The sequence below is a fragment of the Crossiella sp. S99.2 genome (genome assembly GCF_023094165.1).
In the GTDB taxonomy this organism is placed as follows: Bacteria; Actinomycetota; Actinomycetes; order Mycobacteriales; family Pseudonocardiaceae; genus Crossiella.
The window spans coordinates 170,747-228,162 of record NZ_JALMDK010000008.1; the positions used below are offsets into that span (position 1 = coordinate 170,747).

Genomic DNA, 57,416 nt, shown 5'->3' on the forward strand with positions numbered 1-57,416 from the left:
TGATGGGCTTCGGCCACGTGGGGGCGCCCGTTTTTGTACTGGGTCTGGGCGTAGCGGCGTAGGGCGGTGTAGTAGTCGTCTTTGTCTACATAGGACTGGGGCGGGTACTCGATCAGCAGGTTGGCCAGGGCGGTGAGGGTTTGGCTGGTGGCGTAGGGCCAGCTGGGGCCGTCCCAGCGGCAGCAGCCCTTGTCCGCCTCGTGCATGAACCAGGGACTGCGGCGTTCCACGGTGGGTGGGCCGTAGGGAGCGTCGAAGCCCTGGGGGTCGGTGAGTTGGGACCAGGCGGCGGCATTGCCGGCGGGGGCGGTGCGGAAGGCCCAGGGGACGAAGCCGATCTGTTCGCGGTCGGCGATCTTGAGGTGAGCGGGGTTGTTGTCGCGCATGACGTGTTTGTAGAAGGCGGATTGGGGGTCCCAGAGCCATTTTTGCTGGGCGTCGGAGAGGTCTTTGGCTCGTTGGGTGAAGTAGGCGGCGGTGGTGTGGTCGCCGGTGCGGCGGGACAGCGCGGCGATGGCTCGGGCGTCGGCGATCTGGTAGGTGTTCAGGGTGGGGCGGAAGCCGTCGCCGCCGTGGTAGGGGTCGGGGCTCTGGTAGGAGCTGGCGGTGTACTCCATCGCGTCCCAGACCGGGGTTTGCCAGTACAAGCCGGTGCTGGTGTCCAGTTGCGGGGACCAGCGGTCCCAGTGCCTGCGCAACTCGGGGAGCAGGTCGGTGGCGAAGCGCCAGTCGCCGGTGATCTCCGCTCTGGCCACGGTCGCGTCCGCCAGCCAGCTGGAGTACTGGTGCGCCCAGTCGGTGGTGTTCTTGTTCAGGAACTCGGTGGCGGGTTTGGGGCCGGCGCCGTTGCCGCGCAACCAATAGCGCAGGTAGTCGTCCAGGTAACGGGTGTCGCGCAGCCAGCGGCCCTCGTACACGTGGTGGCCGGCGGCGGCCACGATGCCGCCGCTGGGCGCGGAATAGCCGACCGGGCCGAGGAACTCGCTGACGATCCAGCCCTCGCGCGGGCCGGTGTACTTCAGCGCCTCCTGGTAGACCTTCCAGCGGTAGTAGTAGATCTCCCGCACCTGCGCGTCCGGCAGGTCCACGAACGGGATGTTCGCCTTGAACCAGCCCGGTTCCGGCAGATCGCCGAGCAGGCGATCCTGGTCCAGGAAACGCGTGCCCGCCCCGACCGATGGGTAGGGACCGGCGGGCGGGGCGGCGTGACCGGGCAGCGTGGTGAGGCCGAGTCCGGTGCACAGCGTCAGCACCAGCGCGGCGATCCGTCGTGGCATGGGTTCGAGTGTTACCGGGAACCGGCGCGGGCCGGGTCGTTGTGGCCGACAACGGTCAGCTCCGGCTCGGGCAGCCGGCGGCCCAGCAGCCAGGCCGCGGCGGGCAGGACCACCAGGCAGGCCAGGGTGACCTGCAGCGAGGTGGCGTCGGCGAGCAGGCCCAGCAGTGGCGCGAACACGCCGCCCGCGCTGACCGCCAGGCCCAGGGTGACGCCGCTGGCGGTGCCGATCCGGTTCGGCAGGTAGTCCTGGCCCAGGGTGACGTGCAGCGAGAACGGGACGGAGAAGGCGATGGCGGTGGCCGCGATGAACAGGTACAGGGCCGGACCGGGTACCAGCACGACTCCGGCGAGCGCCGGAACCGCGCTGGCGTAGGAGATCCACAGCACCCGGACCCGGCCCCAGCGGCGGGCCAGCCTGCCGCCGAGCATGGTGCCCAGCGCGCCGGCGGCGTACAGCACGAACAACGCGGCCGCGCTCGCGGTGGCGCTGGCGTGCACCCGCTGCTGGACGAACAGGCCGAGGAAGGTGCTCAGGCCGATGTAACCGATCGAGCGGACCACGATCACCGCGGACAGGGTGCGGAAGGCAGGCCAGTTGTCCTTGCCGGGCTTGGTCTTGTGGGCGCTGGGGGCGGGGGAGTGCTTGCCCAGCAAGGGGAGGGTGGCGAGCAGGCCGATCGTGGTGAGCACCAGCAGGAGCGGGGCCGCTTGCAGGCCGCCGAGGGCGAGTACCGGGGCGGCCAGTACCGGGGCCAGGGCGAAGCCGATGTTGCCGCCGACGGAGAAGGTGCTCATACCGACCGGGTCGCCGCCGGTGACCGCGCGGGCCAGCCGGGCCGCCTCCGGGTGGTAGGCGGCCACGCCCAGGCCGCTGAGCGCGACCGCGGCGAAGGTCAGCGGATAACTGTCGACCAGGCCGGCCAGGGCGATGCCCAGTCCGGCCAGCACCAGGCCGATCGGGGCCAGCCAGGGCAGTGGGCGGCGGTCGGTCCACAGGCCGAACAGTGGCTGCGCCACCGAGGACAGCAGGCTCGCGGCCAGCGCCAGGCCGGACACCGCGAGGTAGCCGTAACCGCGCTCGGCCACTAGGAACGGCACCAGCACCGGCACCGCGCCCTGGAACAGGTCGACACTGCCGTGCCCGACCGCCAGCAGCAGCGTGGGCACTCGTCGTGAGGTCTGCATGGGCTTCAGCCTGCCCCTGGGCCGGGCGGCGTGCTTCCGGTAAACTGCCAGACAATGTCGAAATCCCGCCATATGCCGGTGGCGCCGACCACACACAAGGAACTGGCCGCGGGGTCGGGCATCGACGCGCACCGGCACGACGACCACCAGATCCTCTACGCCGCCACCGGGGTGCTCGCGGTGCGCACGGACGCGGGCCGGTGGCTGGCCCCGGCGACCAAGGCGCTGTGGGTGCCGGCCGGGGTGACGCACGAGCACCGGGCGTACGGGCGGATCGACCTGCACCTGATCGGCCTGCCGCTCACCCAGAATCCCCTCGGTCTGGACCAGCCGGCGGTGCTCGCGGTCGGGCCGCTGCTGCGCGAGCTGATCATCGGCTACACCGCCTTCGGCGACCGGGACACCCCGGAACGGCGGCGGCTGCTGACCGTGCTGCTGGACCAGGTGCGGCAGTCGCCGCAGGAGCCGATCCGGCTGCCCGCGGCGCGGGACGCGCGGCTGGCGGCGGTGTGCGCGCGGCTGGACGCGGATCCGGCGGACGGGCGCACGCTGGGCGAGTTCGGGGTGGAGTTCGGCGCGAGTGAGCGCACGCTGTCCCGGCTGTGCCGGGCCGAGCTGGGCATGTCGTTCCCGCAGTGGCGGACCCAGTTGCGGTTGCAGCACGCGTTGATCCTGCTGGCCGAGGACCTGCCGGTGACCACGGTGGCGCACCGCTGCGGCTGGGCCACACCGAGCGCGTTCATCGACGTCTTCCGCCGCGCCTTCGGCCGCACCCCGGGCCGAGCCTAAGCCACAAGCCGCCAGCCCGGTCCGCAACCCACCCAACGTCGAGTTGGGCAAAGCCGTACGCATAGTTGGCCCAACTGGGCGTACCACTTGGCCCAACTCGACGGCGGACGTCGACCGGATCGAGTGGGCGGCGGCACTTCCGGTGATCTGGTTAGGCGGGGTTGTTGCGGCGTAGTACTTCTTCGGCTTCGGTGACTAGGTGTTCGATGAGTTCGGCGCAGGTTGGGAGGTCTTCGAGGAGGCCGACGACCTGGCCGGAGGCGAGTACTCCGGCGGCGGGGTCGCCCTGGACGAGACCGGCGCGTAGCAGCATGGGGGTGTTGGCGGCCATGATGGTTTGCGCCCAGCTGAGTTTTTTGTTGCGGCGTAAGGTGATTCCTTCGCGGATCAGGGTGGGCCATGGTTGGCCGGTGAGGCGGCGGAAGCGGCGGGCGTTGGCCAGGGCGCGGAGCAGGCCACGCAGGTTTCCGTTGTGCTCCAGGCGATCCACCAGTTCGGTGCGCAGCACCCGGTGTGGCAGGCCGTCGACCTTGTGCGTCACCACGGTGCCGTTGAGGTCGTGTGCCAGGTAGCGCTGTTTGACCGCGTCCGGGACCGGGCTTTCCTGGGTGAGCAGGAACCGGGTGCCCATGGCGATCCCGGCCGCGCCGTAGCAGAGCGCGGCGGCGAGGCCGCGGCCGTCGAAGAAGCCGCCGGCGGCGATCACCGGCAGGTCCACCGCGTCCACCACCGCGGGCAGTAGCAGGGTGGTGGCGATGCCGCCGGTGTGGCCGCCGCCCTCGTTGCCCTGCACCAGCACCGCGTCCGCGCCCCAGTCCGCGACCTTGCGGGCGTGCCGGGCCGCGCCCACCGAGGGGATCACCACGATCCCGGCCGCCTTGAGCTTGGTGATCAGCTCGGGTTTCGGGGCCAGGGCGAAGGAGACGACCCGGACTTGTTCGCGGATCAGCAGGTCCACCCGGGCCGCGGCGTCCTGCGCGTCGGCCCGCAGGTTGACGCCGAACGGATTCCTGGTGCGGGACCGGGTTTCCCGGATCGCGTGCTCCAGTTCAGCGAAGGTCATGGTGGCGGAGGCGAGGATGCCCAGGCCGCCCGCGTTGGCGGTGGCCGAGACCAGCCGGGGGCCGGCCACCCAGCCCATGCCGGTCTGCACCACCGGGTGCCGCACGCCGACCAGGCGGGTGAGCGCGGTGTCCATCACGGCACCTCGCGGTCGCGCCGGGCCTGCGGGTCCAGCTGCCGGATCAGTGCCAGTTCGCGTTCGTCCGGCCGCCGGGTCTCGGTATGACCGTTGATGTGCAACGGGAATCCGGTCTGCTCCAGGACCTCTTCGACGGTAACGCCGGGGTGTACCGAGCGCAGGCGCAGGGTGCCGTCCGGGCCGGTGAAATCGAGCACGGCCAGGTTGGTGACCACCCGGTGCAGGTCGTGGAAGCGGCCGGGATCGCGATCGGTGCCCACGCCGGAGACCAGGTCCACGGCCGGGACGAACACGCGTTTGCTGTGCCGCGGCACCCAATAACTGGTGCGGTGGTTGACCGTGTTGCCGGGGGCGCCGCGCACGCCGAGCAGTTGCCGGGTGGGCTGTTCGTGCGGGCCGATGCAGGAGATGTTCTGGTTGCCGTGCCGGTCGATCTGGTTGGCGCCCATGATTACGTGCCGGCGGCCGTGCGCGACCACGTCGAAGACCTGGCGGTAGGGCAGCCAGCCCTCGGCGGGCGCGGACTCGCCGAGGGCCGGCGTCCCGGCGAGCAGGGTGGCCTCGCCGTCACTGAGCAACAACTCCGGAGCGGTGGTCAGCCGGGCCAGCCGCGCGCCCAGGGTGGGGATCAGGCCCATCGGGCTGGCCAGGATCTCGCCGTCGTCGCGGAACAGGTCGGCGCAGGCGGCCACGCACACCTCGGCCCTGGTCGCGGTCATCTCAGTCCTCCCGCAGGTAGCTGTCCACAAAGGACTCCCAGGATTGCTCGCGAGCCGCGTTGGCATAGGCGCGCTGGCGGTTCTCGTCCCGGTCGTAGTCGGGGACGCAGCTGGTGAAGCCCGCGCCGCCGGGCGCCTCGATCACCCCGTCCACCATCATCCGGTTGAGCAGCAAGCCCTGTGGTGGTCCGGCGGCGATGAGGTCGGCGGTGTCCACGATCCGTTCGCAGGAGACGTAGCGGCGGGCGGCGGCCAGGCAGAACAGGTCGTCGAAGTAGGGGTCCGGGCCGAGGTAGCGGGCGTTGCCGTGCGCATCGGCGAGGTTGAGGTGCACCAGCGCGACATCCAGGGGCAGCGCGGGCATGGCGACCAGTTTCTCCCCGGTGTAGGGGCATTCGACCAGGCGCAGCTCGGGATTGACCCGCAGCACATCGGAGGCCAGTCCGGCCCGGATCGGCAGGAACGGCAGCCGGTGCCCGGCCGCGCGCAACCCGGTCTGCAGCATGCCTTCGTCCACTTCGGACACGTCAAGACCGCCGCGTTGCCGCACCTGCTGGAACCATGGGTCGTACGCGATGGTGTCCAGCGAGACAAACCCGTAGATCGCCTTGCGTACCTTGCCCGCCGCGCACAGCATGCCCAGGTCCGGGCCGCCGTAGGACACCACGGTGAGATCCCGCACCGGTGATCGCAGGATCGCCTCGACCAGCGCCATCGGCTTGCGCCGCGACCCCCAGCCGCCGATCCCGACGATCATCCCATCGGCCAGCTCGGCGACCACGTCTCGCGCGGTCATCCGCTTGTCCCGCATGGTGATCCTCCCGTTCAACCGCGGTCAAGGAAAGCCTGGCGGGCCTCATCCGCCGCCCCGGTCAGGTTCAGCTCGAAGGTGAATCCCTGCTCATAGCGGTAACTCCGGTGCACCGGCTGCGGATCGATCCCGTTGATCGCCTCCTTGGCCCGCCGGATCACCCGCGGATCCTTGGCCGCGATCTCCCGCGCCACGGACAGGGCCGCCTCGTCCAGTTCGGCCCGCGGCGCCACCCGGTACACCGAACCGTGGTGCAGCAATGCCCGCGCGTCGATCCGCGAGGCGGTGAAGTACAAGGCCCGCATCAAGTGCTGTGGGACCAGCCGCGCGAGATGCGTCGCGGCCCCCAGCGCGCCGCGATCCACTTCCGGCAAGCCGAAACTCGCGTCCTCGGCCGCCACCACGATGTCGGCGTTGCCCACCAGGCCGATCCCACCGCCCAGGCAGAATCCCTGCACCGCCACCACCACCGGCACCGGACAGTCGTAGACCGCGCCGAACGCCGCCGCGCACCCCCGGTTCACCCCGATGATCGCCGCCCGGTCCGGATCGGCCTGGAGTTCCTTGAGATCCACCCCCGCGCAGAACCCGCGCCCCTCCGCACGCAGCACCAGCACGTGCGTGGCCGGGTCCCGGCCGGCCTCGGTGATGGTGTCGGCCAGGTCGTGCCAAGCCTGCGCGGGCAACGCGTTGACCGGCGGAAAGTCCAGTGTCACAACGGATATCGAGGTCTCGGCCGCGTTCCGGGTGATGCCCATGGCGCCTTCTTCCAAACCTAGCGATTGCTTGGTACGTTAACAGCAAGCCCGGCGCCCGGCCTAGCCCCGGAGGTGTGCGGTGGATCTGTCCCTGGACGGCCGAGTAGTGCTGATCACGGGCGGCGTACGTGGCGTGGGTGCGGGTATCACCCGGGCTTTCCTCGCCGCCGGAGCCATCGTCGTCACCTGTGCCCGCAGGCCACCCGATCAGCCGATCGAGGAGGCCGGCCGCGCACCCGAGCACCTGCCGTGTGACGTCCGTGACCCGGCCCAGGTGGACACCCTGGTCGACACCATCATCCAGACCCACGGCCGGCTGGACATCCTGGTCAACAACGCCGGCGGCGCACCGTTCGCGATGGCCGCCGAGGTCTCGCCCCGGTTCCACGCCAAGGTGGTCGAACTGAACCTCCTCGCCCCGCTGCTCGTATCCCAGGCCGCCAACCGGGTGATGCAGGAACAGGACAGCGGGGGAGCGATCGTGATGATCAGCAGTGTCAGCGGCCGACGGCCGAGCCCGGGAACAGCGGCCTATGGCGCGGCCAAGGCCGGGATCGACAACCTCACCGCCACCCTGGCCGTCGAATGGGCCCCCAAGGTGCGGGTGAACGCCCTCGCCGTGGGCATGGTGCGCACCGAACTCTCCCACCTGCACTACGGCGACGAGGCGGGCATCGCCGCGGTGGGCCGTACGGTCCCGCTCGGCCGACTCGCCGACCCGGCGGAAATCGGTTCCTGCGCGGTATTCCTGGCCTCCCCCCTCGCCTCCTACGTCAGCGGCGCTACGCTCCCGGTGCACGGCGGAGGTGAGTCACCGGCCTTCCTGTCGGCAAGCACCTCCCGGGAGGCCCCATGACCCCGCTGTGCCACAACCGCGTCGTCATCATCACCGGCGCCGGCCGTGGCCTCGGGCGCGCGCACGCACTCGCGTTCGCCGAGGCAGGCGCCCGGGTAGTGGTCAACGACGCCGGGGTCTCGCTCAACGGGCTGGGCGCCGACACCAGCCCGGCGCAGTCCGTGGTCAACGAGATCCTCGCCCTGGGCGGCCAAGCCGTGGCCAACACCGAGGACATCGCGGACTGGCAGGGCGCGCTGCGACTGATCCGATCGGCGGTGGAATCCTTCGGCCAGTTGGACGTGCTGGTGAACAACGCCGGTTTCCTGCGCGACCGGATGCTGGTCAACATGGAGGAACACGAGTGGGACGCGGTGATCCGGGTCCACCTCAAGGGACACATGGCCCCACTGCGGCACGCGGCGGCCTACTGGCGCTCCGAACACCGGGCGGGCAGGCCGATCCAGGCCCGGGTGGTCAACACCAGTTCCGGGGCGGGGTTACTGGGCAGCGTCGGCCAGGGCAACTACAGCGCCGCCAAGGCCGGGATCGCCGGGCTGACCGCGGTCGCCGCGGCCGAACTCGCCCGGTACGGGGTGACGGTGAACGCGATCGCCCCGGCCGCCCGGACCCGGATGACCGAGCTGGCCTTCGCCGAAACCATGGCGGCGCCAACGGAAACCGAGTTCGACGCGATGGCGCCGGAGAACGTCTCGCCGCTGGTGGTGTGGCTGGGCAGTGAGCAGTCCGGCGAGGTGACCGGCCGGATGTTCGAGGTCGAGGGCGGGCGGATCAGCGTCGCGGACGGCTGGCGGCACGGCCCATTCCTCGACCGGGGATCACGCTGGCCGGTGACGGAGATCGGCGACGCGGTCACCCGCCTGCTCGCCGCCAGCCCCCCGCCCACCCCGGCCTACGGAACCTGACCCGCCACCCATATCCGTCGAGTTGGCCAAAGTGGGCGTACCAGTTGGGCCAACTAGGCGTACGACTTGGGCCAACTCGGCGTGGGATGGGGTGGATCGGTCAGGCAACTCGCTCCAGGATTGTGCCGGTGGCCATGGCGCCGCCGGCGCACATGGTGATCAGCGCGGTGGTCGCGTCCCGTCGTTCCAGCTCGTGCAATGCCGTGGTCAGCAGCCGGGCTCCGGTGCTGCCCACCGGGTGCCCCAGCGCGATCGCGCCGCCGTTGACGTTCAGCCGGTCCGGGGCCTCCCCGTACACGCTCAGCCAGGACAACGGCACGGCCGCGAAAGCCTCGTTCACCTCCACCAGGTCCACATCCGCCAGCCGCATCCCCGCCCGGGTCAACAACCGTTCGGTGGCCTGCACTGGGCCGTCCAGGTGGTAGTAGGTCTCCGCGCCGATCAGGCACTGGGCGCGGATCCGGGCGCGTGGCGCGATGCCGAGTTCCGCCGCTCGCCCCGCGTCCATGATGAGCACCGCCGCGGCCCCGTCCGAGATCTGCGAGGCGGTGGCCGCCGTGTGCACACCGCCGTCCAGCACCGGCTTCAAACCGGCCAGGGCTTCCGGACTGCTTTCCCGCAACCCCTGATCCCGCTGCACCGCCTCGGAAAGCTGCACCGGCACCAGCTCCCGGTCGAACCGGCCGCCCGCCCAGGCCTGTTGCGCCAGCAACTGTGACCGCATCCCGAACTCGTCCAGGTCCCGCCGGGTCAGCCCGCGACGCGCCGCGATCCGTTCGGCTGCCTCGAACTGGTTCGGCAGGTCAAGGTCCCAGGATGACGGGCGCGGCATCCCGGTGGGGCCGTTCATGTTGCTGCGCAACGGAACCCGGCTCATCGCCTCCACCCCGCAGGCGATCCCCACCTGGATCGCCCCGGCCGCGATCTGCGCCGCCACCAGATGCGCCGCGTGCTGGGCCGACCCGCACTGGGCGTCCAAGGTGAAGCAGCCGGTGGTCTCTGGCAGGCCCGCGTGCAGCCACGCGTTGCGCGCGATGTTGCCCGCCTGCTCGCCCGCCTGGGTCACGCACCCGGCCGCTACTTGGTCGACCTCCGCCGCGGGTACCGCCACCCGGGCCAACACCCCGCGCAGTGCCACACCCAGCAACTCCGCCGCGTGCACCCCGGACAACCAGCCGCCGCGCCGCCCGATCGGTGTGCGCACCGCGCCGACGATGACCGGGTCGCCCATGGGAACTCCTCACCGTGGATCAGTAGCCATATGTATGAGTAGAACACGTTTCAGTGAGGTTGGTAAGACTCAGTGAACACCCTTCACTCAACGCGGGTCTCGTGTTTGAATCCAGTAGAACCTGTTCCACATCGCTGTGTGAGCACGGAGGACAGCCATGGCCCTGCCCCAACTTCCCCGGGGTTTCGACTTCACCGACCCCGACGTGTACGCGCAGCGGCTGCCCATCGAGGAGTTCGCCGAGCTGCGGCGCACCTCGCCGGTGTTCTGGAACGCCAAACCGCCGGGGCGGGACGGGTTCCCTGACCAGGGTTACTGGGTGGTGAGCAGGCACGCCGATGTCAAGCGGGTCTCCCTGGACAGCCGCCTGTTCTCCAGCTCCGCCAACACCGCGATCATCCGGTTCGGCTCGGACATGACCAGGGAACAGCTTGACCTGCAACGACTCATCATGCTCAACCAGGATCCGCCCGAGCACACCAAGTTGCGCGGCATCGTCTCCCGCGGCTTCTCGGTGCGCGCCATCGCCGGACTCCGGGACGCCCTCGCCGAACGCGCGCACCGCATTGTCGAGGCCGCACGCACCGACGGCGTTGGCGACTTCGTCACCGATATCGCCTGCGAACTTCCGTTGCAGGCCATCGCCGAACTGCTCGGCGTGCCCCAGGAGGACCGGCGCAAGATCTTCGACTGGTCCAACGAGATGATCGGCTACGACGATCCGGAGTTCCAGACCGACTCGGCGATGGCCGCCGCCCAGATCCTGGCCTACTCGATGAACATGGCCGAGGAGCGCAAGAAGTGCCCGATGCCGGACATCGTGACCAAGCTGGTCCAGGCCGATGTGGACGGTGACTCGCTCTCCGCCGACGAGTTCGGTTTCTTCGTCATCCTGTTGGCGGTAGCGGGAAACGAGACCACCCGCAACGCGATCACGCACGGCATGATGGCCTTCCTGGACAATCCGGAACAGTGGGAGCTGTACAAGGCCGAGCGCCCCAAGACCACCGCGGATGAGATCGTGCGCTGGGCCACCCCGGTGGTCTCCTTCCAGCGCACCGCCACCGCGGACACCGAAATCGGTGGCGTGCAGGTGAAATCCGGCGACCGGATCGGCATGTTCTACAGCTCGGCCAACTTCGACGAGGACGTCTTCAGCCACCCAGAGCGTTTCGACATCACCCGCGATCCCAACCCGCACCTGGGTTTTGGCGGCAGCGGCGCGCATTTCTGCCTGGGCGCCAGCCTGGCCCGGCTGGAGATCGACCTCATCTTCAACGCCATCGCCGACCACCTGCCCGACATCCGCAAGGCCGGTGAGCCCCGGCGGCTGCGTTCGGGCTGGCTCAACGGGATCAAGGAGTTCCCGGTCGCCTACTGACCCAGCGCGGTCCGCAACGCCGTGACCAGGCGCCCGGAACAGCCGCCGTCGGGTGGGGAGTGCTGGAGCCGGTTCATCACGTAGGCGAACCCGATCCCGTGCTGGACATCGCCGAAGGCCAGGGATCCGCCGTGCCCGTCATGCCCGAAGGACCCCGGGCCCAGCATGGTCAGCTCGCCCGGCAGCTGCCCGTGCGGGATGAATCCCAGCGCCCAGCGAGCCGGTTTGACCAGCACCCGGTCCAGTCCCGCGGTCTGGGTGGCCCGTGCCCGCTCCACGGTTTCCGGTGCCAGCAAACGCATTCCGTCCACTTCGCCCACGGTGGCCGCGTACAGCCGCGCGAACCCCTCCGCGGTGCCGATCCCAGCGGCGGCCGGGATCTCCGCCGCGTGCATCAACCGGGTGTTCGGGGTCAACGTCGTGGTGGTCAGATCGAACGACCGCATGATCAGCGAATCCGGGTCGTCGTACTCCGCCAACAGCTTTCGCGTTGACTCGGGCAGATCAGCCGGTGGCGCCACGGCCGCGCGCGGCGGCGTGGACACGATCCGGGACACCCTCGGTTCCAGTTCCGCGGGCAGTCCGAACCACACCTCCGCGCCCACCCGATCGGCGATCTCCGCGGCGAACACCTCGCCAAAGTCGCGCCCGGTGACCCGCCGGATCACCTCGCCGACCAGCCAGCCGAAGGTCCAGGCGTGGTAACCCTGTTCGGTTCCCGGTGTCCACCACGGTTTCTGCGCCGCCAGCCGGGCCACCACCCGGTCCCACTCGGCCACCTCCGCCACCGGGAACCGCTCGTCCAGCGCGGGCAATCCGGCCTGGTGGGACAGCAGCCAGCGCACCGGGATGTCCTGCTTGCCCGCGGCGGCGAACTCCGGCCAGTACCGGGCCACCGGCGCGTCCAGGTCCAGCTCGCCGCGTTCGACCAGCAGGTGCGCCAGCATCGCGGTGACGCCCTTGCTGACCGAGTACACCAGCTGCAGAGTGTCCCGCTGCCATGGTCGTCCGGTGCGGTCGTCCGCGATCCCGCCCCAGAGGTCGACCACCTTGCGCCCGTGCCGATACACGCACACCGCCGCGCCGAGTTCGCCGCCCTCGGTGAAGTTGCGCGCGAACACTTCGCGCACCGCCTCGAACCCGGGCGCTACCGTGCCGTGCACCTCGGCCATCAACCTCACCCCGTCCGCCCAACGCGAACCGGCGGCGCCCGGTCACCCGCACGCCGCCGGTGCGCGGAACTCAACCCGCCAGCACGCCCTTGAGCGCCTCGACCAGCCGGCCCGCGGTGGCGCCCTCGCCGGTCAGTCCACTGTGGATTGTGTTCATCACGTAGCCGAAGCCGATCTCGTGGTCCACATCGCCGAAGGCCAGCGAACCGCCGTAGCCGCCGTGCCCGAACGTCCCCGGCCCGAGCAGGCTGATCGTCGGGGTGACGCCCTCGGCGTGCGCGCCGGTCATGTAACCGAGGCCCCAGGCGGTCGGCATCATGATCACCTTGTCCGGGCCGTACGCCTGGAGGCTCCGGGCCCGGTCCACGGTCTCCCGGTCCAGCAGCCGGAAGCCGTCGACCTCGCCGACCGTGCTCGCGTACAGCCGGGCGAAGGCGTCCGCGGTGCCGACCGCGCTGACCGCGGGCACCTCGGCGGCCCGCAGTTCCGGGCTGTTGGGCGGCATCGGGTCGGCGATCACGTTCAGCGCGCGCATGCTGAAGGAGTTCGGGTCGCTGAAAGCGGCCAGCGTCGCGGCGATGTGCGGCGGCAGGGTGTCCAGCGCCGGTGGCGGGACGGACAGATCGGCCTCGATGAACTTGCCCACCCGGGGTTCCTGCTCCTTCGGCAGGCCGATCCACAGGTCCAGGCCCAGCGGCTTGGCCACGTCCTCGGCCAGGATGGCGCCGATGGTGCGCCCGGTGATCCGGCGGATGACCTCGCCGATCAGCCAGCCGTAGGTGACCCCGTGGTAGCCGTGCGCGGTGCCGGGCTCCCAGTTGGGCTGCTGGGCGGCGAGCTGCTCGACGATCGGGTCCCATTCGGCCAGCCAGGCCAGCGGGAACCGCTTCTCCGGCGCGGCCAGCCCGGCCTGGTGGGACAGCAGCCAGCGCACCGGGATGTCCTGCTTGCCCGCGGCGGCGAACTCCGGCCAGTACTGGGCCACCGGCGCGTCCAGGTCCAGCTCCCCGCGCTGGACCAGCAGATGCGCGATGGTCGCGGTGACGCCCTTGCTGGTGGAGAAGACCAGCTGGATGGTGTCCTGGTCCCACGCGCGGCCGGTGTCGACGTCGGCCACGCCGCCCCACAGGTCGACGACCTTCTGCCCGCGCTGGTACACGGTGACCGCGGCGCCGACGTCGCCGCCGTCGGTGAAGTTGGTCAGGAAGGCATCGCGCACCGGCTCGAAACCTGGTGCCACCGTGCCGTGGATCTGGGTCACGCCCACCCCCAAGAAGCTGCTTGGTCGCATGTTGTCATGCACTCGCATCATATCGGGGATGGGCGGTGCTCAACCTTCCTGTTTGCTGACAGTGGACAAGGCCCGGTCGAGTTCCCAGAACGCCCGCAGCGACCGCAGCAGCCCGTCCTCGCCGACCCGGTAGACGAACACGCCGTCGGTGTCGATGCGGGTCCCATCAGCGGCGATGGCCGAGATGGTGCCCACGTTGGCCACCTCGTCCCCGCTGGCGAAGGAGTCGGTGATGGCGAATTCCATCCGGGCCATGTGCCCGATGGTGAGGTCCCAGAACGCCCCGATGGCCGCCCTTCCGTGATGGCCTTTCCCGGTCTGGTCGAAGATCGACGGCCCGACCGGGTCCTCCACCACGGCGTCCTCGGCCCACAGCGCGAGCCAGCCCTCCTTGTCCCCGGCGGCGACCGCGGTCATCGAGCGGATGGAGGCCGCCCGCGCCGGGTGTTCGCCGTCGGGGGCGGTCCAGGTGACCGTCATCCAGCGCTCCTCACAGTTTGGCGATGATCGTCTCGGCGAACTTGCGCATCGAGTCCTGTTTCGCCGACAGCGGCCCGTCGAAGGGCACCCCGTCCATGATCCAGGGCATGGTGATCGCGTCGGTGACGCCGATCGCGGCTTGTTCCCGGTAGCCCTCCAGGCCGAACCGGTCGATGCAGACCGCCTGGATCTCGAAGGGTTCCTCCGCGCGTCCGTAGCCGGCGCGCAGTTCGGTCAGCCGGGCGATGGTGGTTTTGAGGTCAGCGAAGCTCATCATCGCCGAGGTCCAGCCGTCGCCGATGCGTGCGGCCCGCCGCAGTCCCGGTCCGCTGTGACCGCCGACGTAGATGGGCACCGGCTTGGTCGGCGCCGGGCTCATCCGCAGTTTGCCGAATTGGTAGTGCTCGCCGTGGTATTCGACCATGCCGCCGCCGAGGATCAGCTTGAGCACCTCGATCGCCTCGTCCCCGCGCGGCCCTCTGTCCACATAGGACGTTCCGCACCACTCGAACTCTTCCGGTGACCAGCCGAGGCCGACGCCGAGTCCGAACCGGTTGCCGGTGAGCACCGCCACCGAGCCGACCTGTCGGGCCAGCAGCACCGGGTTGCGTGAGCCGAGTTTGAGCACCTGGGTGTAGAAGCCGATCCGGGAGGTGACCGCGCCCATCGCGGCGGCGGCCACCATCGGGTCGGCCCACGGCGTTTCCTCGGTCCAGAACCGGTTGCCGTCAGGGGTGTAGGGGTAGTCGGCGGAGACCTGTTCGGAGAAGAACAGCGAGTCGGGCAGCGCGATACTGGCGAACCCGCATTCCTCGGCGGTGCGCGCGAGTTCGGGCAACTGCTCGATCGGACTCATCGCCACCGCGCAGGTGAACTTCACCGCTTCGCTCCCTTGATCGCGTTGGCCAGGAACAGGTCCAGACATCGTTCCGCGTTGGCGGTGATGGTCAGCGACGGGTTGGCCAGGCAGGTGGAACCGGGCAGCAGCGCGCCGTCCACGCAGTACAGGCCGGGATATCCCTTGAGCTGCCCGGTGAACTCGGTGGCCTGGCCCATCACCAGTCCGCCGAGGGGGTGATAGGTGTTGCGGGCGCCCAATCCGTGCGCGGTGCCGCGGTCGTAGTTGGGCAGACCGTTGAACAGGAAGCCCTTCTTGCCCTCGGTCTCCCACCAGAACCGGGTGGCCAGGTCCCGCCCGGCCTTCTCGCCCAGGGTTTCCATCACACCATAGGGCCAGTACACCTTGCCGCCGCCGGTGGCCGGGTCGTAGCGCACCTCACCGCGTTCCGGGGTGACCGAGGTGATCAGGTGCGTGGTGGAGGCGACGTTGAGGATGTTGGGCACCGGCGCGGCTTCCCAGGCCATCGAGGTCGGCGCGAACGGGTTCTTGTCGTCGAAGAACTTGACGTTGCCCGGCCCGCCCTGGTCGAAGCCGACGTCCTTGCGCAGGGTCATCCGCAGGACGAGGAAGTCGCCGTTGTTGCCCCAGCCCTTGCCAATCTGCTCGTTGAGTTTGGGCAGCCAGCCCTTGGCCTTGGCGGTGACGATCAACCCGGAGGAGTACACCGACCCGGCGGCCAGGAACAGGTAGTCGGCGTCCATCTTCTTGGTGGACAGCACATCCCCGTTGTCGTTGGTCAGTTTGACCACGACCTCGTACCGGCCGGCGACCTCGCGGATCTCGGTGACCTCGTGCTGGGCCAGGATGGTCACGTTGCCGGTGGCGGTGGCGCGGGCCAGGTAGGTGCGGTCCACGCTGTTCTTCGCGCCGGAGTTGCTGCCGAAGGGGCCTTCGCCGATGCTGTGGCAGGCGACGCGTTTTCCTTGCAGTTCCTCGCGAATGGCGTTCCAGTCCACCGCGAACGGGATTGGCACCGGCTCCTTGCCGAACTCGGCCAGGTACTCCAGCCAGGCCCGCGCGCCCCGGTACTGCGGGTGCGCCTGCACATCCGGTGGAATGAAGCCGACCTTGAGGTTCTCCCTGGCACGCGGCCAGTAGGTGCTGTCCATCTCGTCGAAGGGCAGTTGACTCGGGTAGACCTTGTCCCATTCGGATCGGCGTGGCTGCGGCATGTACAGGCCGATGACCAGGGAGCCGCCGCCGACGCCGGAGCCGCTGAGCACCCGGATGCCCTCGCCCTCGTGGGTGGCGATCAGCCCGGCCTTGCGGTCGATCTTCTTGTTGATGTCCAGGCCGAGCGGCGGCCGGTCGTGGAACCAGGCGCACCGCCAGTCCGGGTTCTTGATGGTGCAGAAGGTGTCTCCGCTGGGGCTGACCTCCCAGCGGCGGCCGCGTTCGAGCACCGTGGTGCGCACCCCGGCCTGACCGAGTCGCAGCGCGGCGACCGCCCCGCTGAACCCGCTGCCGACCACGATGGCGGTTTTCCCGGCCAGCGCGGGCACTTCGCCGTAGGCGGCCAGCGCGCCGAAGCGGCCGAGCGCCCCGGAGGCGACCGCGGCTCCTGCGCCCGCCGCAGCCACCTTGAACAGGGTCCGTCGTCGTACGGGTGTGCTCATTGTCAGTCTCCCGGTCTGTCCGATCCCACCACCCACAGTGCGAAGAACTGCGATCCACCGCCGTAGGCGTGCCCCATCGCGGTGCGCGCCCCGTCGACCTGATGTGCGCCCGCGCGGCCCTGCACCTGCCGGGCGGCCTCGGCGAAGCGCAGCAACCCTGATGCGCCAATGGGATTGGTGGACAGCACGCCACCGGAGGGGTTCACCGGCAGGCGACCGGTGAGTTCGGTCTCGCCCGCTTCGGTGAGCTTCCAGCCCTGACCGGCTTCGGCGAAACCGAGGTTTTCCAGCCACATCGGCTCGAACCAGGAGAACGGCACGTAGATCTCGGCCACGTCGATCTGCCGCAGCGGATCGGTGATCCCGGCCTGCCGCCACAACGCCGCCGCCGCTTCCTGTCCGGCGCGCGGGTTGACCTGGTCCCGGCCGGCGAAGCTGGTCGGTTCGGTGCGCATCGCGGTGGCATGCACCCAGGCCACGTTGCCGGGTGCGGCGCGCGCCGCGGTCTCGTCGCCGAGCACGATCGCGGCGGCCCCATCGGAGGAGGGGCAGGTCTCGTCGTAGCGGATCGGGTCCCACAGCATCGGCGATGCCTGCACCGATTCCAGGGTGATGTCCGGTTGCCGCAGGTGTGCGTGCGGGTTCAGCGCGCCGTTGCGGCGGTCCTTGACCGCGACCAGCGCGCCGATGTGCTCGGGCGCCGCCGCGCGCCGGATGTAGGCGCGCACATGGGGTGCGAAGTAGCCGCCCGCGCCGGCGTGCACCGGCATGATGAACGGGGTGGGCACGGACAGCGCCCACATCGCGTTGGACTCGGACTGCTTCTCGAAGGCCACGGCCAGCACGCGGCGGTGGATCCCGGCCTGCACCAGGCTGGCCGCGACCACCGCGGTGGAGCCGCCGACCGAACCGGCGGTGTGCACCCGCAGCAACGGTTTTCCGGTGGCGCCCAGGGCGTCGGCCAGGTGCAGTTCGGGCATCATGACGCCCTCGAACAGGTCTGGCGCCTTGCCGAGCACGATCGCGTCGATGTCGGCGAGTTCGACGCCGGCGTCGGCCAGGGCCCGGTCCACGGCCTCGCGGCAGAGTCCGGCCATGGAGACGTCCAGGCGTTTGGCCGCGTGGTGGGTCTGGCCGGTGCCGAGCACGGCCGCGAGCTGGGCCATCAGTCCTCGCCCCCCAGGACACACACCAGGTTTTGTTGCAGGCACGGGCCACTGGTGGCGTGCGCCAGCACCCGGTCCGCCGCACCCGAGTGGATATGCCGTGCGGCCAAACCGATCCTGGCCAGTCCGGCGGCGAACATCGGGTTGCCCGCGAGCACACCGCCGGAGGGGTTGATCCGAGCCTCGTCGAGCCCGAGTTGCTGGCGGAGCAGGATTTCCTGGTGGGTGAACGGCGCGTGCAACTCGGCCACCTGCACTCCGTCGCTGCCCGCCGCCTGGGCCGCGGCGACCGCGGAGGGGACGGCGGTGAGGTCGCGGGCGCCGAGCTGGCCGCTGTCGATCCGGTGCTCGAGACCGGTGATCCACGCCGGTCGCGGGCACAGGTCGAGGGCCCGGTCCCCGGCGGCCAGGACCACCACCGCCGCGCCGTCGCTGATCGGCGCGCAGTCGTGCGCGCGCAACGGATCCGCCAGGTAGGGCTGGTCCAGGAGTTCCTCAATCGTTGGCGTGCCGGCGAGTTGGGCATCCGGGTTGTCGCGGGCGTCGGCCCGGGAGCGGGCGGCGACCTCGGCCATCGCGCGTTCACTCCACCGGCCCTGGGCCATGCCCAGGCGGGCCTGCAACCCGGCGATGCTCACCGAGTCCGGCCACAGCGGGGTCATCAGGTACGGGTCCAGTTGCAGGGCAAGCACCCGGCGCAGTTCACCGGCCGAGGACTTGCCGAACCCGTACACCAGCGCGACGTCCACCTCACCGAGCTTGAGCCGCACCCAGGCTTCGTAGAGCGCCCAGGCCGCGTCCATCTCCACGTGCGATTCGCTGATCGGCGGGAACGCGCCGATCGCGTCCACCGCGGAGACGAAGGAGAACGCCCGCCCGGCCAGGTAGTCCGAGGAGCCGGAACACCAGAACTCGATGTCCTCTTTGGACAGTCCGGTGTCCGCGTAGACCTGCTGGAACAGCGGCACGAGCAGTTCGACCCCGTTGCCGGACGCCGAAGTCCGGCGCACGGCCGGGGACTGGGCGAATCCGACGACGGCGACCTCCGGCACGGCCGGCTCCTCTGCTGGTGGTGGGCTACAGGTGGCGGGCGAAGCTGTCGAACGGGGCATCGGGCGCGCCGGTCGGGGTGAAGTGGTCGATGTTCTCCAGGGTGTGGCCCCACTGCTCGCGGGGCCGCCACACCGCGCGCACCCGCAGGCCCATCCGGACCTGCTCGGGCGCGATGCCCAGCACCAGGTGCTGGAACGGGATGTCCGCGCCGTCCAGCAACACCGAGGCGGCCACGTACGGCGGCTGGATGCGCTGGCCCAGGAACGGCACGTTGACCACGCAGAAACTGGTCACCGTGCCCTCCTCGGCCAGTTCGACCCAGTCGGTCAGCGGCACGCCGTCGGTGGGGCAGGCGCCGCGCGGTGGGATGTAGACCTGCGTGCACACCGAGCAGCGCTGGCCGGTCAGCCTGCCCTGCTCCACGCCGCGCAGGAATTCGCTTTCCGCGGCCGAGGCGCTGTGCCGGTAGCGTAGGTCGACCGGGCTGACCGTGCCGCGCACCGGTTCGGCGAAGGATTGCACTGGCGGTTCCGGGGTGGGGGAGTCCAGCAGTTCGAAGCAGGCCAGGTCGGTGATCGCGCCGACCGGTTCTGCCGCCCAGCGGGCGCGGACCCGCAGACCGATCGACATCGCGCCGGGGCCGGGTGCGTCCACCGCGTGCAGCAGGGCGGTGTCCGCGCCGTCCAGTCTGATCAACGCCCACGCGAACGGTCGCGCCAGTGGTTGTCCGGCAAGGGGTTCCGGCTGCCAGGTCCAGCTCAGCACGGTCCCGGCGCTGCCCACTTCGACCAGTTCGGTGAGTGGTTGCGCGGTCACCGGGTCGTATTCGGCGGGCGGCACGTGCACCCGTCCGTCCGCGCCGCGGACACCCAGCACGCGGTGCTCGCGCAGGGCGGTCAGGAAGGCGCCGAGCGTCGGCCCGAGCGAGCGGGTGTAGGCGAACTCCACCCGAAGCTCAGCGCTGAGCGGCTCGTGGCTCACGGTCACAAAATGAGTGAAACACGTTCTCGTTTTTGCGGCAAGATGGTAGGCGTAGGCAGACCCCGGAAGGATGGTTGTGCGCTATGCGGCTTGGGTTGCAGCTCGGCTACTGGGGTGCGGGACCACCGGCGGACACCCTGGAACTCGTTACCGAGGCGGAGCGGGCCGGGTTCGACGCGGTCTTCGCCGCCGAGTCCTGGGGCTCGGACGCCTTCACCCCACTGGCCTGGTGGGGCTCGCGCACCGAACGGATCCGGCTGGGCACCTCGGTGGCCCAGCTCTCCGCGCGCAGCCCGGCCGCCTGCGCCATGCACGCCCTCACCCTGGACCACCTCTCCGGCGGCCGGGCCATCCTCGGCCTCGGCGTGTCCGGACCGCAGGTGGTGGAGGGCTGGTACGGGCAGCCCTTCCGCAAACCCCTGGCCCGCACCAGGGAGTACGTCTCGATCATCCGCCAGGTGCTCGCCAGGGAAGCCCCGGTGCGCAACGACGGGCCGCACTACCCGTTGCCCTACACCGGTTCCGGCGCACTCGGCCTGGGCCGCCCGCTCAAGCCGATCACCCACCCGCTGCGCGCCGACCTGCCGATCTGGCTCGGCGCGGAAGGTCCGGCGAACATCGCGCAGACCGCGGAGATCGCCGACGGCTGGCTGGCCATCTACTACACGCCGCGGCTGGCCGGGATGTACCGCGAGTACCTGGAGGAGGGCTTCGCCCGGCCCGGCGCGCGGCGCGGTGCCGCGGACTTCGAGATCGCGGTGAGCGTGCCGGTGGTGGTCACCGAGGACCCGGCCGCCGAACTCGCCCGGCTCAAACCGACCTACGCGCTCTACCTCGGCGGCATGGGCGCGCCGTCGATGAACTTCCACGCCGACGTGTTCACCAGGATGGGATACGGCGAGGTGGTGGCCGAGGTGACGCGGCTGTTCGGGGCCGGTCGAAAGGAGGACGCCGCGCGGGCGGTGCCCGATGAGATGGTGTCCGAGGTGACCATCATCGGCGGGCCGGAGCGGGTGCGCGCGGAAGTGCGGCGATGGGCGGCGGCCGGGGTGAGCATGCTGGTCGTCGGCTGTCAGGACGCCGCGGCGGTACGCGCGGTAGGTACGGCTGTGGCGGTGCGCGCGGCCGGCGCGGCCGTGGCGTCGAGCGAGAGCGAGGTGGCGGTATGAGCGAGCCGACCGGACTGTGGCAGATCGCGCAGGCGTACCCGGACCGGATCGCGGTGGTCGAACCGGACGGGACCGAGGTGAGCTACGGCGAACTGGTCCGGCGGGCCGACCGCTACGGCCGGGGCTTGCAGGCGCTGGGCCTGCGGCCGGAGGACACCGTGGTCGCGCTGCTGCCCAACTCCGCCGACCTGCTCGCGGTGTTCTTCGCCGCCCTGCAGACCGGGCTGTACTTCGTGCCGGTGAACTGGCACCTGGTCGGCCCCGAGATCAACTACATCATCGGGGACAGCGGGGCCAAGGCCTTCGTCGCGCACGAACGCTTCACCGAGTCCGCCCAGGCCGCGGTGGACGGCGCCGCGGTGCCCGAACAAGCGCGGTTCGCGGTCGGCGAGATCGACGGGTTCCGGCCGCTGACCGAACTGGGTGAAAATGAACCTCCCTACCGACCGGACGGTCGGGTGCTGGGTTCGCCGATGCTGTACACCTCCGGCACCACCGGCCGTCCGAAAGGCGTGCGCCGGCCGCTCACCGGGGAGCCGGTGGACGAGATCCCGGCCCGCAACCGGCTGTTCTTCGCCCTGTTCGACCTCAAGCCGCACGACGGGCACGTGCACCTGTGCGGTTCGCCGCTCTACCACGCCGCGGTGCTCAGTTTCGGCGTCGTCTCGGTGCTCTACGGGCATCCGGTGGTGCTGATGGACGGCTGGGACGCCGAGGAGTCGCTGCGGCTGATCGAACGGCACGGGATCACGCACAGCCACGTGGTGCCCACCCAGTTCAACCGCCTGCTCACGCTGCCGGCGGAGACCCGGGCGCGCTACGACCTGTCCTCGCTGCGCAAGATCGTGCACGGGGCCGCGCCCTGCCCGCCGGAGACCAAGCGCCGGATGATCGAGTGGCTGGGGCCGGTGATCATGGAGTACTACGCGGCCACCGAGGGCGGCGGCGCGGTGATCGACTCCGCCCAGTGGCTGGCCAAGCCCGGTTCGGTCGGCCTGCCCTGGCCGGGTTCGCAGGTCAGGGTGCTTGACGAGGAAGGTACCGACCGTCCGGTAGGCGAGCCCGGATTGGTGTATCTGCAGGCCGGGGCGGTGACCACGTTCCAGTACCACGGCGATCCGGAGAAGACGAAGGCCAACCGGGTCGGCGAGCTGTTCACCATGGGCGACATCGGCTACCTGGACGCCGACGGCTACCTGTTCCTGTGCGACCGGCGCAACGACATGATCATCTCCGGTGGGGTGAACATCTACCCGGCCGAGATCGAGGGCGAACTGGCGGTGCACCCGAAGGTGGCCGATGTGGCGGTGTTCGGCATCCCGCACCCGGACTGGGGCGAGGAGGTCAAGGCGGTGGTGCAGCCCGCCGACGGGGTGGTCGCGGACGCCGCGCTCACCGAGGAGCTGCTCGCCTACGCCGGCACCCGGCTGGCCCGGTTCAAACTGCCGCGCAGCATCGACTACCTCGACTCGCTGCCCAGGGATCCCAACGGCAAGCTGTACAAGCGCAGGCTGCGCGAACCGTACTGGGCGGGCAGCGCACGCAACATCTGAGAGGGAGCAGCATGAGTCGCCGCGACCAGATCACCATGTCCCCGGCCGAGGTGGAGGATTTCCTCGCCGAGCACCGCACGCTGGTGGTGGCCAGCCTCGGCCCGACCGGCCACCCGCACGTGGTGCCGATGTGGTTCGCCCTGCTGGACGGGGAGATCGTGTTCTGGACCTACGCCTCCTCGCAGAAGGTGCTCAACCTGCGCCGGGACCCGCGGCTGAGCTGCCTGGTGGAGGCCGGGGACAGTTACGAGAAGCTGCGCGGGGTGTCCATGGAGGGCACCGCGCAGGTGGAGACCGACCCGGCGGCCGTGCTGCGGGTGGGGACGGCGATCCTCACCCGCTACGGCGGCGGCCCGGTGGACGAGGCCGCGCAGGAACACATCGCCCGGCAGGCGGTGAAACGAGTCGCGATCACCTTCCACCGCAGCCGCATCGCCAGCTGGGACCACCGCAAACTCGCCGCTGGCGTGTACTGACCCACAACAGCCAACCCACCGCCCACTCCGGCCAACACCCCGTCCACAACGGCCAACTCACCGTCCACAACGGCCAACTCACCGCCCACAACGGCCAACACGCCGGGCCCGGAGGGTGACCCGCGTGTTGGCCGAAATGGACGGCGAGTTGGCCGAAGTTGTACGCCGGGTTGGCCGTTGTGGGACACCGGGTTGGGCGTTGTGGGACGGCTCTGGTGGCGAATTCGCCCTGGCGTGCCGGTCTTCCGGCGAGTTGGGCCAACTGGTACGCCGGTTTTGCCCAAGTGGGCGTACCGGTTGGCCCAAGTGGTGCGGGGGAGCGGTGGAGCTGGTGGGGTGGGTTACTCGCCGCGGAACTGGGGTGGGCGTTTTTCCTTGAAGGCGCGGGGGCCTTCCTTGGCGTCCGCGCTGGCGAAGACCGCGGCGCCCAGTTTGGCCTCCAGCTGGAACGCCTCGTCCTCGGGCAGTGCCTCGGTGTCCCGGATCGTGCGCAGGATCGCCTGCACCGCAAGGGGTCCGTTGGCCGCGATCAGCTTCGCCAGTTCCAGGGCCTTGTCCAGGGCCTGGCCGTCGGGGACCACGTGACCGATCAGGCCGATCTCCTTGGCCTCGGCCGCGGTGATGTGCCTGCCGGTCAGCAACAGGTCCGCGGCCAGGGTGTACGGGATCTGCCGCGGTAGCCGGACCGCGCTGCCCCCCAACGGGAACAAACCCCACCGCGCCTCGGACACGCCGAACCGCGCGCTCTCCCCGGCCACCCGGATATCGGTCGCCTGCAGGATCTCGGTGCCACCCGCGATCGCCGGACCTTCCACGGCGGCCAGCAAGGGTTTGCCGAGTCGGCGGCCTTTCAGCAGCGCGGGGATCACCGCCAGGTCGAAGCCCGCGCGGAACTGCTCGCTCGGGTGGGACTGGGTCATCGCCTTGAGGTCCGCGCCGGCGCAGAAGGCGCCGCCCGCGCCGGTGAGCACGCAGGCCCGGATGGCGGGGTTGTTGTCCACCTCGTCCCAGGCCTCGCGCATGATCGACAGCATCGGGCCGGACAGGGCGTTGCGGGCCTCCGGGCGGTTCAGCGTCACCACGAGCACGGCGTCTCGTTGTTCCACCAGGCAATGCGGAGCGTCAGCGGGCATGGAGTCGTTCTCCTCTCCATGGGCTATTGCCGGATAACGATAACACGTTCTACTTTCGAAGCGTGGCCGTCAACATCGCGGATCTCGTCGAACATGCCGTCGATCTCGTGCCCGAGCGCGTCGCCGTGATCTGCGGTGGCCGTCAGGTCAGCTACGCGGAGCTGGAGGAGCGATCGAACAGACTCGCTCACCACCTGCGAAAAAACGGGGTCGTACCCGGTTCGCACATCGGGGTGCACTCGCGTAACTCCATCGAGGCGGTGGAGGCGATGATCGCCGCGTACAAGCTGCGCGCGGTCGCGATCAACATCAACTACCGCTATCTCAAGAACGAGTTGCAGTACCTGTTCAGCAACGCCGACCTGGTCGCGCTGATCCACGAGCAGCGGCACAGCGAGGTGGTCGCCGAAGTGCTGCCGCAGGTCCCTGGGCTGCGGCACACCGTGGTCATCCCGGATGAGTCTGGCCAGGAGTTCACCGGCGTGGCCTACCCGGACGCGCTCGCCGACGGCGCCCCGGACCGCGATTTCGCCGAGCGCAGCCCCGACGATCACTACATCCTCTACACCGGCGGCACCACCGGCCATCCCAAGGGCGTGGTGTGGCGGCACGAGGACATCTGGCGGGTGCTCGGCGGCGGCATCGACTTCCTCAGCGGCGCCCGCCTGCCCGACGAATGGCACCAATGCCGCGCTGGTAGGGACTTCGCGCTGATCCGGCTGCCGGTGGCCCCGCTCATCCACGGCGCCGCGCAGTGGGCCACCTTCCAGAGCCTGTTCGGCGGCGGCACCGTGGTGCTGGTGCCGCACTTCGACGCGGACGAGGTGTGGCGGGCGATCGGGCGGCACCGGGTCAACGTGCTCACCATCGTCGGCGACGCCATGGCCCGCCCGCTCATCGAGGCATACCACCGCGGCGGCTACGACGCCTCCTCGCTGTACGCGGTCTCCAGCAGCGCGGCGTTGTTCTCGCCCAGTGTCAAGGAACAGTACGTCGCCGCGCTGCCCAACATCATGCTCACCGACGCGATCGGCTCCTCCGAGACCGGGTTCAGCGGCATCGGCGTGATCGGCCGCGACGGGCAGCCCAAGGACGGCCCCCGGGTCAAGGTGGACGCGGACACCGTGGTGATCGGCGAGGACGGAAAGCCAGTGGCCCCAGGGGTTGTGGGCAGGTTGGCGCGGTCGGGGCACGTGCCGTTGGGCTATTACAAGGATCCGGTCAAGACCGCGACCATGCTCACCGAGATAGACGGCCGCCGCTACGCCATCCCCGGCGACTACGCCAGGGTCGAGGCCGACGGCACGGTCACCTTGCTGGGCCGGGGAAACACCAGCATCAACACCGCGGGCGAGAAGGTCTACCCGGAGGAGGTCGAAGGCGCGCTCAAATCGCATCCGGACGTCTTCGACGCGCTCGTGGTCGGCATCCCGGACGACCGGCTCGGCCGCCGGGTGGCCGCGCTGGTGCAACCCAGACCCGGTGCCACACCGAGCTTTGCCGCGCTGGACGAGCATGTCCGCGGCCTGATCGCCGGGTACAAGGTGCCGCGCAGCCTGTGGCTGGTCACCGAGATCGGCCGCACCGCCAGCGGGAAACCGGATTACCGCTGGGCGCAACGCTATGTCGAGGAGCACCGGGATGCGAACGTCGCTGTGTGAGACCCTGGGCATCGAGTACCCGGTGCTCGGGTTCACCCCGTCCGAACAGGTCGCCGCCGCGATCAGCCGAGCCGGGGGACTCGGTGTGCTCGGCTGTGTGCGCTACAACCGGGCCGAGGACCTGGACGCCGCTCTGGACTGGATGGACGCCAACACCGACGGCAAACCCTACGGCGTGGACATCGTCATGCCCGCGGCAGCGCCGAAAGAGGGCACCGCGGTCGACTTGGACGCGCTGATCCCCTTGGCACACCGGGAGTTCGTGCACCGCACCCTCGCCCAACTCGGCGTACCGGAGACCGCCGAGACCGAACCCGGCGGTGTGCTCGGCTGGCTGCACTCAGTCGCACGGTCCCATGTGGACGTTGCCCTCGGGCATCCGATCCGGTTGATCGCCAACGCGCTCGGCCCGCCGCCCATCGACGTGATCGACCGCGCGCACCAGCACGACGTCCTGGTCGCCGCGCTGGCCGGCCGGGCCGAGCACGCGGTCCGGCACGTCTACGGCGGGGTGGACATCGTGGTCTCCCAAGGTTATGAGGCGGGCGGGCACACCGGGGAGATCGCCACCATGGTGCTGCTGCCCGAGATCGTGGACGCCGTCGGCGCCCGGGTCCCGGTGCTCGCCGCGGGCGGCATCGGCTCCGGCCGCCAGGCCGCCGCGGCCATCGCCCTTGGCGCGCAAGGGGTCTGGATGGGTTCCTACTGGCTCACCAGCGCCGAATACACCCTCGGCGGCCCCAATTCGGCCACCCAGCGCGCCCTCCTCGCGGCCCGCTCCAGCGACACCGTGCGCTCCCGCATCTACACCGGCAAACCCGCCCGGCTGCTGCGCACCCGCTGGACCGAAGCCTGGGCCGCGCCGGACGCGCCCGAACCACTGCCGATGCCGTTGCAGAACCTCCTGGTCAGCCAGGCGCACCAGCGGCTCGCCGCCGCCGATGACCCCGAGGTGGTGGCGATGCCGGTCGGCCAGATCGTCGGCCGGATGAACCAGGTCCGCCCGGTCGCGCGGATCATGACCGAACTGGTCGCCGAATACCAGGAGACCGTGCGCAGGCTCGCCGAACTTGGCTGAAAGTCCACACCCGGTCAGCAAGTTCCCCCCGATCGGAGGTTGAGCCCGCACCGGCGGCCGCGCAGGCTCGCTGAGGACCGGGTGCCGATCGGGAGGATCGAACCGTGCGGGTGAGACATCGGGCCGTGCTTGCGACAACGTTGTCAGCGGCTCTGCTGGCCGGTGGGCAGTTGCCGATCGGCACGGCGCAACCAGCCTTGGACGTGTACTCCTACCTGGAGAATCCGCGGATCACCGGTGAGGGCCAGGAGCCGCACCACGCCGAACTGCGGCCCTATACCGATCACGCCGCCGCGCTGCGCGGGGATGAACGCACGCCGTTCACGCAGAGCCTGGACGGTGACTGGAAGATCCAGATGGCCGAGCTGCCGGAGAAGGTGCCAGCCGGGTTCAGCGCCGCCGACTACGACGTGCGCGGCTGGCGCACCGTGCGGGTGCCGCACACCTGGCAGACCGACGGTCTGGACCACCCGATCTTCCGCAACATCGCCGAGGAGATCGTGCCGGACACCCCGCCCAAGGTGCCCAGGGACATCAATCCGACCGCGGCCTACGCCAAGGACTTCACCGTCCCCGCTGACTTCGCCGACCGCCGCACCATGCTCCGCTTCGAGGGCACCACGTCCAGCTATTTCGTGTGGGTCAACGGAAAACGGGTCGGCTACGACCAGGGCGGCTACACCCCGGCCGAGTTCGACATCACCGACGCGCTGCGGCCGGGCACCAACCGGCTGGCCGTGCAGGTGCACCGCTGGGCCGCTGGGGCCTACCTGGAGGACGTCGACCAGTGGCGCTTCGCCGGGATCTTCCGCTCGGTGTGGCTCTACTCCACCCCTGCCAGCTTCCTCCGCGATCTCACCGTGCACACCGATCTGGACGACAACCACCGGGACGCGCGACTGGACGCCACCATCGAACTCGCCCGCAAACCCGGTGGCAGCAACGGGAAACACCGGGTCAACGCGACCGTGTACGAGGCGGGCGGCCGGGTGATCGCCACCGCCACCGGCGAGGCGGAGCTGACCGGCGAGACCGCCAAACTCACCCTGAGCACCCCGTTGACCAACCCGGCCAAGTGGACCGACGAGACCCCGAACCTGCACGCCCTGGTGCTGGAACTCGTTGGCCCGGACGGGAAAACCGTGCACACCACCAGGGAGACCATCGGCTTCCGCGAACTGTCCATCAAGGACAAGCAGCTGCTGGTCAACGGCAAACAGGTGCTGTTCAAGGGCGTCAACCGGGCCGAGACCGACGCCCGGCACGGCAGGCACCAGCCGCGGGACAAGCAGCTCCAGGATGTGCGGCTGATGAAGCAGCTGCACGTGAACGCGGTGCGCACCTCGCATTACCCGTCCGATCCGCACTTCTACGACCTGGCCGACCAGCACGGGCTGTGGATCGACGACGAGGTGGACATCGAGACCCACTCCCGCGAGCACTGCCCGAGCAACTGCCTGGCGGACAAGCCGGAATGGCAGGACGCGTTCCTGGAACGGTTCGTGGCCATGGTGCAGCGGGACAAGAACCACCCCAGCGTGTTCATGTGGGACACCGGCAACGAGGCCGGGCTCGGCGCAGGCCACTACAAGATGGCCGAGTGGGCCAAGAAGAACGCGCCCGGCCGTCCCCTCTACCACCAGTCCAACCGGCCCGACGGCGACGCACCGTACGCGGACGTATGGGGACCGCGATACCCGCACCCGGACGAGCACGCCAAACAGGGCCGGGACAGCACAAAACCGGTCATCATGGGCGAATACGCGCACGCCCAGGGCAACAGCCTCGGCAACTTCCGCGAGTTCTGGGACGTCATCCGGGCCAATCCGGTGCTGCAGGGCGGATTCATCTGGGACTGGGCCGAGCAGAACCTGAGCCTGCCGCTGAAACTCACCCCGGACCACTCGCCCAACAAGATCACCGCGCACCTCAACGGGATGCCGGAACTGGTGGACGGCAGGCGCGGCAAGGCGGTCAGCCTGTCCGGCCTGGACGATTTCGTCGAGGTCTACCGGGATCGCAAGCTCGACCTCACCGGGCCGCTCACCCTGGACGCCTGGGTGAAACCGGCCACCCAGTGGCGCGGCGACTTCACCGTGATCGCCAAGGGCGACCACCAGTTCGCGCTGAAGATGAAGGACCAGCGCACCCTGGAGTTCTTCGTGTACTCCCAAGGTGATTGGCGGTTCGTGCACGCCACCGTGCCCGCCGACTTCTTCGGCAACTGGCACCGGGTCAGCGGCAGCTACGACGGAGCCATGCTGCGCCTCTACATCGACGGCAAGGAGGTCGGCCAGAAAGCCTGGTCCGGCCCGGTGAACAACACTGCCGAGCAGGTCAACATCGGCCGCAACTCCGAACTGCACGAGGACCATAACGGCCGGATGGCGCACGGACTGATCGACGACGCCCGGGTGTACGACCGGGCGCTGAGCGCGCAGGAGCTGGCCGCCGATCCGAGCGGCACCGCGGTGCTGGCGCTGGACTTCGACCGGACCGTGGACGCGGGCCGGTACGACTCCTTCGGCGCGCACCAGTCCGGCGCGGACGGCCTGGTGGACGCGGACCGGCGACTCCAGCCGGAAACCGCGCAACTGGCCTGGGCGCACCAGCCGCTGCGCTTCGCCTACGCCGACGGGAACCTGCGGATCAGCAACGAGCAGCGGTTCGCGCCGATCGAGGGCGTGCGGCTGCACTGGCGGATCACCGAGGGCGGCAAGGACATCCGGCAGGGCGAGCAGCCGCTGCGGGTCGAACCCGGCCAGACCATGACCGTGCCGATCCCGGCCGTGGCCAACCCCGCCGACCGGGAGCGGTTCCTCACCGCGCGGGTGCTGCGACCCGGCGGCGAACTGTTTGCGCACGACCAGTTCGGCGCGGGCGGCAAGGTGGTGCCCGGCGCCGCCCCGCCCCCGGCCACCGGACGACCCGTCCTCGTGAACGGCTTCAACCAGGTCGTGGTGCAGGGCAACGGGTTCCGCTATGTGGTGGACAAGCGCACCGGCACGCTCAGCTCGATGCGGGTCGGCGAGGTCGAACTGCTCAAGCAGGGCCCTCGGCTCAACGCCTGGCGCGCGCCGATCGACAACGAGGCGGTGGACTGGGGCCAGGCCGAGGCGCCGCTGTGGCGGGCCGCCGGACTGGACCGGCTGCGCACCAAGGTCGACTCGGTCGCGGTGGAGGGCAACGCGGTGGTGGTGCGCAGCACGGTGGCCGCCCCCGACGTCGCCGACGCTTCCTTCGGGCAGACCGTGCGGTACACAGTGGACGGTGCGGGCACCATCTCGCTCGGCCACGAGGTGCGGCCGGCCGGCCGGATGCGCACCCTGCCGTACCTGCCGCGGATCGGGTTCAGCCTCGGCGTGCCCGCGGAGTTCCAGCGGTTCGCCTGGTACGGAAGGCAGATCGAGAGCTACAACGACCGGCGCGAGGGCAGCCCGATCGGCGTGTGGCAGTCCACAGTGGACGCTGAACAGCGCGGGTACGGAAAGCCGCAGGATCACGGCAACCGGACGGACTCCCGGTGGGCGCTGCTCACTGACGGGCGCACCGGCGGGCTGCTGATCAGCGGGGTCAACGACGTCAGCGTGAGCAGCTACGACGACACCGACCGGGCCGAGTACCCGTTCCAGCTGAAGAAGAATCCGGGCTGGACCACGCTCAGCGCCGCCTACGCCGCCAGTGGCGTCGGCGACACCCCGAACAACATCCGGGCCAAGTACAAGGTCCGGGCCGATCTCGATTACAGCTACGGCATGATCCTGCGCCCGCTCAACCGCACCGAGATCAGCACCGGCCTGCCTGCCGGGAGTTAGGGACGGTGGACCAGGGCGGCGCCTAGCGCACGCAGGTGCGCGGTGGCGCCGCCCAGGGCGAACTCGGCGTGTTTGGCGGCCACGAAATAGCGGTGCAGCCGGTGGTCCAGGTCGATGCCGACGCCGCCGTGCACGTGCACCGCGGTGTGCGCCACCCGGTGCCCGGCGTCGGCGGCCCAGAACTTGGCCGTGGCCAGGGCCTCCGAACTGGGCAGGCCCTCGCTGACCCGCCAGGCCGCCTGCCACAGGGTGAGCCGGATGCCCTGCACGTCCACATAGGCGTCGGCCAGTCGCTGGGCCACGGCCTGGAACTGGCCGATCGGGCGGCCGAACTGGACCCGCTCGCGGGCGTACTCGGCGGTCAGTTCCAGGGCCCGTTCGGTGATGCCGAGCTGTAGTGCGCACCAGCCGAGCACGGCCCTGGTGTGCAGGAACTCCACCGCCGCGGGGTCCAGGACCCGGTCCGCGGGCAGGGGAGTGGCGCTGAGTTCGAGCTGCGCGGTGCCTGCCCCGTCCACGATCTCCTGCCGCCGCACCGACACCCGCGGGTCCGCCGGCGTCACCAGGAACACCCGCGGCCCGTCGGGGGTGTCCGCGGGGACCAGGAAGGCCGCGGCGATCCCGCCTGCGGGGACCGCGGTCTTGGTGCCGGTGAGCAGCCAGCCGTCGCCGGTGGGTTCGGCGGTGCTGGCGGTCTCGTCGGTGAGGGCGGCGGTCAGCACCGTCTCCCCGGCCAGGGCCCCCGGCAGCCAGCGGTCGCGCGCGATCGACCCGCCGAACTCGGCGATGGCCGAGGCCGCGAGCACGGTGGAGGCCAGGTACGGCACCGGCGCGACCGCCCGGCCCAGCGCGACCAGCACCGAGCACTGCTCCAGCACGCCGTACCCGGACCCGCCCACCGCTTCCGGAATCCCGGCCCCGAGCAGCCCTGACGCCCCAAGCATATTCCACAGTGGACGGTCGAACCGGTCCGGCGCGGACTCGGCGGCCCGCAGCCGCTCCTGGGTGACCTGGTCGCTCAGGATCTCACCGGCCAAAGTGGACAGTGCGTCCTGCGCCTCGCTGCTGCTGAAGTCCACGATCTCTCCAGTTCTCGTACGCCGAGTTGGCCAAAGTCGTACGGGTCGTTGGCCCAACTGGTACGCCGAGTTGGGCCAACTCGACGGGCGGGTTAGCGGCGGATGGGGAGGCCGAGGGCGGTGGCGGCGATGATGTCGCGTTGCACCTCGTTGGTGCCGCCGCCGAAGGTCAGGATCAGGCAGGACCGGTGCAGCCGTTCGATCTTGCCGTGCAGCGCGGCCCCTGGCGCGCCCGCGCGCAGGGTGGCGGCGGGGCCGAGCACCTCCATCAGCAGCCGGTATGCCTCGGTGGCCAGTTCGGTGCCGTAGACCTTGGTGGCGGAGGCGTCCGCCGGGGTCGGGGTGTGCGCCGCGCCCCAGGCGATCCGCCAGTTCAGCAGCTTCAGGTACTCCACCTTCGCGTGCACCCTGGCCAGGTGGATCTGCACCCACTCCTGGTCGGCCACGCGCGTGCCGTCGGGCAGTTTGGTCGCCTTCGCCCAGTCCAGGACCTCCTGCAGGGCGTTGCGGATCGGCGCGGCCGAGGTGAGCGCGACGCGTTCGTGGTTGAGCTGGTTGGTGATCAGCGGCCAGCCCTTGTTCACCTCACCCACCAACGCCCCCGCGGGCACCCGGATGTCGCTGTAGTAGGTGGCGCTGGTGCCCGGTCCGGCCATGGTGCGCACCGGCGTCCAGGAGAACCCGGGCGCGTCGGTGGGCACGATCAGCACGCTGAGACCCTTGTGCTTGGGCGCCTCCGGATCCGTGCGGCAGGCCAGCCACACGTAGTCGGCGTACTGGATCAGGCTGGTCCACATCTTCTGCCCGTTGATCACCCACTCGTCCCCCTCGCGCACCGCCCTGGTGCGCAGCGAGGCCAGGTCGGTGCCCGCCTCCGGCTCGGAGTAGCCGATGGCGAAGTGCAGCTCACCGGCGGCGATCCGGGGCAGGAAGAAGGACTTCTGCTCGTCCGTGCCGAAGCGCATGATCGTCGGGGCCACGCTGTTGAGGGTCAGGAACGGCACCGGCGCGCCCGCGGTGGCCGCCTCGTCGGTGAAGATCAGTTGATCCAGCAGCGGGCGTTCCTGACCGCCGTACTCGCGCGGCCAGCCCAGCGCGAGCCAGCCGTCCCGGCCCATCTGCCGCACCACCTCCAGATAGGTGGCGCGGTCGCCGTAGTCCCCGCCGCCGCCGGAGTACAGCGCCGCGCGCCGCTCCGGGGTCATCAGCTCGGCGAAGTACGCCCGCAAGTCCGCGCGCAACTGCTGCTGTTCCCGCGTGAAGGCGATCCGCATGGGTCAATACTAGAACACGTTCTTTCGAATCCGGAACGTGTACTTGAGTCTTCCACCCCGGTACACCTGTGCCACTCAGTTGGCCCTTGCTCAGATCGAGAACACATTCTAGTGTCGGTCCCCATCCGAGGGCACACTACTCATCGAGGAGTGGATTCGGTGAAGGCTGCCGTGCTGAACCAGGTTGGCGACGACCGGCTGGAGCTGCGGACCGATGTGGCCACGGTCCCGCCCGGTCCCTTCGACGTGCGGGTGGCGGTGCGCGCCTCCGGCATCTGCCACAGCGATCTGCACGCCATGGACGGCACCCTGCCCGCGCTGGCGCCGGGTGTGCTCGGCCACGAGGGCGCGGGCGAGGTGGTGGAGATCGGCTCGGCGGTCACCGATCTGGCGGTGGGTGACCACGTGCTGATCACCTTCGTGCCACCCTGCCTGCGCTGCAAGTCCTGTCTGCGTGGCCAGCCGCACCTGTGCGCGGTGTACGCGATCGAGTCCTTCATGAAACCCCGCTTCACCAAGGGCGAGCAGCCGCTGTTCGGGTTCGCCGGCTGCGGCACCTTCGCCGAGGAGCTGGTGGTGCCGCAGCCCGCGGCGATCAAGGTGCCCGCGGACGTGCCGTTCGAGATCGCCGCGCTGATCGGCTGCGGCGTGCTCACCGGCGCGGGCGCGGTGCTCAACACGGCCGCGGTGCAACCCGGTTCGACCGTGGTGGTGATCGGCTGCGGCGGGGTCGGCGTGTCCACGTTGCAGGGCGCGCGGATCGCCGGGGCGAGCACGATCATCGCGGTGGACCCGGTGCGGGACAAGCACGAGGCCGCGCTCAAGTTCGGCGCCACGCACACCGCCACCCCCGAAGAACTCCCCGCGCTGCTGCCCGAGCTGACCGGTGGCGAGGGCGCGGACTACGCGTTCGAGGTGGTCGGCCTGCCCGCCACCATCCGCTCCGCCTGGGACTCCGCCCGCCGCGGCGGCACCGTGGTGGTGGTCGGCGCCGGGCGGGCCGAGGCCCAGGTCAGCTTCTCCGCCCAGGAACTCTTCCTGCACGAGAAACGGTTGCTGGGCTCCTTCTACGGCTCGGCCGACGTCCGCCGCGACTCGGCCAAGATGATCGACTTCTGGCGGGCCGGGCAGCTCGACCTGGACGGCATGATCAGCCGCAGGCTGCCCCTGGCCGAGATCAACGACGGCCTGGACACCCTGCGCGGCGGCAAGGTGATCCGGCAGATCGTGACCTTCGACTAGGCGGGTGTCGCTTGTGGACGATGGGCTGAGCCTGTCCGGCAAGGTCGCCGTGGTGACCGGCGCCGGCGCCGGACTCGGGCGCGCGGAAGCGCTGGCACTGGCTACGGCCGGGGCCAGTGTGGTGCTCAACGACCTGCCCGGCGCGGCCGAGGAGACCGCCGAGCTGATCAAGGCTGCTGGTGGCGCGGTCACCGTGGTGGCCGGGGACATCGCCGAGCGGGCCACCGCGGACGCGTTGCTGGCCGCCGCGCTGGCCGAGTTCGGCGGCCTGCACGTGGTGGTCAACAACGCCGGCGTGCTGCGCGACCGGATGCTGTTCAACCTCTCCGACGAGGACTGGGACCTGGTGATCCGGGTGCACCTGCGCGGGCATTTCCTGGTGTCCCGCAACGCCAGCGCGTACTGGCGGCAGCAGGCCAAGTACACCGACGGCCCGGTGTACGGCCGGATCGTGAACACCGCCTCGGAATCCTTCCTGCTCGGCTCGCCCGGCCAGGCCAACTACGCCGCGGCCAAGGCGGGCATCGCCGCGCTGACCGTGTCCACCGCCAGGGCCCTGGCGCACTACGGGGTGCGCGCCAACGCGATCTGCCCGCGGGCCCGCACCGGCATGACCCGGCACGTCTTCGGCGAGGCCCCCGCCGAAGGCCTGGATCCCCTTGACCCACAACACGTCGCGCCCTTTGTCGCCTACCTCGCCGCGCCCGCCGCCGAGTCCATCAACGGCCAGGTGTTCGTGGTGCACGGCGGCATGGTCGCCCTGCTCGCCCCGCCCACGGTGGAACAACGGTTCGTCAGCACCGGGGACACCTGGACCCTGGCCGAGCTGGACGCCACCGTCGGCGACTACTTCACCGGCCGCCCGGCCGAGCGCACCTTCGCCTGCACCGAGCTGAACGCGTTGCAGGCCCGCCCCTGATCCGCCAGCGAAGGAGTAGCCATGCCGCTCACCGTGTTGCCGCACCGGGACACCGCGGGCCTGTCCGAGGGTCTGCTGCTGGTCGACGGGAAGTGGCGGGCGGCGGCCGACGGCGAACTCTGGCGGCACCGGCATCCGGCCACCGGCGAGGAGATCGGCGGCTTCGCGGTGGCCACCGTGTCCGATGTGGACGAAGCCGTGCGCGCCGCCCGCCGCGCCTTCGACGAGGGTCCGTGGCCCAGAGCCCGTGCCGGGGAACGCATCCGTACCTTGCACCGCTACAGCAACCTGCTGCGTGAGCACACCGCCGAGCTGCAAGCGTTGCAGGCACTGGACAACAGCGTGCCGCTGTCCTTCGGCGGGGTCTACACCACCTCGGTGGGCGCGGCCGCGGACGTCTTCGACCACCACGCCGGCTGGATCGACAAGCTCGGCGGGGACACCCTGCCGCCGTACCAGGGCGGTGATCACCTGGCCATGACCTTCCGCGAACCGGTGGGCGTGGTCGCCGCGATCCTGCCCTGGAACGCGCCGTTCCTGCTGTTCGCGCAGAAACTCGCGCCCGCGCTGGCCGCCGGATGCACGGTGGTGGTCAAACCGTCGGAGTACGCCACGTTCTCGGTGCTGCGCATGGTGGAACTGCTGGCCGAGGCCGGGTTGCCCGACGGCGTGGTCAGTGTGGTCACCGGCCCCGGCGCCACGGTGGGCGAGGCACTGATCACCCACCCCGCGGTGGACAAGATCAGCTTCACCGGCAGCCGCGCGGTCGGCAGACGGATCGTGGAGGCATCGGCTAGCACCTTCACACGGGTTTCCCTGGAACTCGGCGGCAAGAGCCCCAGCCTGGTGTTCCCGGACGCGCCGAACATCGGCCTGGCCGGGATGACCTCGATGGGCACCGTCACCATGGGCCTGTCCGGCCAGGCCTGCGTGGCGCACAGCCGGGCCCTGGTGCACCGCGACGTCTACGACGAGTTCCTGGCCGCCGCGCAGCTGATGGCCGGCGTGATCACCTACGGCGACCCGTTCGACGCGGGCACCCTGGCCAGCCCGCTGATCAACGAACGCCAGCTGGAGCGGGTGCTCGGCTACATCAACCGGGGTCAGGAGGAAGGCGCCCGGCTGGTCACCGGCGGGTCCAAAGTGGAGGGTGACCTCAGCACCGGCCACTTCGTGCAGCCCACCATCTTCGCCGACGTGGACAACAACATGGCCATCGCGCAAGAAGAGATCTTCGGCCCGGTGCTCGTGGTGGTGCCGTTCACCGATGAGGACGAGGCGATCCGGCTGGCCAACGACACCGAGTACGGCCTGGGCGCCGGGATCTACACCGCGGACAGCCAGCGCGCCTTCCGCGTCGCCCGCAAACTCCGCGCCGGAACCATTGGCATCAACGGATTCACCGTCGAACCGCACCTGCCCTTCGGCGGGTTCAAGCAGTCCGGGCTGGGCCGCGAGGGCGGGCGCAGCGCGTATGAGGCATACACCGAACTGAAAACCGTGCTGCTACCGCTGACCGAGGAGCTGATGTGAGACTGGACGGCAAGGTCGCCCTGGTCACCGGTGCGGCCCGCGGACTCGGCGAAGCGGTGGCCCGCCGGTTCGTGCGCGAGGGAGCCACGGTGGTGCTGGCCGATATCGCCGACGACACCGGCCACCGGCTCGCCGAGGAATTCGGACCCCAGGCCCGTTACCGGCACCTGGACGTCGGTTCGGAGGACGACTGGGCCGGGGTGGTCGCCGAGACCGTCAGCGATCTGGGCCGCCTAGATGTGCTGGTCAACAACGCCGCGGTGCTGCACTTCGCGCCGCTGGCGCAGACCACCCTGGCCGACTACGAGCGGGTGATCCGGGTCAACCAGATCGGCTGCTTCCTCGGCATGCGCGCGGTGATCCCGGTGATGACCGAGGCCCGCGCCGGCTCCATCGTCAACGTGTCCTCTGTGGAGGGTCTGGCCGGGATGCCGACCCTGTCCGCCTACACCGCCAGCAAATTCGCCATCCGCGGCATGACCAAGGTGGCCGCGCTGGAACTGGCCGCGCAGGGCGTGCGGGTGAACTCGGTGCACCCCGGCGCGATGGACACCCAGATGGCCGGCGAGGCACTGGGCGGCATCGAACTGGACCGCACCGCCATGGGCAAATTGGTGCCGATGAAGCGGATCGGCCAGCCCGAGGAGGTGGCCAACGTGGTGCTGTTCCTGGCCAGCGACGAAAGCTCCTACTGCTCCGGCGGCGAGTTCGCCGCGGACGGCGGCGCCACCGCGACGCACGCGTTCGGGTCGGTCGGATGACCGCTCCTCCCGCACGGCAAGGCCGGCCCGGCCTGGCTGCACTGCGCCAGGTCGGGCGGATGAGCCTGCTGTCCTGGGAAGTGCTGGCCAGCCTGCCCCGCAGGCCGTTCCCACTCGCCGAGTCGATCCGGCAAGCCTGGTTCTTCGCCAGCGTCACGATCCTGCCCACCGCGCTGGTCGCGATCCCCTTCGGCGCGGTTATCTCCCTGCAACTCGGCTCGCTCACCCAGCAGATCGGCGCCCAGTCCTTCACCGGCGCCGCGGGCGCCCTCGCCATCATCCAGCAGGCCAGCCCACTGATCACCGCGCTTCTCGTTGCGGGAGCGGGAGGTTCGGCGATGTGCGCGGACATCGGGGCCCGCACCATCCGCGAGGAGATCGACGCCCTGGAGGTGCTCGGGGTGTCTCCGGTGCACCGGCTGATCCTGCCCAGGGTGCTCGGCGCGATGCTGATCGCGGTGCTGCTCAACGGAGTCGTCAGCGTGGTCGGCGTGCTCGGCGGGTTCTTCTTCAACGTGGTGCTGCAGGGCGGCACCCCCGGCGCCTACCTGTCCAGCTTCTCCGCACTGGCCCAGCTCTCCGACCTGTGGATCAGCGAGTTCAAGGCGTTCCTCTACGGCTTCGTCGCGGGCATCGTGGCCGCCTACCGCGGGCTGAATCCCTCGGCTGGTCCGAAAGGTGTTGGGGACGCGGTGAACCAGGCCGTGGTGATCACCTTCCTGCTGCTGTTCCTGATCAACATGGTGATCACCGGCGTCTACCTCCAGCTCGTCCCGGCGAAGGGCGGGTGAGCCCGTGGTCGTGGTGGCGCGCAAGGTCCGATTACCCGTGCCGGGACTGGAGGCACTGGGCCGCCAGCTCTGGTTCTGCCTGCGCGCCCTCGCCCTGATCCCGCTGACCATTCGCCGCTACACCAGGGAAATCCTGCGGCTGCTCACCGAGGTCAGCTTCGGCAGCGGCGCCCTGGCCCTGATCGGCGGCACCCTCGGCGTGATGATCGGCATGACCGTGTTCACCGGCGCGGTCGTTGGCCTGCAAGGCTATTCCGCGCTCAACCAGCTCGGCACCTCCACCCTCACCGGGTTCATCTCCGCCTACTTCAACACCCGCGAGGTCGCCCCGCTCTCCGCCGGACTCGCGCTCTCGGCCACGGTCGGCTGCGGCTTCACCGCCCAGCTCGGCGCGATGCGCATCTCCGAGGAGATCGACGCCCTGGAGGTCATGGGCGTGCGCAGCCTGCCCTACCTGGTGACCACCCGCATCCTGGCCGGACTCGGCGCGGTGATCCCGCTCTACGTGGTCGGCCTGCTCTGCTCCTACCTGGCCTCCCGGGTGGTCACCGTGCTCTTCTACGGCCAGTCCGCCGGCACCTACGACCACTACTTCGGCCTGTTCCTGCCGCCCGCCGACGTGCTGTGGTCCTTCCTCAAGGTCGTCGTGTTCGCCGTCGTGATCATCTTGGTGCACTGCTACTACGGCTACACCGCCAGCGGCGGCCCGGCCGGGGTCGGGGTGGCGGTGGGCCGGGCGGTGCGCGCGGCGATCGTGGCGCAGATGTTCCTGGATCTCTTCCTCAGCCTGGCCATCTGGGGTTCCACCACCACCGTGCGGATCGCCGGATGAACGACCGCACCGCGCCATTGCGCTTCCAGTTGCTGGGACTGGTGTTCCTGCTGGTGGTAGCGCTGTTCGTGGCGGGCTCGATCGCGGTGTACCGCAAGGCTTTCACGCCGGTGGCCACCGTGCTGCTGGAGGTGGATCGGGCCGGTACCCAGTTGCGGGCGGGCGCGGATGTCAAGGTGCGCGGACTGATCGTCGGCGAGGTCCGGGCCATCCGGGCCGGCCAGGACCGGGCGGTGCTGGAACTGGCTCTGCAACCCGACCGGATCCCGCTGATTCCGGCCGAGGTCACCGCCCGCCTGCTGCCCAAAACCCTCTTCGGCGAACGCTATGTTGCCCTGCAACCGCCGGAGCGGCGCAGCGGGAAGTCCCTTGTGGACGGTCAGACCATCGGCCTGGACCGTAGCCAGGCCGGGGTGGAGATCGAAGCGGTGCTCAACGATCTGCTGCCGGTGCTCACCGCGGTCCGCCCCGATCAGCTCTCCGCCACCCTCACCGCGATGGCCAACGCCTTGCGCGGCAGGGGAAAGCAACTCGGCAACACCCTGATCCGGCTCGGCGACTACCTGGACGGCCTCGCCCCGTCCCTGCCGGATCTGCGCGCCGACCTCAAGGCACTGGCCAAGGTCGCCGACACCTACACCACCGCCGCCCCCGACCTGATCCAGGCTCTCTCCGACGCCACCACCACAACCCGGACCGTGGTCGACCAGCAGCACAACCTGCGCGCCCTGTTCGGTAACGTGACCCTGGCCGCCATCGACATCGAAGCGTTCCTGAAAGTCAACCGGGACAACCTGATCGCACTCGTCGCCGAAGGCAAACCGACCCTGGAGGTGCTGGCCAAGTACGCGCCCGAGTACCCCTGTCTGCTGGAACAACTCGTCGCGATGATCCCCAACACGGACAAGACCTTCGGCAAGGGCAGCAAGGAACCGCACATCGCCAAGTTCACCCTGGAGATCACCGCCAGCCGCGGCAAGTACCGGCCGGGCGTGGACGTGCCCAAGTACCTCGACCAACGCGGCCCCCGCTGTTACCCACCCGCCAAACCACCCGGCCGATTCCCGCAATACCCGCCCGGTGGCCCGGTCCTGGACGGTTCCACCCACCCGGCATCAGTGCCCTCGGTCGCCAACTCCCGGCCGGAACGCGAACTGATCAACGCGCTGGCCGCGCCGATCCTGGCGAAGCCGGTGGCCGAGGTGCCGGAGTGGGCCGGACTGATGCTGGGACCGATGTTCCGGGGCACGGAGGTGACCCTGCGATGAACGTGCTCTCCCCACTGGCCAAACTCACCGTGTTCACCGCGGTGACCGTGACGCTGACCGCGTTGCTGGCACTCACCATCGCCAACTCCACCGGCGGCCCCAAATCCGGGTACGCGGCCAGATTCACCGATGTCACCGGCCTCAACGTCGGCGACGAGGTCCGCATGTCCGGCGTCCGGCTCGGCAGCGTCACCTCGATCACCGTGGCAGATCAGAAACAGGCCAGGGTCGAGTTCGAAGTGGACAGTGCCACCCCGCTGCCCGCCGCGGTCACCCTGACCGTCAAGTACCGCAACCTGGTCGGCCAGCGCTACCTCGCCCTCGCCCTGGACAACGGCGACATCCGGCAGAAACTCCCCTGGGGAACGGAAATCCCACTCAGCCGCACCCGGCCCGCACTCAATCTCACCGTGCTGTTCAACGGTTTCCGCCCGCTGTTCCAGGCCCTCAACCCGGACCAGGTCAACAAACTCGCCGGCGAGATCATCCAGGTGTTCCAGGGCGAGGGCGGCACCATCGAGAGCATCCTCGGCCACACCGCCTCACTCACCTCGGCCATCGCGGCCAAGGACAAGGTGATCGGCGAGGTCGTGGCCAACCTCAACACCGTCCTCGACACTGTCAACGGCCGCACCGGCGAACTCACCGGCCTGCTCGACCAGCTGCAACGACTGGCCAGCGGCCTGGCCGCGCAACGCCAGCCCATCGGCCAGGCCATCGCCGCCCTCGGCGAACTGACCCAGGTCACCGCCGGACTCCTGGACGCCGCCCGCCCCGCGCTCAAGGCCGATATCGGCGCCCTGGGCCAGATCGCCGGGCAACTCGGCAACCGCAGCGACCTCCTGGAGAACTTCCTGGACCGCTTCCCGGCCAAGGTCCGCTCCATCGCCAGAGTCGCCAGCTACGGCGGCTGGTTCAACTTCTTCGCCTGCCGCATCTCCGGCAAGGTCGGCGTCGGCGCCCTCGGCCTCACCGTGGACCTGCCGTTGCTGCCCCTGGTGGGCACCCCGATGCCGGAACGGTGCAGCCAATGAGGCGGGTGAGCGCGAGCGCGCAGACCAGGATCGGCGCGATCACCGTGGCCGGCCTGCTGCTGGGCACCCTGGCCGCCTTCAACGCCGAGGACCTGCCGATCATCGGCGGCGGCACCACCTACACCGCCGAATTCGCCGAGGCCGGTGGCCTGCGCACCGGCAACGAGGTGCGGGTGGCCGGGGTCAAGGTGGGCCGGGTGACCACGATCAGCCTGGCAGGCAACAAGGTCCTGGTCGGCTTCCGGCTCAGCGAGACCCGGCTCGGCGACCGCACCACCGCCGCCATCGAGATCAAGACCCTGCTCGGCGACAAGTACCTGTCCCTCATCCCCGACGGCGCCCAGCCGCAACGCCCGGCCGAACCCATCCCACTGGCCCGCACCACCACCCCCTTCGACGTCACCGACGCGGTCAACCAGCTCGGCGAAACAGTGTCCAAAGTAGACACCCGTCAGCTCGCGGACAGCTTCCAGGTGCTCACCGACACCTTCCGCAACACCCCCGACAAGACCAAGTCGGCCCTGGACGGCCTGTCCGCGTTGTCCCGCACCATCGCCAGCCGGGACGACCAGCTCGCGGCGTTGCTGGCCAACACCTCCCAGCTCAGCGGCACCCTGGCCGGACGCGACGAGCAGGTCAAGCGACTGATCGCCGACGCCAGCCAGCTACTCGGTGAGCTGGACCGGCGCAAGGCCGCGATCAGCGCGTTGCTGCGCGGCACCAAGGATCTCGCGGCGCAACTCAAGGGCCTGGTCGCGGACAACCGGGCCCAGCTCGGCCCGGCGCTCAAGGAACTGGACAAGGTCACCGGAATCCTGCAACACAACCAGGACCAGCTCAGCGCCGGACTACGCGACCTGGCCCCGTACGTGCGGCTGTTCAACAACACCATCGGCAACGGGCGCTGGTTCGACGGCTACTTCTGCGGCCTGGTCCCGCCCTACGCCAAGGTCGGCGTGTTCGAGATCAACGAGAACATCTGCACCCCGCCGCTCACCGGAGGTGGCCGATGACCCACCGCAACACCACCGGCCGCAGCCTCACCAACGTCCTCGCCCTGGCCTGCGTGACCGCGTTACTGCTGAGCGCCTCGCTGGTCTGGCTGCAGGGCGGCTCCGGCGGCTCGTCGATCACCGCGTTCTTCGCCCGCACCGTCGGACTGTACCCGGGCTCGGAAGTGCGGGTGCTCGGCGTGCCGGTCGGGCGGGTGCGCGAGGTGACCCCCGAGGGCGAGCGGGTCCGGGTGCGATTCGAGGTCGACCGCGGCATCCGGATTCCCGCCGAGGCCAAGGCCGTGGTGATCGCGCCCAGCCTGGTCAGCGACCGCTACCTCCAGCTCACCCCCGCCTACGAGACCGGCCCCGAACTGGCCGGTGGCGCCGAAATCCCGTTGACCCGCACCATGATCCCGGTCGAACTGGACGAACTGCTCGGCGACGTCGGCGAACTGAGCCGGGCACTGGGACCGGACGGGGCGAACAAGAACGGCGCGCTGTCCGGCCTGCTGGACACCGCCGCGGCCAACCTCAAAGGCAACGGCGCCGCACTCAACGCCACCGTCAAAGACCTGGCCGCCGCCGCGGAAACCCTCAACCGCTCCCGCAAGGACCTCTTCGCCACCGTCGACGGCCTGCGCCAGTTCACCGCGGCCCTGGTCGCCTCGGACGGCCAGCTCCGCGCCTTCAACAACCGCCTTGCCTCGGTCAGCGGCCACCTCGCCGCCGAACGTGAACAACTCGGCGCGGCCCTGCAAGGGCTGGCCGGGGCGATGATCGACGTCAAGGAGTTCATCACCGCCAACCAGGACCGGCTGAAGTCCACAGTGGACAAACTCGCCAGCGTCACCAAGGTCCTGGTCGACCAGCGCGCCGCACTCGCGGAGGTCCTGGACGTGGCGCCGCTGGCCGCCACCAACTACCTCAACAGCTACGACGCCGCCTCCGGCACCTTCGCCGTCCGCGGCGCGATCAACGAACTCACCTACCCACCGGTCCTGCTGCTCTGCCGGGTCATCCAGGCCGGAACCCCCAAACAGCTCCCCAAACTGATCGGCGACGCCTGCGCCCAACTCGCCCCCCTCCTGGACGGCGTCCTCAAACTCCCCAGCCCCGCCGAAATCCTCGCCAGCCTGCAACAAGGCCGCCTCCCCAAACTCCCCCTCCTAGGCGGCCGCTAATGCCCCCCACCCGAGTTCTCGCACGCCGACTTGGCCAAAGTCGTACGGCCCGTTGGCCCAACTGGGCGTACGACTTGGCCCAACTCGTACGCAGGTGCTGGGTGCTGGCGCTGGTGGTGGTGTTGACGGGGTGCACCGGGATGTACGGGCTGCCGCTGCCAGGCGGCGCGGACCTCGGTGACGCGCCGTACCGGGTCACCGTGCGGTTCGCGGATGTGTTGGATCTGGTGCCGCAGGCCGGGGTGAAGGTGAACGACGTCGCGGTGGGGCGGGTGGAAGAGATCAAGCTCGGCGCGGACTACGCGACCGCGGAGGTGCGACTCGCGGTCAACGGGGCGGTGCGATTGCCCGGCAACGCGCTGGCGCGGTTACGCCAGTCGAGTCTGCTGGGGGAGAAGTTCGTCGAACTGGCCGCGCCCAAGGAACCCGAGGGGCAGTTGGCCGAGGGTGCGGTGATCCCCCTGGACCGCACCAACCGCAGCACCGAGATCGAGGAGGTGCTGGGCGCGCTGTCGTTGCTGCTCAACGGCGGCGGGGTCGGGCAGTTGCGGACGATCACCACCGAACTGGACGCGGCACTGGCCGGGAACGAGGCCCGGTTGCGCGCACTTCTGTCCACTGTGGACAAGGTGGTGGCGGATCTGGACGGGCAGCGGGTGGGGATCACCAGGGCCATCGACTCGATCAGCCGGTTGTCCAGCACGCTGGTCGCGCAGCGACACAACCTGACCACCGCACTGGACCACCTGGCGCCCGGCCTCGCGGTGCTCAACACCCAGCGGGACCAGCTGGTGGAGATGTTGCGGGCACTGGACAAACTCGCGGTCACCGCCACCGACACCGTGCGCCGCAGCTCGACCAACCTGGTCGCCGACCTGAAGCTTCTCGAACCGGTGCTGCGCAAGATCGCCGAGGCCGGCGAGAACCTGCCCAAGTCCCTGGAGATCCTGGTGAGCTTCCCGTTCACCGACCAAACTTTGCACACCCTGCGCGGCGACTACGTCAACGCGGATGTGAAGCTGGACCTGGACCTGAGTTCGATCCTGGACAACCTCACCCGCTCCAACCAGCCGATCATCCAGCCACCGGATCCACGCAAGCCCCCGGCTGAGCCGCTGCTGCCGGGTGGGACTCCAGGGACTCCCAAACTGCCCGAGCAACCGGGTTTGCTGGGCGGGCTCGGCGGGTTGTTGCACACGATTCTGGGTGGTCGGCGATGAGCCGGGGCGTGATCATCCGAATTGGACTGTTCCTGGCCATCGCGGCGCTCGGACTCAGCTACGTGGGCGCCCGGTACGCGGGACTGGACCGGCTGTTCGGCACCCGCGGGTTCCTGGTCACCTTGCAGCTGGCCGACTCCGGGGGGATCTTCACCAATGCCGAGGTCACCTATCGCGGTGTCGCGGTGGGGCGGGTCGGGCAGCTGCACCTGACCGAGCGCGGGCTTGAGGTCGAGCTGGACATCGAACACTCCGCGCCGCGGATCCCGGCGGACACCGAGGCAGTGGTGGCGACCCGGTCCGCGGTGGGGGAACAGTACGTGGACCTGCGGCCCAAGCACACCAGCGGGCCGTACCTGGCCGAGGGGTCGGTGATCGAGCAGCAGCGCACGACCATTCCGGCTGAGGTGTCCTCGGTGCTGGCCGATGCGCACCGCCTGGTCAAGAGCGTGCCGGTGGACTCGCTGCGGACGGTGGTCGGCGAGTTGAACACGGCCTTCGCCGATGCCGGGCCGGACCTGCAGCGGTTGCTGGACAGTGCGGACAGCCTGACCCGGACCGCGATCCAGCACCTGCCGCAGACCAAGGAGTTGCTGGCCAACGCCAAGACGGTGCTGGGCACGCAGGAGGAGCAGAGTCGGCAGATCGTGGACTACAGCCGGAGTCTGCGCGAGCTGGCCGATCAGCTGCGGCGGTCGGACCCGGATCTGCGGGTGCTGGCCAAGGAGGTGCCGGAGGTCGCGGCGCGAACCGATGACCTGCTGCGGCGATCCGGGACGGGGTTGTCGGTGCTGCTGGCGAATCTGTTGACCACCAGCCGGATCACCAGTGCGCGGACCGCTGGGTTGGAGCAGTTGCTGGTGGCGTTTCCGGTGATCACCGCGACCTCGCCGACCGCGTCCGGGGATGGGACCGGGCATTTGGGGCTGGTGCTGAACTTCTTCGACCCGTTCAGCTGCACCAAAGGCTATGAGGGCACCAAACAGCGGCCGGGCAAGGAGACGACGGACGCGCCGTTGAACAACAAGGCGTACTGCGCGGAGCCGCCGAACAGCCCGACCGGGGTGCGCGGGTCGCAGAACGCGCCATTCGGCGGGCGGCCCGTGGTGTCGCCACCGGCCAGGCAACAGCAGGCGGACCCGGGGTTGCCCGGCCCACTGGGACTACTCGGGCAGCAACGCGGGCCGCGGACTTTGGGGCAATTGCTGGGGTTGGAGGGACGATGAGGACCGTCCTTTGTGGATTGGTCGCGGTCGCGCTGGTCGCGGCCGGATGGTGTGGCTGGGGCTGGTGGGCGGCGAGCGGGGATCCGGATCTGCGGCAAGCCGTGGAACGGGACGCCGCCCTGGCCGCCGGGCAGCGGGCGGTGGTGGAGCTGAACACCCTGGATCACCGGGAGGTGGAGGCGGGACTGGCGCGCTGGCGGGAGGTGGCCACCGGGACGTTGCTGGAGGAACTGGCGCAGAACCGGGAACAGCACGCCAGGGACATCAAGACAGCGCGGACCGCGACCACGGCGAAGCTGCTGTCGGCGGCACTGACCACTGTGGACGGTCACGCCGGGGCGGCGCGGCTGATCGCGGCGGTGGAGGTGACGGTGGCCAGGGACGGGGCGCAGCCGAGCACCCAGCGCAGCCGGTTGTCGGCGGAGCTGACCCGGACCGCGGCGGGGTGGCGGGTGGGGCGGTTGCAGACGATGGGGGTGGGTGGGCCGTGACGCGCGGGCGTGGGGTGAAGAAGCCGGTGCGGCGGGTGCGGGTGGTGGCCGGGCGGCATCCGAAGCCAGTGGCGGCCGCCGAACCGGTGGTCACTCGACCTGCCGCGAGCCCGCCCGAGAACGCGGTGGCTGTGGAGATCGCCCCGGCAGAGGTTGAGCCGCCGTTGCCCGCCCCAACGGAGACCGTGCCAGAACCCGGCGAACCGACCTCGGAAGCTCCAGTGCAGCGGCGGTTTCCGCTGGTCCCGGTGCTGAGTGTGGTGTTGGTGGTCGCCATCGGGTTCGTGATCTGGGCCGCGGTTGCCACGCAGTCGCTGCGGCCGGGCGGGAATGTCGCGCTGGTCGACAACGCCACGACGGATGTGGTGCTGCGACAGGTCACCGACGCGGTCCGGGACACCTTCAGCTACGACCACGCCGACACCGGCCGCACCGAACAGGCCGCCGCCCGGGTGCTCGACGGCCGGGCCATCGAGCAGTACCGCGAGCTGTTCGCCGAGGTCCGCAAGGTCGCGCCGGCACAGAAACTGGTGCTCACCACCACCATCCGGGCGGCAGGCGTGCGGGAGATCCAGGGCGACACCGCCACCCTGCTGATCTTCGTCGACCAGCAGATGCTGCGGACCGGGGACAACGTGCAGAACTCCGGCGCGGCGCAGCTGGAGATCACCGCGCGGCGGGACGGCCCGAACTGGCGGATCGTCGAGCTGAAGGTGCTCTGACTGGCCAACGCGTAACCGATGGGTTACGCTTCCGGTCGTGGATGAGGTGGCGGGCGCGATCGCCGATCCGGTGCGCCGGGAGATCCTGGTGCTGCTCCGGGACGGCCGGCTGTCCGCAGGCGAGATCGCCGGGCGGTTCGAGATCAGCCGGCCCGCGGTGAGCAGGCACCTGCGGGTGCTGCGGGAGAGCGGGCTGGTTCAGGACGAGCTGGTCGGCAGGCAGCGGCTGTACACCCTTGATCCGCAACGCTTCCGGGAACTGGCCGCCTGGCTGGTCCAATTCGAGCGGCCGACCGGGTGGGAACACCGGCTCGACGCACTGGAAACCGAGGTCTACCGCACCCGCCGGGAACACCGTGCGCGGCCCCCGGCGGTGGAGGACAAGGAGAACACGGCATGAATCCGTTGCCCACCGGCCGGTTGTTCGGCACCGAGGCCGGAGTTGATCTGGTGCTCACGCGCACTTTTCGTGCCCCGGCCGAGGATGTCTGGGCCAGCCTGACCGAATCCGAGCGCACCGCGCGCTGGTTTGGGCCGTGGACCGGGGAATCCGGTCCGGGTCGCACGATCAAGGTGCAGATGGTCTTCGAGGAGGGGCAGGGGTGGATGGACATTCGCATCGACGACTGCGTGCCGCCCCGGCTGCTGAAGCTGAGCACCGTGGACGAGGTCGGCGTCTGGCTGCTCACCGTCGAAGTGTCCGAAGTGGACGGTGTGAGCGAGCTGAAGCTGGTGCACCACCGGGAGAACCGGGAGGGCGCCGGGGACATCGGGCCTGGGTGGGAGTACTACCTGGACATGCTGGTCGCGTCCAGGGAAGGCAACGCGCTGCCCAGTTTTGACGACTACTACCCGGCGCAGAAGGAGTACTACGAGACGCTGGCCATCTCGGAGTGATGGAGACCGGGGTGGTCCCAGTGGTGGGACCACCCCGGTTGCCTTGGTGCGGCAAGGGATTAGCTGATGCCGCCCTTGACCGCGGTGATCAGTTCGCCGTTGCTGGTGTCACCGGAGAGTTCCCAGAAGAACGCGCCGCCCAGGTTCTGGGTCTTGGCGTAGGAACCCTTGCTGCGGATGGTGCTCGGCGTGTCGTAGCTCCACCACTGGTTGCCGCAGTAGGCGTACGCGGTGCCGGCGACCGTGCCGTTGCTGGGGCACTTGGTCTTGAGCACCTTGTAGTCCTCGATACCGGCCTCATAGGTGCCCGGCGCGGCGCCGGTCGCGGTGCCGCCCGGCTCCTTCTTGGTCACGCCGGTCCAGCCGCGACCGTAGAAACCGATGCCCAGCAACAGTTTGCTGGCCGGGATGCCCTTGCTCTTGAGCTTCTGGATCGCCGCGTCGGAGTTGAAGCCCTGCTGCGGGATACCGGTGTAGGAGGTCAGCGGAGAGTGCGGGGCGGTCGGGCCCTGGGCGTTGAACGCGCCGAAGTAGTCATAGGTCATCGGCAGGTACCAGTCCAGGTACTGCGCGGCGCCCGCGTAGTCCGCGGCGTCGATCTTGCCGCCGTTGGAGCCGTCCGCGGTGATCGCGGCGGTGACCAGGTTGTTGCCGCCGAACCGCTTGCGCAGCGCCTCGATCAGCGTCTTGAACGAGCCGAAACCGCTGGTGTCACAGGAAAGCCCGCAGGCGTTCGGGTACTCCCAGTCGATGTCGATCCCGTCGAAGACATCCGCCCAGCGCGGGTCCTCGACCAGCTTGTAGCAGGACTCGGCGAAGGCCGCGGCGTTCTTGGACGCCTGGCCGAAGCCGCCGGACCAGGTCCAGCCACCGAAGGACCACAGCACCTTGATGTGCGGGAACTGCTTCTTCAGCTTGCGCAGCTGACCGAAACTGCCGCGCAGCACACCCGGATCCCAGGTGTCGGCCTTGCCGTCGACACTGAGGTCGGCGGTGTAGGCGCGATCGTAGTCGGCGTAGGCGTCACCGATGGCGCACTGGCCGTTGGTGACATTGCCGAAGGCATAGTTGATGTGGGTCAGCTTCGACGCGGAACCACTCGTGACGATGTTCTTCACGTGGTAGTTCCGGGCGTAGGTGCCCCACTGGGCGAAGTAGCCGATCACCTTGTTGGGCGCGGCCGCGGCCACTGGCTCCGCTGCCTGTTCGGCCGCGGTGACTGGCGCCGCGATCGAGGCTGGGGCCAGGGAAGCGATGAGGGCGGCCGCGGTCGCGAATGCGGCCACGAGGGTTCCGGCCATGGTGCGCCGACGTGTACTGGTCATCTGTAACTCCGCAGGGGACGAGGTACAGGGGGCACGCTGGCGGCGTGCGTCACACGCTAGGTGGTTTAGACCACTAGGTCAACGGTTTCCTGCGCGACCCGGCCCGGCTCGTCGTGCGGCCTCCCCGTTTGCGAGTCCCGCGGAGTGCCCATCCGCCGCCGAGTTGGGCCAACTCGTACGCCCGGTTGGCCCAAGTGGGCGTACGAGTTGGCCCAACTGGTTCGGCAGGGGTGGGTTGCGGTGCCGAGGTGCGGGTGCGTACAGTGTGCGCAAGACGTGAACGATGTGCGCGACTGGGGAGTGACGATGAACAAGGCGGGGCTGCGGCTGGTTCGGGAGCAGTTGGCGAAGCGGGTGGATTCCGGGGAGGTGCCGGGGCTGGTCGCGTTGCTCGGGACCGCGGATGAGACGCACGTCGAGGTGCTGGGGAACATGCATGTGGGGGGTGGGGCGGCGATGGCGGAGGACTCGATTTTCCGGCTCGCCTCCGCCACCAAACCGATCATCGCGGCCGGGGTGATGGCGCTGGTGGAGGAGTGCCGGTTGCGGCTGGATGACTCGGTGGAGGAGTGGTTGCCGGAGCTGGCGAATCGGCGGGTGCTGGTGCGGCCGGATGCCGAGGTGACGGACACGGTGCCGGCCCGGCGGGCCATCACCGTGCGGGATCTGCTGACGTTCACCTGGGGGTTCGGGGTTGATCTGACCGGCGCCGACACGCCTATCCGGCGGGCGATGGGGGAGTTGGGGTTGCTGGTGCCGCCGTCCGGGTTTGAGCCGGACGTGTGGATTCAGCGGCTGGGGTCGTTGCCGTTGATGGCTCAGCCGGGGGAGAAGTGGCTCTATCACGTGGGTTCGGATGTGTTGGGGTTGCTGGTCGCGCGGGTGACCGGGGGGTTGCTCGGAGACTTCTTGCGGGAGCGGATTTTCGCGCCGCTGGGGATGGTGGACACCGGGTTTTTCGTTCCTGAGGACAAGATTGATCGGTTGCCCACCAGCTACGCGCACGATCCGGCCACGGGGGAGCTGGTGGTGTGGGATCCGGCCGTGGGGGGCAAGTACAGCAAGCCGCCCAAGTTCGAGACGGGTGGGGACGGGCTGGTCTCGACCACTGCGGACTACCACGCGTTCCAGCGGATGTTGTTGCAGGGTGGGAAGTATCGGGGTGAGCGGGTGTTGTCCCGGGCCTCGGTGGCGTTGCTGACCTCGGATCAGCTCACGCCCGCGCAGAAGGTGGAGAAGGACGAGCTGAACGAGTTCTTCGGCGACCACGGCGGGTTTGGGTTCGGCATGGGGGTGCGGATCGTGCGGCGGGGATTCGCGCAGGTGGGGCAGTTCGGGTGGGATGGCGGGCTGGGGACCTCGGCGCAGGCTGATCCGGCGGCCGGGTTCAGTGGGGTGTTGCTGACCCAGGTGGCGCAGGATTCGCCGGTGTCCCGGTTGCTGATCAAGGACTTCTGGACCGCGGCCTACCAGGCGATGGAGGACTGAGGCCGGGTACGACGATGGGCCCTCCCGTTGCGGGGAGGGCCCATCGGTCGTTCAGCTGGCTAGCGGCTCACAGGTCCTGGCACTGGCCGGTTCGGGGGCCGGTGCCGGTGTTGTCGAAGCCGTTGTCCACCGGTGCGGTGGTGTTGCCCGCACAGGTGACCGGTCCCTGGATGCCGCTGGCGGAGACCACGGGGGCCTCCTGGGCGGTGTTGCCCACCAGGGTCACCGGGCCTTCGATCCGGGTGGATTCGATGCTCAGCTCGCCGGTGGTGCCGGTGATGCTGATCGGACCCGAGACGTTGCTGTTGAACAGAACCACGCCGGCGGCGCCAGTAGCTGACAGCGGGCCGCTGATGCGGCTGCCGTAGGCGTGCAGGGTGGCGCCGGGGGCGATGGTGACCGGGCCGGTGATCTCGGCGTCGCGCAGGACCGTGGTGCCCTCGGTGACTGTGAGCGGGCCCTCGTGCTTGCCGGTGATCTCCTTGCTGGGCTTGGCCGCCGGCTTGCTGAGGAACTCGACCTCGGCCACGGACACCGTGGCGCCCGCGCCGCCGGTGATCTCCAGGCGGTACTGGCTGTACCGGCCGGGGTTGGCGACCTTGAACGCCCTGGTGTGCTGGCGCCAGGCGAACTTCTCGTTCTTGCGTTCGTCGACCGTGGCCCAGTTCTTGCCGTCGTAGGAACCCTTCAGCACCCAGCCGGACGGGTCGGCCTCGGCCTTGCCGGAGGTCAGGGTGTAGAAGGTGACCGGGTCGGTCTGGACCTTGGGCTGGAACTGCACCCAGCCGGTCTTGCCGGGGAAGGCGATCTCGGTGGCGGAACTGTTGTCCGTCAACGGGGTCACGTCCACCGACGCGGTGCGGGTGCCCTCGGCGTCACGCAGCGGCGCGGGGACCGCGCTGCCCTCGGTGATCGACTTGGGGGCGGCGTCCTTGTCAGTGCCCCACCTGGAGGGCTTGTCGCCCATGTCGAATTCCAGGGTGCCGCCCTTGGCGATCAACTCGTGCGGCAGGTCGGTCTTGCCGTAGTTGCGGCCGTTGACCTTCAGGCCCTGCACGTAGACGTTGCGCAGGCTGTTCTTCGGCGCCTTGATCACCAGGTCCTTGCTGTTCTCCAGGTGCACGGTGGCCTTGGTGAACAGCGGGGAACCGATGGCGTAGCTGGGATTGCCCATCTGCAGCGGGTAGAAGCCGAGCGCGCTGAACAGCCACCAGGCGGACAGCTCGCCGTTGTCCTCGTCACCGCCGTAGCCCTGGCCGATGGTGGACCCGGTGTACTGCCGGGACAGCACCTCGCGCACCTTCTCCTGGGTCTTCCACGGCTGGCCCACGTAGTCGTACATGTAGGTGATGTGGTGCGAGGGCTGGTTGCTGTGCCCGTACTGGCCCATCCGCACATCCCTGGCCTCGATCATCTCGTGGATGATCCCGCCGTAGGAGCCGGGGAACTCCGCGGTCTCCGGGGTGCTGAAGAACTTGTCCAGCTTGGCCGCCAGCTTGTCCCGGCCGCCGTAGAGGTTGGCCAGGCCCTGACCGTCCTGCGGTGCGTGGAAGGCCATGTTCCAGGCGTTGGTCTCGGTGTAGTCGTGGCCCCATTCACGCGGCTCGTACTTGTCCGGCTCGACCCGCCAGCTGCCGTCGGGCTTGCGGCCCTGGAAGAAGCCGACCTTCGAGTCGAACATGTTGACGTAGTTCTGCGCCCGGTTCAGGAAGTACTCGTAGTTCTCCTTGAACTCCTTGCGGCGCGGGTCATTCGGCCTGGCCTCCTCGTAGAGGGTCTTGGCCAGCACGGCGATGCCGTAGTCGTTGATGTAGCCGTCCAGGGCCCAGGACATGCCCTCACCGGTGTTGGTGGAGGTGTAGCCCAGGAACACCGAGGTGTCCAGGCCCTTGCGGCCCACGCCCGGGTTCGGCGGGGCCACGGTGGCGTTCTTCACCGCGGCGTCATAGGCGGCGCGCACGTCGAAGTTGGTCACGCCCTTGCGGTAGGCATCGGCGAAGGCCACATCCGAGCTGGTGCCCACCATCAGGTTCGCGTAGCCGGGGGAGGACCAGCGGGAGACCCAGCCGCCTTCCTTGTACTGCTGCACGAAGCCCTCGGCCATCTCGCCCGCCTTCTTCGGCGTGAACAGCGAGTAGGCAGGCCAGGTGGTCCGGTAGGTGTCCCAGAACCCGTTGTTGACGTAGATCTTGCCGTCGACGATCTTCGCGCCGGTGCTCACCGGGGTGTCCGGACCGGTCGGCGGGGCCACCGGGCTGGCGTGCTTGAGGACCGGCTTGTCCTTGCTGCCCACGTTCTCGTGCCCGGAGTTCGGGTACAGGAACAGGCGGTACAGGTTGGAGTACAGCGTGTGCAGCTGGTCCTGGGTGGCGCCCTCGACCTCGATCACGCGCAGCTGCTTGTCCCACTCGGTCTGCGCGCGCTCCTTGACCGAGTCGAAAGTGTCCGAAGTGGACACTTCCAGGGCCAGGTTCTTCTTGGCCTGCTCCACGCTCAGCAGCGAGGTCGCGATCCGCATGGTCACGGTGCGGTTGTCGGCCGGGGTGTCGAAGCGCAGGTACCCGGTGACGTTGTCCCGGCCCGCCCCGGTCAGCTTGCCGCCGGCGACCGCGGGACGGTCGAAGGTGGCGTGCACGAACAGCCGGGTGGCGCCGGTGGACAGGCCGCTCTTGATGTCGGAGAAGCCGGAGACGGTGCCGGTGGCCGGGTCCAGGGTCAGCCCGCCGTTGTTGTTGACGTTGTCGAACAACAGGCTGGAGGTGTCCCCGGTGAAGGTGAACCGGAACAGCGCCGCGTGATCCGTCGGCGCGATCTCGGTCTTCATCCCGTTCTCGAAGGTCACGCCGTAGTAGTGCGCCTGCGCCGTTTCGTTGACGTGCTTGAACGGCAGGGCGCGCGCGGCCCGGTCCAGCTTCGGCGTGCCCTCGGCCGAGGGCATCACCTGGAAGGTCTGCCGGTCGCCCATCCACGGGCTGGGCTGGTGGCTGGCGGTGAAGGCCTGCAACGTGGGCAGGTTCTGCGGGTTGTTGGCCTTGGCGTACTCATACAGCCAGCTGGTGGTGCCCGCGTTGGTCATCGGGGACCAGAAGTTGAAGCCGTGCGGCACCGCGGTCGCCGGGAAGTTGTTGCCCCGGGAGAAGTTGGAGCTGGAGTTGGTGCCGCGGGTGGTGATCACGTGCTCGGAGGGCCGCTTGGCGCTGATCTTCGGCGCGGTGCCCACCCGGATGTCGTCCACCCAGCCGGAGAAGCTGGCCGGGCCGTTCGGGTTGTCGTAGGCCACCAGGATCCGCTTGATCGTCTTGCCCGCGGCGACCTTGCCGATCACCGACTGCTGCAGGTTCCACTGGTTGGTGTAGAGCACCTTCGAGGCGCCCTGACCGCGCGGCGACAGCTCGAACCCGTGCTGGTCGGTGGCCTTGAGGTCACTGAGGTAGGTGCCGTCGGCGAAGGCCAGGTCCAGTGCGGCGTGCGTGCTGGGGTAGTTCATGTCCCCGGAGACGAACTCCGGGAAGATCAGGTAGGACAACTCGGTGTCCCGGCCGACCTGGATGTCGACGTCGAAGACCTTGTTGTAGGAGTAGCCGCGGCCCTTGGCCTCGTGCGTGCCCAGGTAGCGGAAGGCGCGCGAACCGGTGAACCCGCTGTTGTTGCGCACGTTGTACCCGCCGGCCGGGCCCTTGCCCGCGACGGTGCGCATGTACGGCGGGAACTGCCCGTTGCTCGGCCCGGCCAGCTGCAACTCGGCCAGCTGGATCAGCGAGGCGCCGTTGTTCAGCGTGATGTCCAGGCGGTAGTGCTGGTAGGGGACCGTGTTGGTCAGCGTGAAGGTCTTGGTCTCGTGCCGCTTCGCGAAGCTCTCGCCGGTCCGACTGTCCACAGTGGTCCAGTTGACGCCGTCGGTGGAGCCCTTGAGGGTCCAGTCCTTCGGGTCCCGCTCGGCCGCGTCGTTGGCCGAGGAGATCGCGTACTTCTGCACCGCGACCGCCTCGGACAGGGTCAGCGAGACCCAGCCGGTGCGTTCGAAGGCCAGCCACTTGGAGGCCAGGCTGCCGTCGAAGAGGTTGTCCCTGACTTCACCGCCGACGGTGTTCTCCGCGCTGGCCGCGGTGGCGGTGATCTTGTCGTTGACGCTGCCCGGGATGCTCACCGAGTCCGCGCCGGTCACGCCGGACGCCTTCGGTTTGCCATCCGGCCCGGTCTCGGGCGTGTCGGTCCACGTCGGCTGTGGCTCGCCTGCCTCGAAGGAGGTGGCGAACGAGGTGCCTTCCATGGGCTGTCCCTGGTCTGTCTCCGGTGGCGCCGCCAGCGCGACCGGGGACCCGGCCAGGCTCAGCGCCACGATGCTCGCGCAGACCAGCATCATCGGTGATCGTGCTGCGCGCACTCTGTTCCTCACGCTTCGAGTCCTCCGCCTGGGATGTCGGGGGGTGCAGACGGCTGTGCTGGACTCGACCCGGCACAACCCGGACGAAAGCGAAGCCCGGCACTGACATCGATGTCAAGAATTTCGTCCGGTCTTGTCACCGCTCAGGCGGCGGATGAGGCCGGACGGCTCAGTCCGTGGCAGTCGCTGTCATCCGAAGGGGTTGCGCCGTTCGGGTCGCCCCGTGGGCCTCAGGGGCGCTCCAGCGCGCCCGGCCGGAACGGCTCCACCCCGACCACCCGGCGCACCCGGAGCGGCTCGATCACCAGGATCACCCGCCGCTCACCCGGGACCAGCCACTCGTACTTGTCGGTGCCGACGTACTTCTTCGCCAGCCGGTCCATGCCCCGCTCGGCGACCGCACCGGTCACGAACTCCACCACCCGGCCGCGGATCTCCACCCGGTCGTAGGGGTTGTCCGGCGAGGTCGCCGACAGCGACACCCGGGGATCGCGCCGCAGGTTATCCTCCTTGACCCGGCCCAGCGCGGTGTTGATCAGCACCCGATCCCCGTCCGCCTCCGCCCACATCGGCGTGACCTGCGGCGATCCATCCGCGTTGAGCGTGGCCAGATGCCAGAACAGCGGCTTGGCCAGCCACTCCCGCACCTCCGGACCGAGTTCTGCCACGTGTCTTCTCCTCCCGGACGACCCTGGCCGCGCGGTGGGGCGGGCGGACCCGCCCCACCGGCCTTCACCAGTACATCAGTCCGACCCCGCCGAAGCTCCACGAGTAGTACAGCCGCAGCCGAACGAGGTAGCGCCTGCCCTGCACCAGTTTCGCCTCGATCAGCGCGTTCAGGTCGGTGCCGCTGTCATCGTCGCCGGCCAGGTACACCGGCTGGCCGTCGATCTCCTCGAAGAGCACCAGCACCGCGTCGCAGCCACCGAAGGTGCCGATCTGGAACTTGCCGGAGGCCGCCGGGGTGATGCTGAAGTCGGCCTGCTGACCGGCCGCCAGCTCCAGCTGCACCGTCTTGAGGTGCTCCAGCGCGGTCGGCGCGCCGGTCGGGGCCGGGTACCACTTGCGCACGAACTCCTTGTCCACCGGGGACAGCACCCCCGGCGGGCGCAGACCGCCCGCGTACCTGGCCGGCTGGCGGATCAGGCCGGGGCCGAAGCCGTAGTGCATGATCGAATCCGGGTCCCAGGACGAGCCCGTGACCTCGTCGTTGGCCAGTTTGCGCAGGATGTTGTGGAAGATGGTCTGCCGGTCCCAGAAGTTCGGCGGACCGGACAGCGAGGCGTAGACCTTCGCCTCGTCCCACTCGATGCCGGCGAACGGGTTCTGGTGCTCGTGCGGCATGCCCAGGGTGTGGCCGATCTCGTGCAGGGCCGTGGTCATGCCGTAGTCGTCCTCGGTCAGGTCCCAGCCGAAGTTCATCGTCCGGTCGTTGACCCCGGCGTGCAGCACCACGTCCCGGCCCACATACGACCAGGAGCCGTCGCCGTCCATGAACCCGATCCGCAGCTCCGACTGGGCCCGGTCCGGCACCTCCTCGAAGCGCAGCCCGATGCCCAGCTCCTGCCAGGACCGGAAGGCCCGCCGCACCACCTCCCGCTGCGGCTCCGCGCCCACCCAGGAGACGAACCGGGTGCTGCCATCGGAGAAGCGCACCTGCTCGCCGTCGGTGTCCCGGTCGAAGAAGTAGTAGTGCAGCACCGTGCCGTTGGCCCATTTGGAGCGGGTCCGGAGTATCGCCCGCACCCGTTCCTGGTTCAGCCCCTCGGGCACCGCGGGGGCGGACTGGGCGCGCAGGGCGCAGTAGCGGAAATCGGCGGAATGGTCCTGTTCGGGCATGTCAGCGCCCTCCTCGCAATGACGGCCGAACCTCCATGGTCAGCGCGCACCCGACGATCCGGTGCCCGCCATCGGAGTGAGCCGGGCGAGCTTGGTCGGTACAGTGACCCGGCAGCAGCGCACTGGAGGAGGGTCATGGGCGCGGGACCGGTGGCACGACGGGACTACGCGGGTCGCTCGGCCGCGGACCGCCGGGCGCAACGCCGGGACCGGATGCTCGCCGCCGGCCTGGAACTCTTCGGCACCGAGGGCTAC

50 protein-coding genes (2 of these 50 running past the window's edge) are annotated in these 57,416 nt (G+C 69.7%); 28 read left to right on the top strand and 22 right to left on the bottom strand.

Annotated features, from left to right (window positions below; genetic code table 11):
- Both MZC64_RS29300 and MZC64_RS29305 read right to left on the bottom strand, forming a co-directional pair.
- A protein-coding gene (locus MZC64_RS29300) for a discoidin domain-containing protein (protein WP_247762409.1) crosses the window boundary here: on the bottom strand, window positions 1-1,277 show its 5' portion. It extends 805 nt beyond the left edge of the window; 1,277 of the gene's 2,082 nt are visible here — the first part of the coding sequence; the start codon lies at window positions 1,275-1,277; its stop codon lies beyond the left edge, outside the window.
- Between the two features lie 11 nt (window positions 1,278-1,288).
- Window positions 1,289-2,464, bottom strand: coding sequence for an MFS transporter (locus MZC64_RS29305; RefSeq protein WP_247762410.1), 1,176 nt, complete (start codon window positions 2,462-2,464; stop codon window positions 1,289-1,291).
- A gap of 54 nt (window positions 2,465-2,518) precedes the next feature.
- Here MZC64_RS29305 and MZC64_RS29310 point away from each other — a divergent pair, with 54 nt between their 5' ends.
- Complete coding sequence (locus tag MZC64_RS29310; RefSeq protein ID WP_247762411.1) at window positions 2,519-3,253, top strand: helix-turn-helix transcriptional regulator; 735 nt, start codon at window positions 2,519-2,521, stop codon at window positions 3,251-3,253.
- A gap of 151 nt (window positions 3,254-3,404) precedes the next feature.
- Here the strand turns inward: MZC64_RS29310 and MZC64_RS29315 are convergent, their stop codons facing one another.
- From MZC64_RS29315 to MZC64_RS29330, 4 genes are read right to left on the bottom strand one after another with little or no spacing between them, the layout of a single operon-like run.
- Entirely contained in the window at window positions 3,405-4,451 is a 1,047-nt protein-coding gene (locus tag MZC64_RS29315) for a nitronate monooxygenase family protein (RefSeq protein ID WP_247762412.1), read from the bottom strand.
- Complete coding sequence (locus MZC64_RS29320; protein WP_247762413.1) at window positions 4,451-5,173, bottom strand: CoA-transferase subunit beta; 723 nt, start codon at window positions 5,171-5,173, stop codon at window positions 4,451-4,453. Before MZC64_RS29320 ends, MZC64_RS29315 begins: the two co-directional genes overlap by 1 nt.
- Before the next feature lies 1 nt (window position 5,174).
- On the bottom strand, window positions 5,175-5,984 hold the full coding sequence (locus MZC64_RS29325) for a CoA transferase subunit A (RefSeq protein ID WP_247762414.1): 810 nt from the start codon (window positions 5,982-5,984) through the stop codon (window positions 5,175-5,177).
- Window positions 5,985-5,998: 14 nt separating this feature from the next.
- Entirely contained in the window at window positions 5,999-6,742 is a 744-nt protein-coding gene (locus MZC64_RS29330) for an enoyl-CoA hydratase family protein (protein ID WP_247762415.1), read from the bottom strand.
- Between the two features lie 79 nt (window positions 6,743-6,821).
- Here MZC64_RS29330 and MZC64_RS29335 point away from each other — a divergent pair, with 79 nt between their 5' ends.
- Entirely contained in the window at window positions 6,822-7,598 is a 777-nt protein-coding gene (locus MZC64_RS29335; protein WP_247762416.1) for an SDR family oxidoreductase, read from the top strand.
- Complete coding sequence (locus tag MZC64_RS29340) at window positions 7,595-8,503, top strand: SDR family oxidoreductase (RefSeq protein ID WP_247762417.1); 909 nt, start codon at window positions 7,595-7,597, stop codon at window positions 8,501-8,503. The genes MZC64_RS29335 and MZC64_RS29340 overlap by 4 nt, the downstream gene beginning before the upstream one ends.
- 100 nt (window positions 8,504-8,603) lie before the next feature.
- Here MZC64_RS29340 and MZC64_RS29345 read toward each other — a convergent pair whose 3' ends face one another.
- Window positions 8,604-9,734, bottom strand: coding sequence for a steroid 3-ketoacyl-CoA thiolase (locus tag MZC64_RS29345; protein ID WP_247762418.1), 1,131 nt, complete (start codon window positions 9,732-9,734; stop codon window positions 8,604-8,606).
- A 157-nt stretch (window positions 9,735-9,891) separates the two neighbouring features.
- On the opposite strand from MZC64_RS29345, the gene MZC64_RS29350 reads away from it, so the two are divergent.
- Window positions 9,892-11,115 carry a cytochrome P450 gene (locus tag MZC64_RS29350; RefSeq protein ID WP_247762419.1) on the top strand — a complete coding sequence of 408 codons (1,224 nt, stop codon included), beginning with the start codon at window positions 9,892-9,894 and terminating at the stop codon, window positions 11,113-11,115.
- Here MZC64_RS29350 and MZC64_RS29355 read toward each other — a convergent pair.
- The 8 genes from MZC64_RS29355 to MZC64_RS29390 all read right to left on the bottom strand — a co-directional run bounded on the left by MZC64_RS29355 (window position 11,109) and on the right by MZC64_RS29390 (window position 19,775).
- Window positions 11,109-12,287 carry a serine hydrolase gene (locus MZC64_RS29355; RefSeq protein WP_247762420.1) on the bottom strand — a complete coding sequence of 393 codons (1,179 nt, stop codon included), beginning with the start codon at window positions 12,285-12,287 and terminating at the stop codon, window positions 11,109-11,111. The two genes, MZC64_RS29350 and MZC64_RS29355, sit on opposite strands and share 7 nt — an antisense overlap.
- 70 nt (window positions 12,288-12,357) lie before the next feature.
- On the bottom strand, window positions 12,358-13,554 hold the full coding sequence (locus tag MZC64_RS29360; RefSeq protein WP_247762421.1) for a serine hydrolase domain-containing protein: 1,197 nt from the start codon (window positions 13,552-13,554) through the stop codon (window positions 12,358-12,360).
- A gap of 63 nt (window positions 13,555-13,617) precedes the next feature.
- A complete protein-coding gene (locus tag MZC64_RS29365; RefSeq protein WP_247762422.1) occupies window positions 13,618-14,058 on the bottom strand; it encodes a nuclear transport factor 2 family protein in 441 nt (146 codons plus the stop codon).
- Between the two features lie 10 nt (window positions 14,059-14,068).
- Window positions 14,069-14,938 carry a TIGR03619 family F420-dependent LLM class oxidoreductase gene (locus MZC64_RS29370; protein WP_247762423.1) on the bottom strand — a complete coding sequence of 290 codons (870 nt, stop codon included), beginning with the start codon at window positions 14,936-14,938 and terminating at the stop codon, window positions 14,069-14,071.
- Entirely contained in the window at window positions 14,935-16,575 is a 1,641-nt protein-coding gene (locus tag MZC64_RS29375) for a GMC family oxidoreductase N-terminal domain-containing protein (protein ID WP_247762424.1), read from the bottom strand. Before MZC64_RS29375 ends, MZC64_RS29370 begins: the two co-directional genes overlap by 4 nt.
- 2 nt (window positions 16,576-16,577) lie before the next feature.
- Entirely contained in the window at window positions 16,578-17,741 is a 1,164-nt protein-coding gene (locus MZC64_RS29380) for a thiolase domain-containing protein (protein ID WP_247762426.1), read from the bottom strand.
- Window positions 17,741-18,793, bottom strand: coding sequence for a thiolase domain-containing protein (locus MZC64_RS29385; RefSeq protein ID WP_247762428.1), 1,053 nt, complete (start codon window positions 18,791-18,793; stop codon window positions 17,741-17,743). Before MZC64_RS29385 ends, MZC64_RS29380 begins: the two co-directional genes overlap by 1 nt.
- Before the next feature lie 25 nt (window positions 18,794-18,818).
- Window positions 18,819-19,775 carry an OB-fold nucleic acid binding domain-containing protein gene (locus tag MZC64_RS29390; RefSeq protein ID WP_247762430.1) on the bottom strand — a complete coding sequence of 319 codons (957 nt, stop codon included), beginning with the start codon at window positions 19,773-19,775 and terminating at the stop codon, window positions 18,819-18,821.
- Window positions 19,776-19,858: 83 nt separating this feature from the next.
- Here MZC64_RS29390 and MZC64_RS29395 point away from each other — a divergent pair, with 83 nt between their 5' ends.
- The 3 genes from MZC64_RS29395 to MZC64_RS29405 are packed head-to-tail and all read left to right on the top strand — an operon-like array spanning window position 19,859 to window position 22,973.
- The gene (locus tag MZC64_RS29395) at window positions 19,859-20,944 is read left to right on the top strand and encodes an LLM class F420-dependent oxidoreductase (protein ID WP_247762431.1); all 1,086 of its coding nucleotides are present in this window, start codon (window positions 19,859-19,861) and stop codon (window positions 20,942-20,944) included.
- A complete protein-coding gene (locus MZC64_RS29400; protein ID WP_247762432.1) occupies window positions 20,941-22,497 on the top strand; it encodes an acyl-CoA synthetase in 1,557 nt (518 codons plus the stop codon). Before MZC64_RS29395 ends, MZC64_RS29400 begins: the two co-directional genes overlap by 4 nt.
- An 11-nt stretch (window positions 22,498-22,508) precedes the next feature.
- Window positions 22,509-22,973, top strand: coding sequence for a pyridoxamine 5'-phosphate oxidase family protein (locus MZC64_RS29405; protein ID WP_247762434.1), 465 nt, complete (start codon window positions 22,509-22,511; stop codon window positions 22,971-22,973).
- Between the two features lie 341 nt (window positions 22,974-23,314).
- On the opposite strand, the gene MZC64_RS29410 is transcribed toward MZC64_RS29405, so the two are convergent.
- Entirely contained in the window at window positions 23,315-24,106 is a 792-nt protein-coding gene (locus MZC64_RS29410) for a crotonase/enoyl-CoA hydratase family protein (protein ID WP_247762435.1), read from the bottom strand.
- A 62-nt stretch (window positions 24,107-24,168) separates the two neighbouring features.
- On the opposite strand from MZC64_RS29410, the gene MZC64_RS29415 reads away from it, so the two are divergent.
- From MZC64_RS29415 to MZC64_RS29425, 3 genes are all read left to right on the top strand, one after another.
- The gene (locus tag MZC64_RS29415; protein ID WP_247762437.1) at window positions 24,169-25,767 is read left to right on the top strand and encodes an acyl-CoA synthetase; all 1,599 of its coding nucleotides are present in this window, start codon (window positions 24,169-24,171) and stop codon (window positions 25,765-25,767) included.
- On the top strand, window positions 25,748-26,845 hold the full coding sequence (locus tag MZC64_RS29420; protein WP_247762439.1) for a nitronate monooxygenase family protein: 1,098 nt from the start codon (window positions 25,748-25,750) through the stop codon (window positions 26,843-26,845). The genes MZC64_RS29415 and MZC64_RS29420 overlap by 20 nt, the downstream gene beginning before the upstream one ends.
- Window positions 26,846-26,949: 104 nt before the next feature.
- Window positions 26,950-30,660: a glycoside hydrolase family 2 TIM barrel-domain containing protein gene (locus tag MZC64_RS29425; protein WP_247762441.1), complete on the top strand. Its 3,711-nt coding sequence runs from the start codon at window positions 26,950-26,952 to the stop codon at window positions 30,658-30,660.
- Here MZC64_RS29425 and MZC64_RS29430 read toward each other — a convergent pair.
- A complete protein-coding gene (locus tag MZC64_RS29430; protein WP_247762442.1) occupies window positions 30,657-31,739 on the bottom strand; it encodes an acyl-CoA dehydrogenase family protein in 1,083 nt (360 codons plus the stop codon). The two genes, MZC64_RS29425 and MZC64_RS29430, sit on opposite strands and share 4 nt — an antisense overlap.
- A 92-nt stretch (window positions 31,740-31,831) precedes the next feature.
- Window positions 31,832-33,013 carry an acyl-CoA dehydrogenase family protein gene (locus tag MZC64_RS29435; RefSeq protein WP_247762444.1) on the bottom strand — a complete coding sequence of 394 codons (1,182 nt, stop codon included), beginning with the start codon at window positions 33,011-33,013 and terminating at the stop codon, window positions 31,832-31,834.
- A gap of 159 nt (window positions 33,014-33,172) precedes the next feature.
- Here MZC64_RS29435 and MZC64_RS29440 point away from each other — a divergent pair, with 159 nt between their 5' ends.
- The 16 genes from MZC64_RS29440 (at window position 33,173) to MZC64_RS29515 (ending at window position 48,125) form a co-directional block, all read left to right on the top strand.
- Complete coding sequence (locus MZC64_RS29440) at window positions 33,173-34,255, top strand: Zn-dependent alcohol dehydrogenase (protein WP_247762446.1); 1,083 nt, start codon at window positions 33,173-33,175, stop codon at window positions 34,253-34,255.
- Between the two features lie 25 nt (window positions 34,256-34,280).
- Complete coding sequence (locus MZC64_RS29445) at window positions 34,281-35,174, top strand: 3-oxoacyl-ACP reductase (RefSeq protein WP_247762829.1); 894 nt, start codon at window positions 34,281-34,283, stop codon at window positions 35,172-35,174.
- Window positions 35,175-35,195: 21 nt separating this feature from the next.
- Entirely contained in the window at window positions 35,196-36,707 is a 1,512-nt protein-coding gene (locus tag MZC64_RS29450) for an aldehyde dehydrogenase (protein ID WP_247762447.1), read from the top strand.
- The gene (locus tag MZC64_RS29455) at window positions 36,704-37,468 is read left to right on the top strand and encodes a glucose 1-dehydrogenase (protein WP_247762448.1); all 765 of its coding nucleotides are present in this window, start codon (window positions 36,704-36,706) and stop codon (window positions 37,466-37,468) included. Before MZC64_RS29450 ends, MZC64_RS29455 begins: the two co-directional genes overlap by 4 nt.
- Window positions 37,465-38,259: an ABC transporter permease gene (locus MZC64_RS29460; protein WP_247762449.1), complete on the top strand. Its 795-nt coding sequence runs from the start codon at window positions 37,465-37,467 to the stop codon at window positions 38,257-38,259. Before MZC64_RS29455 ends, MZC64_RS29460 begins: the two co-directional genes overlap by 4 nt.
- A gap of 13 nt (window positions 38,260-38,272) precedes the next feature.
- The gene (locus MZC64_RS29465; RefSeq protein WP_374205804.1) at window positions 38,273-39,091 is read left to right on the top strand and encodes an MlaE family ABC transporter permease; all 819 of its coding nucleotides are present in this window, start codon (window positions 38,273-38,275) and stop codon (window positions 39,089-39,091) included.
- Entirely contained in the window at window positions 39,088-40,359 is a 1,272-nt protein-coding gene (locus tag MZC64_RS29470) for an MCE family protein (protein ID WP_247762451.1), read from the top strand. The genes MZC64_RS29465 and MZC64_RS29470 overlap by 4 nt, the downstream gene beginning before the upstream one ends.
- Window positions 40,356-41,393, top strand: a complete 1,038-nt coding sequence (locus MZC64_RS29475; RefSeq protein WP_247762452.1) for an MCE family protein — start codon at window positions 40,356-40,358, stop codon at window positions 41,391-41,393. The genes MZC64_RS29470 and MZC64_RS29475 overlap by 4 nt, the downstream gene beginning before the upstream one ends.
- Window positions 41,390-42,406, top strand: a complete 1,017-nt coding sequence (locus tag MZC64_RS29480) for an MCE family protein (RefSeq protein ID WP_247762453.1) — start codon at window positions 41,390-41,392, stop codon at window positions 42,404-42,406. The genes MZC64_RS29475 and MZC64_RS29480 overlap by 4 nt, the downstream gene beginning before the upstream one ends.
- On the top strand, window positions 42,403-43,569 hold the full coding sequence (locus tag MZC64_RS29485; RefSeq protein WP_247762454.1) for an MCE family protein: 1,167 nt from the start codon (window positions 42,403-42,405) through the stop codon (window positions 43,567-43,569). Before MZC64_RS29480 ends, MZC64_RS29485 begins: the two co-directional genes overlap by 4 nt.
- A 101-nt stretch (window positions 43,570-43,670) precedes the next feature.
- Window positions 43,671-44,789 (top strand): MCE family protein, encoded by a 1,119-nt coding sequence (locus MZC64_RS29490; RefSeq protein WP_247762455.1) that lies wholly within the window; start codon window positions 43,671-43,673, stop codon window positions 44,787-44,789.
- A complete protein-coding gene (locus MZC64_RS29495) occupies window positions 44,786-46,015 on the top strand; it encodes an MCE family protein (protein WP_247762456.1) in 1,230 nt (409 codons plus the stop codon). Before MZC64_RS29490 ends, MZC64_RS29495 begins: the two co-directional genes overlap by 4 nt.
- Window positions 46,012-46,506, top strand: a complete 495-nt coding sequence (locus MZC64_RS29500) for a hypothetical protein (protein ID WP_247762458.1) — start codon at window positions 46,012-46,014, stop codon at window positions 46,504-46,506. The genes MZC64_RS29495 and MZC64_RS29500 overlap by 4 nt, the downstream gene beginning before the upstream one ends.
- Window positions 46,503-47,228, top strand: a complete 726-nt coding sequence (locus MZC64_RS29505) for a hypothetical protein (RefSeq protein ID WP_247762459.1) — start codon at window positions 46,503-46,505, stop codon at window positions 47,226-47,228. Before MZC64_RS29500 ends, MZC64_RS29505 begins: the two co-directional genes overlap by 4 nt.
- Before the next feature lie 37 nt (window positions 47,229-47,265).
- On the top strand, window positions 47,266-47,628 hold the full coding sequence (locus MZC64_RS29510; protein WP_247762461.1) for a metalloregulator ArsR/SmtB family transcription factor: 363 nt from the start codon (window positions 47,266-47,268) through the stop codon (window positions 47,626-47,628).
- Entirely contained in the window at window positions 47,625-48,125 is a 501-nt protein-coding gene (locus tag MZC64_RS29515; RefSeq protein WP_247762463.1) for an SRPBCC family protein, read from the top strand. Before MZC64_RS29510 ends, MZC64_RS29515 begins: the two co-directional genes overlap by 4 nt.
- Before the next feature lie 59 nt (window positions 48,126-48,184).
- Here the strand turns inward: MZC64_RS29515 and MZC64_RS29520 are convergent, their stop codons facing one another.
- Entirely contained in the window at window positions 48,185-49,426 is a 1,242-nt protein-coding gene (locus tag MZC64_RS29520; RefSeq protein WP_374205805.1) for a glycoside hydrolase family 18 protein, read from the bottom strand.
- A gap of 330 nt (window positions 49,427-49,756) precedes the next feature.
- On the opposite strand from MZC64_RS29520, the gene MZC64_RS29525 reads away from it, so the two are divergent.
- Window positions 49,757-50,938 (top strand): serine hydrolase, encoded by a 1,182-nt coding sequence (locus MZC64_RS29525; RefSeq protein ID WP_247762466.1) that lies wholly within the window; start codon window positions 49,757-49,759, stop codon window positions 50,936-50,938.
- A gap of 67 nt (window positions 50,939-51,005) precedes the next feature.
- On the opposite strand, the gene MZC64_RS29530 is transcribed toward MZC64_RS29525, so the two are convergent.
- The 3 genes from MZC64_RS29530 to MZC64_RS29540 form a co-directional block, all read right to left on the bottom strand.
- On the bottom strand, window positions 51,006-55,298 hold the full coding sequence (locus MZC64_RS29530; protein WP_247762838.1) for a GH92 family glycosyl hydrolase: 4,293 nt from the start codon (window positions 55,296-55,298) through the stop codon (window positions 51,006-51,008).
- Between the two features lie 254 nt (window positions 55,299-55,552).
- A complete protein-coding gene (locus tag MZC64_RS29535; RefSeq protein WP_247762467.1) occupies window positions 55,553-55,990 on the bottom strand; it encodes a PPOX class F420-dependent oxidoreductase in 438 nt (145 codons plus the stop codon).
- A 64-nt stretch (window positions 55,991-56,054) separates the two neighbouring features.
- The gene (locus MZC64_RS29540) at window positions 56,055-57,161 is read right to left on the bottom strand and encodes a matrixin family metalloprotease (protein ID WP_247762468.1); all 1,107 of its coding nucleotides are present in this window, start codon (window positions 57,159-57,161) and stop codon (window positions 56,055-56,057) included.
- Window positions 57,162-57,296: 135 nt separating this feature from the next.
- On the opposite strand from MZC64_RS29540, the gene MZC64_RS29545 reads away from it, so the two are divergent.
- Window positions 57,297-57,416 carry the 5' portion of a TetR/AcrR family transcriptional regulator gene (locus MZC64_RS29545; protein ID WP_247762469.1) on the top strand. Its footprint extends 513 nt past the window's final position, so the window shows 120 of its 633 coding nt (coding positions 1-120); the start codon lies at window positions 57,297-57,299; its stop codon lies beyond the right edge, outside the window.

Excerpts from the sequence above, each read along its gene's own strand:
- MZC64_RS29530 (WP_247762838.1), bottom strand. The coding sequence starts at position 55,298 with ATGCTGGTCTGCGCGAGCATCGTGGCGCTGAGCCTGGCCGGGTCCCCG.
- MZC64_RS29365 (WP_247762422.1), bottom strand. The coding sequence starts at position 14,058 with ATGACGGTCACCTGGACCGCCCCCGACGGCGAACACCCGGCGCGGGCG.
- MZC64_RS29320 (WP_247762413.1), bottom strand. The coding sequence starts at position 5,173 with ATGACCGCGACCAGGGCCGAGGTGTGCGTGGCCGCCTGCGCCGACCTG.
- MZC64_RS29305 (WP_247762410.1), bottom strand. The coding sequence starts at position 2,464 with ATGCAGACCTCACGACGAGTGCCCACGCTGCTGCTGGCGGTCGGGCAC.
- MZC64_RS29315 (WP_247762412.1), bottom strand. The coding sequence starts at position 4,451 with ATGGACACCGCGCTCACCCGCCTGGTCGGCGTGCGGCACCCGGTGGTG.
- MZC64_RS29350 (WP_247762419.1), top strand. The coding sequence starts at position 9,892 with ATGGCCCTGCCCCAACTTCCCCGGGGTTTCGACTTCACCGACCCCGAC.
- MZC64_RS29310 (WP_247762411.1), top strand. The coding sequence starts at position 2,519 with ATGTCGAAATCCCGCCATATGCCGGTGGCGCCGACCACACACAAGGAA.
- MZC64_RS29495 (WP_247762456.1), top strand. The coding sequence starts at position 44,786 with ATGAGCCGGGGCGTGATCATCCGAATTGGACTGTTCCTGGCCATCGCG.
- MZC64_RS29460 (WP_247762449.1), top strand. The coding sequence starts at position 37,465 with ATGACCGCTCCTCCCGCACGGCAAGGCCGGCCCGGCCTGGCTGCACTG.
- MZC64_RS29380 (WP_247762426.1), bottom strand. The coding sequence starts at position 17,741 with ATGGCCCAGCTCGCGGCCGTGCTCGGCACCGGCCAGACCCACCACGCG.
- MZC64_RS29325 (WP_247762414.1), bottom strand. The coding sequence starts at position 5,984 with ATGCGGGACAAGCGGATGACCGCGCGAGACGTGGTCGCCGAGCTGGCC.
- MZC64_RS29345 (WP_247762418.1), bottom strand. The coding sequence starts at position 9,734 with ATGGGCGACCCGGTCATCGTCGGCGCGGTGCGCACACCGATCGGGCGG.
- MZC64_RS29515 (WP_247762463.1), top strand. The coding sequence starts at position 47,625 with ATGAATCCGTTGCCCACCGGCCGGTTGTTCGGCACCGAGGCCGGAGTT.
- MZC64_RS29405 (WP_247762434.1), top strand. The coding sequence starts at position 22,509 with ATGAGTCGCCGCGACCAGATCACCATGTCCCCGGCCGAGGTGGAGGAT.
- MZC64_RS29540 (WP_247762468.1), bottom strand. The coding sequence starts at position 57,161 with ATGCCCGAACAGGACCATTCCGCCGATTTCCGCTACTGCGCCCTGCGC.
- MZC64_RS29375 (WP_247762424.1), bottom strand. The coding sequence starts at position 16,575 with ATGAGCACACCCGTACGACGACGGACCCTGTTCAAGGTGGCTGCGGCG.
- MZC64_RS29410 (WP_247762435.1), bottom strand. The coding sequence starts at position 24,106 with ATGCCCGCTGACGCTCCGCATTGCCTGGTGGAACAACGAGACGCCGTG.
- MZC64_RS29525 (WP_247762466.1), top strand. The coding sequence starts at position 49,757 with ATGAACAAGGCGGGGCTGCGGCTGGTTCGGGAGCAGTTGGCGAAGCGG.
- MZC64_RS29480 (WP_247762453.1), top strand. The coding sequence starts at position 41,390 with ATGAGGCGGGTGAGCGCGAGCGCGCAGACCAGGATCGGCGCGATCACC.
- MZC64_RS29475 (WP_247762452.1), top strand. The coding sequence starts at position 40,356 with ATGAACGTGCTCTCCCCACTGGCCAAACTCACCGTGTTCACCGCGGTG.
- MZC64_RS29355 (WP_247762420.1), bottom strand. The coding sequence starts at position 12,287 with ATGGCCGAGGTGCACGGCACGGTAGCGCCCGGGTTCGAGGCGGTGCGC.
- MZC64_RS29420 (WP_247762439.1), top strand. The coding sequence starts at position 25,748 with ATGCGAACGTCGCTGTGTGAGACCCTGGGCATCGAGTACCCGGTGCTC.
- MZC64_RS29435 (WP_247762444.1), bottom strand. The coding sequence starts at position 33,013 with ATGCGGATCGCCTTCACGCGGGAACAGCAGCAGTTGCGCGCGGACTTG.
- MZC64_RS29500 (WP_247762458.1), top strand. The coding sequence starts at position 46,012 with ATGAGGACCGTCCTTTGTGGATTGGTCGCGGTCGCGCTGGTCGCGGCC.
- MZC64_RS29400 (WP_247762432.1), top strand. The coding sequence starts at position 20,941 with ATGAGCGAGCCGACCGGACTGTGGCAGATCGCGCAGGCGTACCCGGAC.
- MZC64_RS29485 (WP_247762454.1), top strand. The coding sequence starts at position 42,403 with ATGACCCACCGCAACACCACCGGCCGCAGCCTCACCAACGTCCTCGCC.
- MZC64_RS29450 (WP_247762447.1), top strand. The coding sequence starts at position 35,196 with ATGCCGCTCACCGTGTTGCCGCACCGGGACACCGCGGGCCTGTCCGAG.
- MZC64_RS29520 (WP_374205805.1), bottom strand. The coding sequence starts at position 49,426 with ATGGCCGGAACCCTCGTGGCCGCATTCGCGACCGCGGCCGCCCTCATC.
- MZC64_RS29470 (WP_247762451.1), top strand. The coding sequence starts at position 39,088 with ATGAACGACCGCACCGCGCCATTGCGCTTCCAGTTGCTGGGACTGGTG.
- MZC64_RS29330 (WP_247762415.1), bottom strand. The coding sequence starts at position 6,742 with ATGGGCATCACCCGGAACGCGGCCGAGACCTCGATATCCGTTGTGACA.
- MZC64_RS29395 (WP_247762431.1), top strand. The coding sequence starts at position 19,859 with ATGCGGCTTGGGTTGCAGCTCGGCTACTGGGGTGCGGGACCACCGGCG.
- MZC64_RS29340 (WP_247762417.1), top strand. The coding sequence starts at position 7,595 with ATGACCCCGCTGTGCCACAACCGCGTCGTCATCATCACCGGCGCCGGC.